The 57,671-nt window shown below is 37.6% G+C and carries 57 protein-coding genes, 1 tRNA gene, 3 pseudogenes and 1 riboswitch (2 of these 62 cut by a window edge); of the genes and pseudogenes, 31 read left to right on the top strand and 30 right to left on the bottom strand.

Annotated features, from left to right (window positions below):
• A protein-coding gene (locus tag WIW72_RS04010) for an ABC transporter ATP-binding protein (RefSeq protein ID WP_337699924.1) crosses the window boundary here: on the bottom strand, positions 1-843 show its 5' portion. It extends 45 nt beyond the left edge of the window; only the first 843 of its 888 coding nucleotides appear in the window; its start codon is at positions 841-843; its stop codon lies off the left edge, out of view.
• Between the two features lie 65 nt (positions 844-908).
• Between WIW72_RS04010 and WIW72_RS04015 the strand changes: the two genes are divergently transcribed.
• Together WIW72_RS04015 and WIW72_RS04020 are read left to right on the top strand one after the other, a co-directional pair.
• Complete coding sequence (locus WIW72_RS04015) at positions 909-2,786, top strand: 2-oxoacid:ferredoxin oxidoreductase subunit alpha (RefSeq protein WP_337699922.1); 1,878 nt, start codon at positions 909-911, stop codon at positions 2,784-2,786.
• The gene (locus WIW72_RS04020) at positions 2,776-3,687 is read left to right on the top strand and encodes a 2-oxoacid:ferredoxin oxidoreductase subunit beta (protein ID WP_337699919.1); all 912 of its coding nucleotides are present in this window, start codon (positions 2,776-2,778) and stop codon (positions 3,685-3,687) included. Before WIW72_RS04015 ends, WIW72_RS04020 begins: the two co-directional genes overlap by 11 nt.
• Positions 3,688-3,785: 98 nt before the next feature.
• On the opposite strand, the gene WIW72_RS04025 is transcribed toward WIW72_RS04020, so the two are convergent.
• Positions 3,786-4,073 (bottom strand): hypothetical protein, encoded by a 288-nt coding sequence (locus tag WIW72_RS04025; RefSeq protein ID WP_337699917.1) that lies wholly within the window; start codon positions 4,071-4,073, stop codon positions 3,786-3,788.
• A gap of 610 nt (positions 4,074-4,683) precedes the next feature.
• On the opposite strand from WIW72_RS04025, the gene WIW72_RS04030 reads away from it, so the two are divergent.
• Positions 4,684-5,112 carry a hypothetical protein gene (locus WIW72_RS04030; RefSeq protein ID WP_337699916.1) on the top strand — a complete coding sequence of 143 codons (429 nt, stop codon included), beginning with the start codon at positions 4,684-4,686 and terminating at the stop codon, positions 5,110-5,112.
• 6 nt (positions 5,113-5,118) lie between these two features.
• Here the strand turns inward: WIW72_RS04030 and WIW72_RS04035 are convergent, their stop codons facing one another.
• Complete coding sequence (locus WIW72_RS04035; RefSeq protein WP_337699914.1) at positions 5,119-5,466, bottom strand: hypothetical protein; 348 nt, start codon at positions 5,464-5,466, stop codon at positions 5,119-5,121.
• Positions 5,467-5,506: 40 nt separating this feature from the next.
• Between WIW72_RS04035 and WIW72_RS04040 the strand changes: the two genes are divergently transcribed.
• On the top strand, positions 5,507-6,220 hold the full coding sequence (locus tag WIW72_RS04040; RefSeq protein WP_337699911.1) for a sugar nucleotide-binding protein: 714 nt from the start codon (positions 5,507-5,509) through the stop codon (positions 6,218-6,220).
• Here the strand turns inward: WIW72_RS04040 and WIW72_RS04045 are convergent.
• Complete coding sequence (locus WIW72_RS04045) at positions 6,188-6,565, bottom strand: hypothetical protein (RefSeq protein ID WP_337699910.1); 378 nt, start codon at positions 6,563-6,565, stop codon at positions 6,188-6,190. The genes WIW72_RS04040 and WIW72_RS04045 overlap by 33 nt on opposite strands.
• Before the next feature lie 50 nt (positions 6,566-6,615).
• On the opposite strand from WIW72_RS04045, the gene WIW72_RS04050 reads away from it, so the two are divergent.
• Both WIW72_RS04050 and WIW72_RS04055 read left to right on the top strand, forming a co-directional pair.
• Positions 6,616-7,638: an RsmB/NOP family class I SAM-dependent RNA methyltransferase gene (locus tag WIW72_RS04050; RefSeq protein ID WP_337699908.1), complete on the top strand. Its 1,023-nt coding sequence runs from the start codon at positions 6,616-6,618 to the stop codon at positions 7,636-7,638.
• Positions 7,639-7,928: 290 nt separating this feature from the next.
• Positions 7,929-8,237 (top strand): hypothetical protein, encoded by a 309-nt coding sequence (locus WIW72_RS04055; RefSeq protein ID WP_337699906.1) that lies wholly within the window; start codon positions 7,929-7,931, stop codon positions 8,235-8,237.
• Between the two features lie 339 nt (positions 8,238-8,576).
• Here WIW72_RS04055 and WIW72_RS04060 read toward each other — a convergent pair whose 3' ends face one another.
• Positions 8,577-9,677: an MFS transporter gene (locus WIW72_RS04060; protein ID WP_337699904.1), complete on the bottom strand. Its 1,101-nt coding sequence runs from the start codon at positions 9,675-9,677 to the stop codon at positions 8,577-8,579.
• 253 nt (positions 9,678-9,930) lie between these two features.
• Here WIW72_RS04060 and WIW72_RS04065 point away from each other — a divergent pair, with 253 nt between their 5' ends.
• Positions 9,931-10,794, top strand: a complete 864-nt coding sequence (locus WIW72_RS04065) for an NAD(P)-dependent oxidoreductase (RefSeq protein WP_337699902.1) — start codon at positions 9,931-9,933, stop codon at positions 10,792-10,794.
• 102 nt (positions 10,795-10,896) lie between these two features.
• Here WIW72_RS04065 and WIW72_RS04070 read toward each other — a convergent pair whose 3' ends face one another.
• Entirely contained in the window at positions 10,897-11,862 is a 966-nt protein-coding gene (locus WIW72_RS04070; protein ID WP_337699900.1) for a hypothetical protein, read from the bottom strand.
• Positions 11,863-11,917: 55 nt separating this feature from the next.
• Between WIW72_RS04070 and WIW72_RS04075 the strand changes: the two genes are divergently transcribed.
• Both WIW72_RS04075 and sdx read left to right on the top strand, forming a co-directional pair.
• A complete protein-coding gene (locus WIW72_RS04075) occupies positions 11,918-13,114 on the top strand; it encodes a cation:proton antiporter (RefSeq protein ID WP_337699898.1) in 1,197 nt (398 codons plus the stop codon).
• Positions 13,115-13,162: 48 nt separating this feature from the next.
• Positions 13,163-13,492, top strand: coding sequence for a sulredoxin (gene sdx, locus WIW72_RS04080; RefSeq protein ID WP_337699897.1), 330 nt, complete (start codon positions 13,163-13,165; stop codon positions 13,490-13,492).
• A 475-nt stretch (positions 13,493-13,967) separates the two neighbouring features.
• Here the strand turns inward: sdx and WIW72_RS04085 are convergent, their stop codons facing one another.
• On the bottom strand, positions 13,968-14,831 hold the full coding sequence (locus WIW72_RS04085) for a zinc-ribbon domain-containing protein (protein ID WP_337699894.1): 864 nt from the start codon (positions 14,829-14,831) through the stop codon (positions 13,968-13,970).
• Between the two features lie 530 nt (positions 14,832-15,361).
• Between WIW72_RS04085 and WIW72_RS04090 the strand changes: the two genes are divergently transcribed.
• On the top strand, positions 15,362-16,438 hold the full coding sequence (locus WIW72_RS04090; protein ID WP_337699893.1) for a HoxN/HupN/NixA family nickel/cobalt transporter: 1,077 nt from the start codon (positions 15,362-15,364) through the stop codon (positions 16,436-16,438).
• Positions 16,439-16,650: 212 nt separating this feature from the next.
• Here WIW72_RS04090 and WIW72_RS04095 read toward each other — a convergent pair whose 3' ends face one another.
• Complete coding sequence (locus WIW72_RS04095; protein ID WP_337699891.1) at positions 16,651-17,094, bottom strand: ArsR family transcriptional regulator; 444 nt, start codon at positions 17,092-17,094, stop codon at positions 16,651-16,653.
• Between the two features lie 88 nt (positions 17,095-17,182).
• Between WIW72_RS04095 and WIW72_RS04100 the strand changes: the two genes are divergently transcribed.
• Complete coding sequence (locus tag WIW72_RS04100; protein ID WP_337699890.1) at positions 17,183-17,854, top strand: hypothetical protein; 672 nt, start codon at positions 17,183-17,185, stop codon at positions 17,852-17,854.
• 119 nt (positions 17,855-17,973) lie between these two features.
• Here the strand turns inward: WIW72_RS04100 and WIW72_RS04105 are convergent, their stop codons facing one another.
• Complete coding sequence (locus tag WIW72_RS04105; RefSeq protein ID WP_337699889.1) at positions 17,974-18,294, bottom strand: hypothetical protein; 321 nt, start codon at positions 18,292-18,294, stop codon at positions 17,974-17,976.
• A 32-nt stretch (positions 18,295-18,326) separates the two neighbouring features.
• Between WIW72_RS04105 and WIW72_RS04110 the strand changes: the two genes are divergently transcribed.
• Genes WIW72_RS04110 through WIW72_RS04125 form a run of 4 tightly spaced genes read left to right on the top strand, consistent with a single transcriptional unit; the run spans position 18,327 to position 24,220 of the window.
• Positions 18,327-19,598, top strand: a complete 1,272-nt coding sequence (locus tag WIW72_RS04110) for a M20/M25/M40 family metallo-hydrolase (protein ID WP_337699887.1) — start codon at positions 18,327-18,329, stop codon at positions 19,596-19,598.
• The gene (locus tag WIW72_RS04115; protein ID WP_337699885.1) at positions 19,599-20,651 is read left to right on the top strand and encodes a radical SAM/SPASM domain-containing protein; all 1,053 of its coding nucleotides are present in this window, start codon (positions 19,599-19,601) and stop codon (positions 20,649-20,651) included.
• A gap of 26 nt (positions 20,652-20,677) precedes the next feature.
• Positions 20,678-23,500, top strand: a complete 2,823-nt coding sequence (leuS, locus tag WIW72_RS04120; RefSeq protein WP_337699883.1) for a leucine--tRNA ligase — start codon at positions 20,678-20,680, stop codon at positions 23,498-23,500.
• A gap of 12 nt (positions 23,501-23,512) precedes the next feature.
• The gene (locus WIW72_RS04125) at positions 23,513-24,220 is read left to right on the top strand and encodes a hypothetical protein (RefSeq protein WP_337699881.1); all 708 of its coding nucleotides are present in this window, start codon (positions 23,513-23,515) and stop codon (positions 24,218-24,220) included.
• On the opposite strand, the gene WIW72_RS04130 is transcribed toward WIW72_RS04125, so the two are convergent.
• Complete coding sequence (locus WIW72_RS04130) at positions 24,203-26,551, bottom strand: M1 family metallopeptidase (RefSeq protein WP_337699879.1); 2,349 nt, start codon at positions 26,549-26,551, stop codon at positions 24,203-24,205. The genes WIW72_RS04125 and WIW72_RS04130 overlap by 18 nt on opposite strands.
• Before the next feature lie 43 nt (positions 26,552-26,594).
• On the opposite strand from WIW72_RS04130, the gene WIW72_RS04135 reads away from it, so the two are divergent.
• The 6 genes from WIW72_RS04135 (at position 26,595) to WIW72_RS04160 (ending at position 31,217) form a co-directional block, all read left to right on the top strand.
• On the top strand, positions 26,595-27,434 hold the full coding sequence (locus WIW72_RS04135; protein WP_337721233.1) for a hypothetical protein: 840 nt from the start codon (positions 26,595-26,597) through the stop codon (positions 27,432-27,434).
• 152 nt (positions 27,435-27,586) lie between these two features.
• A complete protein-coding gene (locus WIW72_RS04140) occupies positions 27,587-27,889 on the top strand; it encodes a hypothetical protein (RefSeq protein WP_156004846.1) in 303 nt (100 codons plus the stop codon).
• 37 nt (positions 27,890-27,926) lie between these two features.
• Positions 27,927-28,598 carry a type-4 uracil-DNA glycosylase gene (gene udg / locus WIW72_RS04145; protein WP_337699876.1) on the top strand — a complete coding sequence of 224 codons (672 nt, stop codon included), beginning with the start codon at positions 27,927-27,929 and terminating at the stop codon, positions 28,596-28,598.
• A complete protein-coding gene (locus tag WIW72_RS04150; RefSeq protein WP_337700068.1) occupies positions 28,549-29,328 on the top strand; it encodes an SDR family oxidoreductase in 780 nt (259 codons plus the stop codon). Before udg ends, WIW72_RS04150 begins: the two co-directional genes overlap by 50 nt.
• A 112-nt stretch (positions 29,329-29,440) precedes the next feature.
• Complete coding sequence (locus WIW72_RS04155) at positions 29,441-30,922, top strand: ATP-dependent nuclease (protein ID WP_337721234.1); 1,482 nt, start codon at positions 29,441-29,443, stop codon at positions 30,920-30,922.
• A gap of 10 nt (positions 30,923-30,932) precedes the next feature.
• A complete protein-coding gene (locus WIW72_RS04160) occupies positions 30,933-31,217 on the top strand; it encodes a TIGR00304 family membrane protein (protein WP_337699872.1) in 285 nt (94 codons plus the stop codon).
• On the opposite strand, the gene WIW72_RS04165 is transcribed toward WIW72_RS04160, so the two are convergent.
• Positions 31,210-31,575 (bottom strand): DUF2203 domain-containing protein, encoded by a 366-nt coding sequence (locus WIW72_RS04165; protein WP_337699870.1) that lies wholly within the window; start codon positions 31,573-31,575, stop codon positions 31,210-31,212. The two genes, WIW72_RS04160 and WIW72_RS04165, sit on opposite strands and share 8 nt — an antisense overlap.
• 282 nt (positions 31,576-31,857) lie before the next feature.
• On the opposite strand from WIW72_RS04165, the gene WIW72_RS04170 reads away from it, so the two are divergent.
• Positions 31,858-32,181, top strand: a complete 324-nt coding sequence (locus tag WIW72_RS04170) for a hypothetical protein (protein WP_337699868.1) — start codon at positions 31,858-31,860, stop codon at positions 32,179-32,181.
• 320 nt (positions 32,182-32,501) lie between these two features.
• Here the strand turns inward: WIW72_RS04170 and WIW72_RS04175 are convergent.
• Positions 32,502-32,712, bottom strand: a pseudogene (locus WIW72_RS04175) (hypothetical protein).
• Positions 32,713-33,152: 440 nt separating this feature from the next.
• Between WIW72_RS04175 and WIW72_RS04180 the strand changes: the two are divergent.
• Positions 33,153-33,671, top strand: coding sequence for a nitroreductase family protein (locus WIW72_RS04180; RefSeq protein WP_337721235.1), 519 nt, complete (start codon positions 33,153-33,155; stop codon positions 33,669-33,671).
• Here the strand turns inward: WIW72_RS04180 and WIW72_RS04185 are convergent.
• Together WIW72_RS04185 and WIW72_RS04190 are read right to left on the bottom strand one after the other, a co-directional pair.
• The gene (locus WIW72_RS04185) at positions 33,657-34,577 is read right to left on the bottom strand and encodes a CDC27 family protein (protein ID WP_337699864.1); all 921 of its coding nucleotides are present in this window, start codon (positions 34,575-34,577) and stop codon (positions 33,657-33,659) included. The genes WIW72_RS04180 and WIW72_RS04185 overlap by 15 nt on opposite strands.
• Positions 34,556-35,611, bottom strand: coding sequence for a glycosyltransferase family 4 protein (locus WIW72_RS04190; RefSeq protein WP_337699862.1), 1,056 nt, complete (start codon positions 35,609-35,611; stop codon positions 34,556-34,558). Before WIW72_RS04190 ends, WIW72_RS04185 begins: the two co-directional genes overlap by 22 nt.
• A 183-nt stretch (positions 35,612-35,794) precedes the next feature.
• Between WIW72_RS04190 and WIW72_RS04195 the strand changes: the two genes are divergently transcribed.
• Complete coding sequence (locus WIW72_RS04195; RefSeq protein WP_337699860.1) at positions 35,795-37,462, top strand: MFS transporter; 1,668 nt, start codon at positions 35,795-35,797, stop codon at positions 37,460-37,462.
• Positions 37,401-37,838 carry a MarR family winged helix-turn-helix transcriptional regulator gene (locus tag WIW72_RS04200; RefSeq protein WP_337699858.1) on the top strand — a complete coding sequence of 146 codons (438 nt, stop codon included), beginning with the start codon at positions 37,401-37,403 and terminating at the stop codon, positions 37,836-37,838. Before WIW72_RS04195 ends, WIW72_RS04200 begins: the two co-directional genes overlap by 62 nt.
• A 55-nt stretch (positions 37,839-37,893) precedes the next feature.
• Here the strand turns inward: WIW72_RS04200 and WIW72_RS04205 are convergent, their stop codons facing one another.
• On the bottom strand, positions 37,894-38,466 hold the full coding sequence (locus WIW72_RS04205; RefSeq protein ID WP_337699856.1) for a hypothetical protein: 573 nt from the start codon (positions 38,464-38,466) through the stop codon (positions 37,894-37,896).
• Between WIW72_RS04205 and WIW72_RS04210 the strand changes: the two are divergent.
• A pseudogene (locus WIW72_RS04210) lies at positions 38,433-38,993 on the top strand (IS6 family transposase); the annotation flags it as partial. The gene WIW72_RS04205 and the pseudogene WIW72_RS04210 sit on opposite strands and share 34 nt — an antisense overlap.
• Positions 38,994-39,098: 105 nt before the next feature.
• On the opposite strand, the gene WIW72_RS04215 reads toward WIW72_RS04210, so the two are convergent.
• The 8 genes from WIW72_RS04215 to WIW72_RS04250 form a co-directional block, all read right to left on the bottom strand.
• On the bottom strand, positions 39,099-39,458 hold the full coding sequence (locus WIW72_RS04215) for a hypothetical protein (RefSeq protein WP_337699855.1): 360 nt from the start codon (positions 39,456-39,458) through the stop codon (positions 39,099-39,101).
• A 19-nt stretch (positions 39,459-39,477) separates the two neighbouring features.
• Positions 39,478-41,238 carry a proton-conducting transporter transmembrane domain-containing protein gene (locus tag WIW72_RS04220; RefSeq protein WP_337699853.1) on the bottom strand — a complete coding sequence of 587 codons (1,761 nt, stop codon included), beginning with the start codon at positions 41,236-41,238 and terminating at the stop codon, positions 39,478-39,480.
• Positions 41,235-41,846: an NADH-quinone oxidoreductase subunit B family protein gene (locus WIW72_RS04225; protein WP_337699851.1), complete on the bottom strand. Its 612-nt coding sequence runs from the start codon at positions 41,844-41,846 to the stop codon at positions 41,235-41,237. The genes WIW72_RS04220 and WIW72_RS04225 overlap by 4 nt, the downstream gene beginning before the upstream one ends.
• The gene (locus WIW72_RS04230; RefSeq protein ID WP_337699849.1) at positions 41,843-43,021 is read right to left on the bottom strand and encodes a formate hydrogenlyase; all 1,179 of its coding nucleotides are present in this window, start codon (positions 43,019-43,021) and stop codon (positions 41,843-41,845) included. The genes WIW72_RS04225 and WIW72_RS04230 overlap by 4 nt, the downstream gene beginning before the upstream one ends.
• Positions 43,018-44,352 (bottom strand): proton-conducting transporter transmembrane domain-containing protein, encoded by a 1,335-nt coding sequence (locus WIW72_RS04235; RefSeq protein WP_337699847.1) that lies wholly within the window; start codon positions 44,350-44,352, stop codon positions 43,018-43,020. Before WIW72_RS04235 ends, WIW72_RS04230 begins: the two co-directional genes overlap by 4 nt.
• Positions 44,353-44,357: 5 nt before the next feature.
• Positions 44,358-44,996, bottom strand: a complete 639-nt coding sequence (locus WIW72_RS04240) for a hydrogenase (RefSeq protein ID WP_337699845.1) — start codon at positions 44,994-44,996, stop codon at positions 44,358-44,360.
• A 6-nt stretch (positions 44,997-45,002) separates the two neighbouring features.
• Entirely contained in the window at positions 45,003-45,953 is a 951-nt protein-coding gene (locus tag WIW72_RS04245) for a respiratory chain complex I subunit 1 family protein (RefSeq protein WP_337699843.1), read from the bottom strand.
• A gap of 14 nt (positions 45,954-45,967) precedes the next feature.
• Positions 45,968-46,050: riboswitch (Fluoride riboswitch) on the bottom strand.
• Between the two features lie 186 nt (positions 46,051-46,236).
• A complete protein-coding gene (locus WIW72_RS04250) occupies positions 46,237-47,094 on the bottom strand; it encodes a DMT family transporter (protein ID WP_337699841.1) in 858 nt (285 codons plus the stop codon).
• A 244-nt stretch (positions 47,095-47,338) separates the two neighbouring features.
• Between WIW72_RS04250 and WIW72_RS04255 the strand changes: the two genes are divergently transcribed.
• Positions 47,339-47,411 (top strand) — tRNA-Asp (locus tag WIW72_RS04255).
• 33 nt (positions 47,412-47,444) lie between these two features.
• Here WIW72_RS04255 and WIW72_RS04260 read toward each other — a convergent pair.
• Both WIW72_RS04260 and WIW72_RS04265 read right to left on the bottom strand, forming a co-directional pair.
• A pseudogene (locus WIW72_RS04260) lies at positions 47,445-47,588 on the bottom strand (putative integrase); the annotation flags it as partial.
• Positions 47,589-47,711: 123 nt separating this feature from the next.
• On the bottom strand, positions 47,712-47,900 hold the full coding sequence (locus WIW72_RS04265; RefSeq protein WP_337699839.1) for a hypothetical protein: 189 nt from the start codon (positions 47,898-47,900) through the stop codon (positions 47,712-47,714).
• Between the two features lie 401 nt (positions 47,901-48,301).
• Between WIW72_RS04265 and WIW72_RS04270 the strand changes: the two genes are divergently transcribed.
• Positions 48,302-49,741 carry an MFS transporter gene (locus tag WIW72_RS04270; protein ID WP_337699837.1) on the top strand — a complete coding sequence of 480 codons (1,440 nt, stop codon included), beginning with the start codon at positions 48,302-48,304 and terminating at the stop codon, positions 49,739-49,741.
• 82 nt (positions 49,742-49,823) lie between these two features.
• Here WIW72_RS04270 and WIW72_RS04275 read toward each other — a convergent pair whose 3' ends face one another.
• Positions 49,824-50,858, bottom strand: coding sequence for a DEAD/DEAH box helicase (locus tag WIW72_RS04275; RefSeq protein ID WP_337699835.1), 1,035 nt, complete (start codon positions 50,856-50,858; stop codon positions 49,824-49,826).
• 116 nt (positions 50,859-50,974) lie between these two features.
• Between WIW72_RS04275 and WIW72_RS04280 the strand changes: the two genes are divergently transcribed.
• Complete coding sequence (locus WIW72_RS04280) at positions 50,975-51,250, top strand: YidH family protein (protein ID WP_443294820.1); 276 nt, start codon at positions 50,975-50,977, stop codon at positions 51,248-51,250.
• Here the strand turns inward: WIW72_RS04280 and WIW72_RS04285 are convergent.
• The 4 genes from WIW72_RS04285 to WIW72_RS04300 form a co-directional block, all read right to left on the bottom strand.
• The gene (locus WIW72_RS04285) at positions 51,229-52,077 is read right to left on the bottom strand and encodes a translation elongation factor (protein ID WP_337699833.1); all 849 of its coding nucleotides are present in this window, start codon (positions 52,075-52,077) and stop codon (positions 51,229-51,231) included. The two genes, WIW72_RS04280 and WIW72_RS04285, sit on opposite strands and share 22 nt — an antisense overlap.
• Positions 52,078-52,099: 22 nt before the next feature.
• On the bottom strand, positions 52,100-53,020 hold the full coding sequence (locus WIW72_RS04290) for a sodium:calcium antiporter (RefSeq protein ID WP_337699831.1): 921 nt from the start codon (positions 53,018-53,020) through the stop codon (positions 52,100-52,102).
• 147 nt (positions 53,021-53,167) lie between these two features.
• Positions 53,168-54,436: a hypothetical protein gene (locus WIW72_RS04295; RefSeq protein WP_337699829.1), complete on the bottom strand. Its 1,269-nt coding sequence runs from the start codon at positions 54,434-54,436 to the stop codon at positions 53,168-53,170.
• Between the two features lie 82 nt (positions 54,437-54,518).
• Positions 54,519-55,229, bottom strand: a complete 711-nt coding sequence (locus tag WIW72_RS04300) for an ABC transporter ATP-binding protein (RefSeq protein ID WP_337721236.1) — start codon at positions 55,227-55,229, stop codon at positions 54,519-54,521.
• A 601-nt stretch (positions 55,230-55,830) separates the two neighbouring features.
• Between WIW72_RS04300 and WIW72_RS04305 the strand changes: the two genes are divergently transcribed.
• Positions 55,831-56,505 (top strand): precorrin-2 dehydrogenase/sirohydrochlorin ferrochelatase family protein, encoded by a 675-nt coding sequence (locus tag WIW72_RS04305; RefSeq protein ID WP_337699826.1) that lies wholly within the window; start codon positions 55,831-55,833, stop codon positions 56,503-56,505.
• A protein-coding gene (locus WIW72_RS04310; RefSeq protein ID WP_337699824.1) for a glutamyl-tRNA reductase crosses the window boundary here: on the top strand, positions 56,486-57,671 show its 5' portion. It continues 50 nt past the right edge of the window; 1,186 of the gene's 1,236 nt are visible here — the first part of the coding sequence; its start codon is at positions 56,486-56,488; the stop codon falls past the right edge of the window. Before WIW72_RS04305 ends, WIW72_RS04310 begins: the two co-directional genes overlap by 20 nt.

The raw sequence follows: 57,671 nt of genomic DNA on the forward strand, positions 1-57,671 counted from the left end.
GTCTAAGTAGAAGGATCTAACTTTTACTCCCTGAAAGACTAATTCCCTAAGTAGCTCCTCTCTTTTGTCTTCAGACAATGTGACATAATACTTACCACTACCGTCACTTTCGACCTTCTTCACGAAGTCAAAACCTTTTAGTACTTCCTCAGCTCTTTGGTCTGCCTCTATCACGACAACTATGCCCAAAAACTTCTTTACTAGTTCCTCAACATTACCTTCGAATACCTTGTTGCCTCGATATATTAGAACTACTTTATCAGAGAGTTTTTTCACATCCTCCATTTCATGAGAGGTCATTAAGATTGAAGTTCCTTTCTTCTTCAATTTGTCAAAGGTCTCCCTGATGTGAAGGGAAAAGATGGGGTCTACTCCAATATTTGGCTCGTCCATAATTAGAACTTGAGGTTCGCCTAAAAGGGCTTCAGCAATAGCAATCCTTTGCGTCATCCCCTTACTGTACTTAGCTATTTGTCTGTCCGCAAATTCCTTCGTGCCCACAAGTTCTAGAAGTTCATCAACTTCATCCTTACTCGCTCCCTTCATTTTGGCTGAAAGCTTCAACACTTGTCTGCCGGTTAAAAAAGGAGGAAGGTTTGGTAGCTCTTGAACATATCCTATCTCACGAAATACAGACTTGTCCTTAAAGGGATTTTTCCCTAATATCTCCACACTACCTCCGTCTGGAAACATTAATGCTAATGTACACCTGATCATAGTAGTCTTTCCCGCCCCATTAGGACCTAAAACCGAAACAAACTCTCCCTTTTTAACTTCCAGAGAGACTCCGTTCAAAGCTACTTTACTTCCGTACTTCTTTTTAAGCTTATCAATCGTTATCATTTGACTTATTCCAACTTTACGAGAGAAGATAAAAACTTTTATTCTATGGATAGAAACTAATCGTTATGACAAGACATGTATGGATGATAGGTGGAGCACAAGGTTTGGGAATTGATACTTCCGCAATTATATTCGGGAATGCGATAGCCAAAGCTGGTTATTACATCTTTGGTAATAGAGAATATTACTCTAACATTAAGGGAAGACACAGCTACTTTCAAGTAGTCTTTGATGAGAAAAGGATTTTCAGTGTATCTTCTTATACGGATATCCTAGCGACTTTCGACGCTGAAACACTGTTCCAACACTTTACCGAGGTAAGAGATTACGTGATTTACGGTATTGATTACGAAAACACTTCACTCGACATGGTAAAGTCTATTGAACCGGAGATAGCTGAAGAGATCAAAAAGGAGTTGAAGAACGGTTTCACGGTAAAGGATGTAATAAATTACCTCACCGCAAAAGGGGTAAAGGTAATAAAAGTAAATTATCTAGAGTATTTGAAGAAGATAGCTGACACTTTCAAACTACCTCTGTCCGTAGTTGAAAGAAGCAAGAATATGATAGCTGTAGGTGCCTCATTTGGTCTCCTTGGTCTTCCCTTTGAGCTCCTTAAAAACGCAATTCAGGAGATTTTTAAGAACGAGTTATTCCTCAAGTTCAATACAATGGCTGCTGAAATGGGATATAACTTAGCCCCAAATGCCTATCATCTCACCGTGAGAGAAGTTAAGAAAGATAGAATACAAGTTGATGGAAACACTATTTCAGCGTTGGGTAAGTTGGCTGGGGGCTTGAGGTTCCAATCCTACTACCCAATAACACCGGCCTCTGACGAGAGCACTTACATAGAGGCTAACCAGAATTTGGATGTAATAGTTGAGGGAGGAGAACTCCGGAAAGGAGGTGCCGTAGTAGTTCAAGCTGAGGACGAGTTAGCAGCAATTAATATGGCTATTGGTGCAGCTTTGACGGGAGCAAGAGCTGCAACAGCTACTTCTGGCCCAGGTTTTTCACTAATGTCAGAAGGTATAAGTTGGGCTGGGATGAACGAAGTACCGGTTGTTATAACTTATTACATGAGGGGTGCACCTGCAACAGGTTTGCCGACTAGGTCTGGGCAAGCTGACTTAAAGTTTGCGCTCAACGTGGGACATGGGGAATTTCCCAGAATAGTGATTGCATCTGGAGATCATGCAGAGATATTCTGGGACGCGATTTGGGCTTTAAACTTGGCTGAGAAATACCAAACGCCCGTAATACACATTATTGAAAAGACTTTAGCCAATTCATACACCATTCTGGATGAGGACTTACTTACCTCAGCCCCAGTGAAAATCGAGAGGGGTAAAATAGTATATCCTACTACAGAGAGGTTTAACAGATTCGAAATCACTGAAGATGGAATTTCACCGCGGGCATTCTTAGGTTATTCCAGTATATTCTACACCGGTGATGAACATAACGAAGAAGGACACATCACAGAAGCGAGTAACAATAGGCTCAAGATGTATGAAAAGAGAATGAAGAAGCTTGAGACGGCAGATAAGGAAATCCCTGAGGAGCAAAGGGTAAACGTTATTGGTGATGGAGAAAACGTGCTCTTAACGTGGGGTTCACCTAAGGGAGCCATTTTGGACGCAATGGATGATATGAATAAGGAAGGATTGAGTGTTATGATGGTTCAAGTAAAAATGTTTAACCCTTATCCCGTGACTTTTATGAAGAAACTATTAGAAGGAAAGAAGAGAGTTATTGCAATTGAAAATAATTATCAAGCTCAAGGTGCAGAAATACTGGCTGAGAAAACTGGAATATTTGCTACGAATTATATACTTAAGTGGAATGGAAGACCAATAGCTAGAGAAGAAATTATATACGCTGTAAAGCAAATTATTAAGAACGGAGAGAAGAAAGTGGTGTTGAGTTATGGAGCGTAAACCTGTATTTAACGATTGGTGTCCAGGGTGCGGAAACTTCGGTATACTGAGAGCTGAAGAGATGGCGTTAAGGGAACTAGGTATTGACTCGAAGAAAGTCGTGATAGTTTCTGGTATAGGATGTTCCGGTAAGATCCCACATTTCATCGAATTACCTATCAGTGGCGTTCACACACTTCACGGTAGGTCTATAGCTTTTGCTACTGGGATAAAGACAGCAAACCCATCGTTAGAAGTAGTGGTAAATGTTGGAGACGGAGATGGTGTCGGAATAGGAATGGGTCACTTCGTGCATTTGGGTAGAAGGAATTTGGACATTACTGTTATAATACATAACAATGGAGTCTATGCTTTGACTAAAGGACAAGCATCACCAACATTAGGAAGAGGTGTGAAAACTAAGTCTTTACCAAGACCGAATATAAACGACGCTGTAAATCCCTTAGCAGTAGCCTTAGCTGCAGGTTATACTTTTGTAGCAAGAGGATATGCATATGATATCACACATCTGAAAGAACTTATAAAGAAAGGGATTAAGCACAAGGGAAGTGCGGTAATAGAAGTTCTTCAACCATGTCCTACTTATAATGATGTCAACACTAAAGAATGGTATGATAAGAGAGTTTACAAGTTGGATAACGACCCAGCATGGGATCCAGTAGTTAAAAGAGAGGAAGAAACAAAGACCAAGTTTGAAAAAGCCATGATGAAAGTAATGGAGCTAGGAGAAAAAATACCTCTTGGAGTGTTTTACCAGAACGAGTTTATCCCGACTTTTGAGGAAAGGCTTGAACAGAATATACCTAACTATAGAGAATTTTACCCAGCAATCCAACCTATTGAACTTAAAGGTATTGGCACTACTAAAATCACTGAACTGATAAAAGCTAAAAGAGTTTGATTTTATCATTTTCTAAACAATTTTCTCTAACTGTTTTCTTTATAATCTTTAGCCTTTAATAAGAAATTGAATTAAGATACAAAAGTTACGCCTTTAATTTAGTTCGCAACTCCTACTAACATAAACTTCTTGCTCTTTTTGTCCTCTATTACAGTACCTTCTTCGGCTAACTCGTACAAGGCTTTCCTTATTTTCTCGTCACTTGCTAAGTTAGTGAGAACACTGTGTATCTCTTTTACGTCCATTGGTTTTTCTTTAAGAAGATTAAGTATAACTTCCTTTAGTTCGTCCTCCTCTGGCGCTATTACAACCGTTAGCTCTTCATCGTCATAAACCACTTCTAGCTTATCTTCTATTTCCTTCCTTTTATTCACAATCCCGTTCATTCTTATCCCTATATTTTATTATCTGTTTGTTGGGATATAAACTTTTGTCAAGTATGTAAAAATAATTTAAACTAGTAAGTACCGTTTTTCTTATTAAAATTAAATTAAGCTAATAATATGATGATTAATAAAAGAAAAAATTTTCAAAATTTCTTCCGTATAATTATTTATTATTCACTCTATTTTTAAATCCAAACATATCTCTCCAAAGCTCCTCTAAGTAGCCAAACATATAATGTACATATAACAGCACCTATCAACGATAAACCTGATAAGAGTTGATTCCAAATCTTGAAGTCAGGTAACTTGTTCATTATTCTAAGATTACTTCACTACTAATGTGAATAATAGACGTATAAACGATAAGTCATAGCCGTCAGTAAATATCTATGTCTCGGTTTTACCAATTCACTTTTTATATATATCATAGAAGGTCTTATGATCTAACGATACAAATACATCCTTCGGATTTGTATGATATTTCAGACTTAAGTTTTTATAAAAATCATTCAAACAATTTATATATGACTATATCTTACAATTTCGCCTATATAGTTATTTATAACTTATCGGGAAAAACTATATATTACCGCCTATTGATCTACTCTTAATGGAATACAAGCTAAGGGACATAGTGAACGATAACGGAGAAGTAGTTAATGTACCTAAAGGATTTTCAGCGATAATGCTCGATAAAAGACTAATGCTTATAAGAGGAAGAAACTCTATAATACTCGTTAAGGTTTTTAAAAACCTCTATGCAATGAGAGCTGTGATAAACGGAAAGACGTATTATCGATTTGTGACATATGACAGTAAAATAATAGAGAACGGAAGTATAGTTTTACCAAGAAGGTATAAGGACAATAATATCATGAAAGCTCTGGATTTAGTAATAAGAAAATTGGAAGAAGTAGAAGACATTGACAAGATAAAGGACGCAATATTTTACCTTTACTTAGCAAAAAACTGCCTTAAAGGAGACAAACAGTCGTGTACCGAGCTTGAAGAACAGTTGTTCTTTGAAGCAGAACCTTGAATACATTCAGATCTTACCCAAACGTCCTTTTTCTTTAACATTCAAATATTCGTAAACTAATGAGATAAATTGATGATCTTGTTCCTTTTCTTTAGTTACAATGTATCTGAGTGTTTCTAGCTCTAAAGAATTTACATTGTAGATTAGAATGAAAAGACCAGTAGGTTTGTGAATTACGGCCACAATACCGTTCCTGAAAACCAGTAGTTTTAGCGTATCTCCTTCTACGGTCTCAATGGGTTTCAGTTCTAACGGGTTCAGCCTAGTTATCTTGTTTTCCCATAATACTCTAAGCATTCTCTCTTCAGCTTCTCCTATCCCTTCAAGCTTTGAAAACTCTTTAATTATATCCATTCACAAATTTTTAAGGACACAAGGTTATTAACTATTTACTTTGTTAGTCGGAGTAACTGATGAAGGTGAACTTGCTAGAAGTATTGCCAAGTATCTCAAACAAGTGATTATCATCGACTCACCACAGAGGGTAATAAAGGAAAGGCCTAACGTTGTAATCCACACATTTGAGGTGCCTTACGATGAGGCTAATAGAAACCCCTCGGCTGCGTGGAATATTAACACATGGTATTCCATTAACGTGGCTAGGAGCGCTCACAAAGTCAACTCCACTAACGTTTTTCTCTCGACTTTCATGGTATTTGATGGCAAGAAAGGTTATTACACCGAGACTTCCACACCCAACCCACTCAACTATTACGGGCTTAGCAAGCTTGCAGGAGAATCTGGAATTATGGCTCTCGGTAATTACTTAGTGGTGAGATTTGGGGCATTATATTCCACAACTTATAGAGGAATACTTCACCCTTTTGTTAAGGGTATCTTGAGAGGAAGGAGAGTAATAAAATGTAATTCTAACTTTTACGTATCACCGATAACCGTTGAGGAGGCTTCAGAGATAGTCTCCAGCTTGATAAAGAGAGGGATTAAGGGAGTCGTCAATGTAGGAGGGAAAAGGAAGAGTGCAGTTGAGGTTTGCGAACAACTAGGCGATATGTTTAACGCTAAAGTAGTTCCATTTGAAGGAAAATACTACGATTTTTCCTTAGATGATTGGCTCCTAAGAAGTCTTGGATTCACCGTTAGAAGTTAAGAAGAAGTTATATCCCTTCTTAATCATCAATCTGTCCATCTCGCTTACGAAGTTCTGCATGTAAAAGTCAATATAGGGAAACTTAGTCATTATCGCTTCTTCCCTTAATAAACTAACTATTTTACCGAGCCTCTCAAGCTTCTTTTCACCGCTCTCCTCTAAGTATAGAAACCTCATTATCTCTCTACCCGTAGTCCTCGATAGATCTCCATGACGCAGATAAACTAATTTTAATAGTAAATAGAGTGAACGTGAAACCCTGCGTAAGAGTTCATCAATATTTTCCGCATTTTCTATCGAGTAAACATTTTCAAAGTATAATTTTTCAACTGTCTCGATTTTCATAAGAGATCTATCTCATTACACATTTAAATTTTTATGCCAGATACAGTCTTATGTCACTGGAACTTCTACTCAGTAGATTTCTTTATTACGTCGAGAAAGGAGATCCGTTACCTGTAGCCTTCAAAAAAGCTCGTGAAATGGGGAGATATAAGATCGATAGTAATGATGCTTACGAAAAAGCAAAATTGTTGGTACTCCAATACCTTTCTTTGAAAGGGAGAAGTAGGAGGAAAAAAGTCAAGGAATTCTTGCAAGGAAAAGGAGCGATAGTTTTCCCTGATTGGATGGAAAAAAGGTTGTCAGGACTTTACGACATAGGAGAGCTAAAAAAGTCGTTGATAAGAAAAACCACGTGGTTTTGGGTTAACACTCTCAAAACCGACGAAGACAAAGTGATTAAGAGTTTAGAGAACAAAGGTGTAGTATTGGAGAGAGATAAAGATTATCCTTTTTTGTATAAATTAATAAATGGTAATCTCTCTAAGACGGAAGAGTTCAGAGAATACAAAGTTGTAATTCAGGATAAAGCGAGTGTAAGCGTGGTTGCGACACTTTCCCCTAAAAAAGGTGAGAGTATATACGATATGACCTCAGCACCAGGAGTAAAAGCAACACTAATTATGGTGCTCACTGAAAACGGAGCTAAGCTTACTCTTAGTGAGGTAGAGTATAAGAGATTAATAAGGGAGGTCAACTTCATGAAAAACGTCGGAGTAAATTTGGACAGAGTTAATATTATACACGGTGATGCCACTCATTTAACTTTCTCTAAGAAATTCGACAAAGTTTTACTAGATGCCCCGTGTAGCTCTTCAGGTATGATTTCAAACGAGCCAACAGTACTCCTTAGGTTAACAGAGCGTAAGGTTTTAGAGTTGTCAAAGTTGCAGATGCGGCTTTTGGATAAAGCCCTATTTTTATCAAATACCGTAGTATACGCTACATGTTCCATATTCCCAGAGGAGGGAGAAGAAGTTATTAAGAACGTTAGTCATAAAGTAGTCTTTTCCAAACGATTCATACCTTATATTCACGGCACAGAGGGCTTTTTTGTGTCAAAGCTTGAGGGATAACTTAAATATGCTTTACTAATTAATTTTCTTATTCTCCTTGACTTTAGGTAGTCTCTAATGTTCATATAGAATTACCTTAACGAACAAGGTTTATAAGAGAGAAGGCAAATAAAAAGGCAAATAAAATAATAATAATCCAAGACATCATAGAAACTTGTAAATTTGAAGCGGTATAATGATGTAGAGTACTATTCCAAGTACGAAAATAACGATATTACTCCCCTTTTTCTTTACCCTTTAATAGTTCCTTATCCCTAAACTTTTTATGCTACTCTTAGAATTGATCAAAGATGATAGAAGACCTATCTAAACTATTAAATGAAGTAAAAGCGAAAATATATAAAGAAAAGGAGGAGTTGATAAAAGATATCACAAAGGTCACTTCCTCAATTCATGATAATATAGCTTCAGAAATCGCAAAAGCTAAGAAGGAAGGGAGAAAAGTAGATGAACTAGAGAAGGAGTTCAAAGAATTACTAAGTAAGCTCGATAAGTTAAAGGAAAACCAAGGTAAGATGAGCATAAAGGACATAAAGAGTGCTTTAGATACTTACATTAAAAAAGCTGAAGATATAGTAGAAAAATTAAAGAAAAAATGACGAATTAATTACCTTTTTATCCTATTTCTTTTACGCCTATTCTATCAATATTACATGACCCTTGCTCTTAGGGGTCGGACTTTCATTGAGGTTTCATGAATTTGTATTCAACCTCTCGTCCTCATTCCCCTTGTCCGGCTCCCCATGCCGTCTACGGGAGAGGTAGTTAAACCACTCCCTTCAAGGACATAGGGAGCCTCATCGAACCCATCCTCCCCCTCACATTGCTCATCGAGTTCACTGTAGGGCTCTCTTCTACATTTTAGTATATAACTACAAAATTTATAAACTTTCACGAGAAGGGCTAGGAATGTTAAATAGTATCAAATGACATAAAATTCACGGTTTATCGGAAACTGTTGTCAACGACCACGTTATTATACTCACGAAGACTACTGCTATAGAGAACAAACCCATTATATCAATTCCCTTCGCTAATCCTTCGACACCAAAGTACTCACCTATAAACCCCAGAATTATATTACCTATTCCGCCTACCATGCCTCCTATATTATATGCGAATCCTGATAGGAATCCTCTTAGCTCTGTGGGGACAGCATCAGCTAATAGAAGAGGCATCAGAGGCCAGAAACCAGTAGAAAATGCGTATAATATTACCCCTATTATAGGTATAATAATAGGCACATATAGGAAAGGCACTGCTAATGGTAGGGATATTAAGAGACCAATTACACCAATATAAATTAGTTTCTTTTTATCAAACCTATCCGCTAACCTACTGAACAGTATAAAAGATATTGCAAGCCCTATGTTTGCCACTGTCATTAAAATTCCTAAAGTGTCAGGGTTCAAGTGTAAATACTCGTCTGCAATTACGGTGTAATAGCCGAATACGGCAAAATAGGCTAAGAACATTCCTATCATTCCAGCCGTAGCTCTAATGAGAACAGGGAGATAGTCCTTAATCTTTATACTAAAATGGGCCGCGTGAGAAGATACACGCTCTTCCGCAATAAATTTCATATAGGGAACTAGGATGAGAGGTAAACTACCCGTTAGTAACAATAGCCGAGGGTCTCCTCCCAGAAATATATACGAAACTCCAGTCAGTGCATAACCTATACCATATCCAGCCTGGACTATACCAGTTACTATCCCTTTCATATTATACGGGGCGTTCTCGTAAGCTAACACGGTCCCTGCAGTCCACTGTGCACCCATAAATATCCCTTCAAGTAGCCTGGAAACATAAAGTACTTCTACGTCAGGAGCAAAGGCTAATAATAACTGAAAGAGAGAGTAACCGGCTGTTCCGATAATTAAAACCGGTTTCCTACCTATTCTGTCAGCCACATTTCCGAAGTACGCTCCGCCTATCACCCTTCCTATTAGCCCTAAGGCGAAGAGCACTGTGTAGCCAAAGAAATCTAGCCCGTAAACTCTCTCTAGGTAGGAATAGACGTATGTCAACAATAACAAGTCATAAATGTTACCTGCCCAAGCATAGGTTGACGCAATGGTCGAGTGGATGTAATTTTAAAAATTGAAAATAGATTTAAAATAAAAGGTTGTTTGTATTATACTTTTACAAATTAATATAAATCAAAGAGTTAGAATAAAATTTTTTCAGCTTAAGTTCGAAATTCTACATTACAGTTCCCAAAACCGTTTTTCATGAGATTAGAGACAAGCTAGGTAAATTTTTTATTAATAGTTGGCGTTTCGAATTACTATGAAAATAGGACTAGCTGGATTAGGTATAATGGGCTACAGGGTAGGGGGAAATTTAGCAAAAGCTGGAAAACTACACTTAGTTTACAACAGAACGGAAAGAAAAGCAGAACAGTTCAGTAAAGAATACGGTGTTAAGTACGTCAAAGATCCTATTGAATTACTGAAAGAGGTAGACGTGCTGATAACAATGCTAGCTGACGACGATGCTGTTAGCAATTTCTTAACACCTTTGATACCTTATAGCAAGGGTAAAATTATAGTAGATATGTCTACTATATCACCCTCAGTATCAATTGAAATTGCAAAGAAAGTTGCAGAGAACGGAGGTTTCATGTATGACGCACCAGTTATAGGTACTTCAGTTTTCGCTGAACAAAAGAAGTTGACAGTGTTATTGGGAGGTCCAGAGGAGAAATTAGACGTGGTTAGGGAGATACTTTCTGAAACTGCGTCAACGATCCTCTATATGGGAGGAAACGGAATGGGATTATATGCTAAGCTTGTAAACAATTTGATGGTAGGTGTTTATGTAGCCACATTAGCCGAAGCGTATAACTTTGGTGTAAAGTCTGGATTAAAGCCAGAGGACGTGTACAAAGTCCTAGCCTTATACGGTAGTGCTAAGTCTCCAACCTCCGAACTGAAGGTACCTAAAATGATTAACAATGATTATTCAACTCAGTTTGCAATAAAACACATGAGAAAAGACCTAGAAATAATAACAAAAGAGACACAGAATGTTAAGGTAATTAACCCATTATCGTCACTAGCTTTACAGTTGTACAGGATGGCAGAGGCTATGGGCCATGGAGAGAACGATTATGTTGCTGTTTTAGAAGTATATCGTAAAGGTAATAAATAGACTCTTAATCTTAAAAAATCTCGGCTAAATAAGTAATCTCTTTTTATCCTTTCTCAAATACCTCTACGATATGCTACAGAAAGAGATAGAAAACTATTTTACTTATTTCATTAGTAGTATATATCTATCTCCTCGTTCCTTAACTATTAAGTCTACTAGCTCATCTGGGACTGTAGCTTTCCTTTCAAAGAGAAGTAATATCTCATCAAAGTTATTTAGCACCTGCTTAAAGAGCTTACCCACGAAATCTTTATTATATATAGATGGAATGGCCTCTACTTTATAGTAGTTTCCTTGGTCAATATAGTCAGCAAATTCTGTCTCCATTATTTCCTTAACTCTACCGTCTCTCTTAGCCCTACTTTCAATCATAGGTATAACGACTCTTTTACCTTTTAGATTTTCTATTACTTCAACTTTTTTCTTTAACTCATCAACAACTTCAAAGAATTTCTTCATATAATATGTAGCAATATCCGTTAAGAAGACCTTGTCTTTAGTGTCATACTTTGCGTGAAACTCAGTGTAAAGCCAGTTATATGCTTCAATTATTTCCTCGCGTCTATTGGCAATTATGTCAAAGAACTTTATCTTTAGACCCTTTGTTAGAGCTACGTTTAGTAATTGCATTCCTACTACTACATCACCGTCCAAGACTTTGTCTACTGGATAAGAGGAGTTCGGTGTTACTGCTAAAGGCTCCGCTCCAATTCCATAAAGTACACCGTCCTCTAAGTCTGTATAGGAGTAAAAGACTATTCTATAGTGATTAAGGAATTGCGAATTGGGGTACCATTCTAAATACTTTTTTAATCCGTCCTCCTTTACTTTTTCGATTTCATCGTAAATCTTTTCAAAAGCATCCTCGAATTTCTTGAAGTTACCGTTAAGTCTACCGTAAGGTACAAATATAGGCTCTCCGAATTTAGGAGATAAATACCTCAGCCCATAATACTTAGCTACATCGTTAAGGTTTACGTCCATAACTGTCTTTATAACCTCTCTCATATGTTGGTTAAGTGAATCTATATGGAAGATCTTCTTTTCTCCTCTCTTTAGTAATGCCATAGTGTTTATTTGAGAGCATTAAAAATAAATCTAGTGATCGTAATATAGTGAGCTTATGACATCTAGTAACGATATCGTCTATTTAACATTACTTGAACTGTTTACGCTATTAACTTTCGCTCAGTTAGGAAGACTCATAACCCAAAGATTCTACCTTCCTATTATCATAGCTGAAATAATAGTAGGTATAACGCTAAGCCCTTACGCTATAGGCGGATATATTGACAGTTTGATCGGGTTGCCTATCTTTGAAGTTAATTCCTATCTTATTCTTTTTGCGGATTTCTCTGTGGTCTTACTGATATTCGCCGCTGGTCTCTCTCACGGATTCAAAGGTTTAAAAGAGTCTGGATTACCAGGCTTTATAGCAGCTACAGCCGGTGCTGTAATTCCCACATACTTAGTTTACGCCACTTTCACCCTCATTTACAATACAACAGTCTCCGCTATTATGGGAGCCGCAAGTGCAGCGACAAGTCTGGCTGCAACTACTTCGATTATTGAAGAGTACAAACTTTACAAACATGATTTCACGCGACTGGTTATATCTGCAGCAGCTTTAGATGATGTTGTATCACTTATCATTTTGTCCGTAATTCTTGAGCTAGTCACACTAAAAGCTCTTTCAGTTAGTCAGATAGTAGTTAGCGTGATAGAAACGGTCTTAGCGTGGTTAATAATTTTGTTCTCAGCAGTATTCATAATTCCTAGAATAATTTCTAGAATAAAAGATGATTTAATTAACAATGTTTCATTGGTAATACTTTTCATTTTAGTCCTGATAATGTTACTCTTAGGCTTTTCTCCCGTAATTGCGTCCTTCGTAGCCGGTGTGGCAATCGCTGAGAGCGTAAAGTCAGAAAAAATAGTTCAGTTCACTTCAACATTACTTTCTATCTTTGGGCCTGTTTTCTTCATATACGTCGGGATGGAGACCCCATACACCACGTTCCTTAACTTGTATGATTTATCCCTAGGTCTTCTATTAAGTTTTCTCGCTATTATAGGGAAAATAGCCGGAATATTTCCGGTTGCATTTTTCATTACAAAGAGTGTAAGAAGGTCGATCATTGCTTCAATAGGTATGCTACCGAGGGGTGAAGTAGGGCTGGTAGTAGCTACTCTAGGTCTTACCTCGGGTATTATAGATACTAATCAGTACTCTCAGATTATTATTATGGCTATAGTAACAACCATTATGGGCGGATTTCTGTTCTCCTATCTTGTAAGAAAGTGGATTCTGACTACTTAAACAACCTTTAATTTAACTTTTAAAAGCCATAAGTACAAAATAATGTCTATGGTTTGGAAACGCACTATAAGTGCTAAAGCCCTAGAAAAAGCTAAATTCGCGTCAGTTAAAATAGACGATAAAGTAATTTTCATTGCAAACGTTAACGGGACCCTATACGGAATGGATGCAGTTTGCAGTCACGCTAGGTGTATACTAACGTTATTAGATGAACAAAAGCTCACAGTGAAATGTCCATGTCACCATGCTGTTTTCGACCTTAAGACCGGAACAATGTTAGAACCTCCTTTCGTTGCACCAGATGCACCTAAAGAAAAACTGGGACTGAAAACATATCAAGTAAGAGACAACGGAGGATGGATAGAAGTAGATATTTAAAAATAAATTTTATCCCTACTAAAACCGATTAGTTCATTAAAGGTCTTATTAAGTAGGTAGTTTTCAGTAGAGATTTCTTAAGCTCCCGAAAAATTCTTTATGCGGGTAATTAAGCTCTCATTTTTATCTTAACCTAATTAGATATAACCTCTTGGTTGATTGACATATCCTTCTTGATTTTCTAACGTATTAACCGCCTTATGAGCTCCTCAATCGTATTCTTTCTTTCCTCATCAGCTAGTCCAGTCTAATCTGAGGCACTTAAAATTCCATTGTTAAATCGAAAGTGGTGAGTATATGTTGAAGTGAGTCCAAAAGCTAAATGCGGTGAATGACAAAGACACAATCTTTAATTGACTATATGAAACTCCCTTATGAATATAGCTTCATGAATATAGCTTCTTGATTCATATTCTGCTACTCTATGAAAAATACTAACCTGACTTAAGAAGAATAAAAACTAAATAAGAAAGTGTTAAGTAGTAGTTTGTTTAACTTGCGTTAATTGAGCTCCACAATTCCCACAGTATTTTGCACTAGGCGGATTAATGTAGCCGCATTTGGGGCACTTGATGGGCATTAAAGAAGCTCCACAATTAGGACAGAACTTAGCCGCAGCAGGGATAATCGCTCCACAATTCCAACACTTCTGCGTATTTTGTTGGGTCTGCGAGTATTGGCTACTTTGTAGGTATTGTGGTTGAGTATATCCTTGCTGGTATGTTTGTCCCTGCTGGTATGGCTGAGAATACGGTTGACTGTATTGCCCATAGTTAGGCTGGGGATATTGCGGTTGAACTGGATATAAGGGCGGAGCACTCATAACAGCCATCATAACTATATTCATGATCTGGTCTTCCTGCATCAGATCCTTGGCTATATTATATGCGTCGTATGCAGCTCCTGCACCTCCTAGTAATGTAAGCAACTTGTTGTGTAAATCCTCGTCCGAAAGTACTGCAATACCACCGGAAGCTAGTAATGGTAACATATCTTGCAATAAGTCGGTCATTCCAGTCTCTACCATAACATAATTAGGACCTTGACAAATCCTTATAGTATAAGCTTTATTTGAACCGGTTAAATAACCCAAAAGGCTCGTATGTTGTGCTTGTATTAATGCAACGTTCTGTCCAGGCATAGGATAAACTTGAAATCCTTGACTCATCAGATACATCGTAACTTGCTGGACTACATATTGGAGGTTTACGGGATATTGAGTAGGAATCATTTGTTGCTTACCACCTAACCCTACAGGTTGCATACAGATCATCATGTTTGCCATTCCTGAGGAGTTACTCATAGGGCCGTTAGGATAGCCGAAGGGTTGAAAACTCATTCTAACCATTCTTAAGAAGACCTAATTATAAAAACATTATGTTAGTGAAAACAATAGAGTAAACATTAGACTCCTTCCCTGATTTCTTATGAAAATGAGAGTAAGTATCATGGTCAATATATTAGAAATAAGAGCAAACTAGGGTATTATAGTTTATTGGACGTGATAAGGCCCTGTTGATATGACAACCGTGTCAATACCAAGTACTAGAAAAGGTCTCTCTCCAAGAGCTCAACTTATCCATGATAATTTGGTCGCTATCATTAGTGGATTATTACGTAAAAATAAGAAGCAAGCGTTTCAAGCTCTTTCGATATTAAATTTAAAGTAAGCTGATAAAATGTATGAGAACCGATATTACGAAGACGAACTTATTGTTATTACAAGATAAGTTCGACTTTATTAAAACTTTTCATTATTAATTCTATGATTTTCAACGAATTTTTCTAGCTATGACCTATTAAAGTTGGTGGTAAGAGGAAAGCTAAGAGATAGTAAAATTTATAATATGGATAGGTTATCCATATGCTATGAGAACGAATCCTGTTCCCAGAGCGTGGAAGATGATATTATTTTATAGTGTAGAAATTATTTTAACGATAATACTTTTTTTCTGGTTAACAGCCATTTCGCAACAGTTGGGAAATATTGAAATAAAAGTGAAAGGGATCGGGGCGAGTTTCTTCACTCTAGGAGTCCTTGCATATATATTCGGTTTAAGACATGCAGTTGACGCTGATCATCTAGCTGCAATAGATAATTCTACAAGAAAGCTTGTTCAGGAAGGTAAACCATCAATGTTCACAGGTTTATTTTTCTCTCTGGGTCATTCTTCCGTTGTTATTATCCTTTCTATAACGTTAATGGTTTCAACAAGGTTAGTAGAGTCAGATATTCCCCAACTAGAAAATTTAGGTTCTATAGTAGGTACGTTAATAAGTGGAGTTTTTCTTTACATAATAGGTTTTCTGAATCTTTTAGTTTTATTCGAGATTTACGAATTGTTTAAACAAGCTAAAAGAAAGGAGTTAGACGAGAATAAGCTAAACGAAGCCTTGCTTAAAAGAGGGTTTATGAACAAGTTCTTCAAAAGCTTGTTCAGGATTGTTAGTAACCAGTATTACCTTTATCCAATAGGTTTTCTCTTCGGCTTGGGTTTTGATACAGCTTCTGAAACTGCTCTATTAGCAATAAGTGCAGGTACAGCAGGAGCTTTCACTAAGATCCCGATTTGGACATTATTAGTTTTCCCCTTCTTATTTACTGTCGGTATGTCACTTATCGACACTACAGACGGCTTTTTCATGAACGGAGCTTATAGATGGGCTTTCATAGGCAACCCTTTGAGAAAAGTGTGGTACAACTTAACAATGACGACTGTATCTATTCTTGTTGCATTCTTGGTCGGTAGTTTAGAATTATTAGGTTTATTACAATCCGAGTTTAATTTGACCGGAGGCTTCTGGGACGTAATTGCGCTAATCAACGGTGATGTCTGGTGGGGAAATATTGGCATCTTGATTATTCTGACTTTTGCCATTGTATGGGGAATATCAGCCGTACTTTATAACATAAAAATAAAAAGGTATGAGATACAGTCAAACTAATATCAGTTCCCACATAGGTCAAGCAAAATTTCAAAAGGAGACCTTTACAATGCTAGACGTATAGTTTATTTGTATTTAACGTGGATTTTTCTTTTTAGTTCTAGATTCTTTTAATCCCATGAATTTTTAAGATAAATTGGACGTATTACCAAGTAAAATTTTAATTTAATTATAAAATAAGAATGTTGTGTATATGTATAATTTTTCTTTATCTACTCCTCTTCTAAATTCACCTTTCCTCTCATTTCATTAATGAATCTGGTATACCTCTTTATAGTGTCCAGCACGAAAATAATTCCAGCTATAAATACTATTATTAAGGAGAATACCTCTGCACCTAAAGAGTCTAATTTAATCAAGTAAAGGGATAAGATAAAAGATGTAAGGAAAAATGAGGCAAAGAACACGCTCTTGGGTAAGACATAGTTAAAGAGAAGCACGTAATCATCATCTAATATGACCTTCTTAACTATGTATTTACCGTCATAAGTCTCTTGAACGAGACCAGCGCTCTTTAGTTTGTTCACATGATATCTGGCCGCACTTACCGAGGAAAAACCAAGGTCTTCTTGTATCTGTTTCAAGGTAACACCATTTCTATTCGTCAGTATATAATAATAGACTTTCTTCGTAGATTGTCGTAGATCTAATTGCATATTAACAATTACTACTAATGTTAAATAAACTTTTCCAACGTTCACATTGGAATAGATATATAAAGTATTTCGAATGATCTATTCATTCGTGAATAAAGTATTAGTAGCAACTATTGCAGGCGTATTATTTTCACTAGGTATTGCGTTTGCGGTGATCTATGTAACTACTTACCTAATGATTTCTCCTCACTCTGTTAAGCCTTCCCAAGTACAGACTTATGCGAGAAATATTACCGAGATAAAACCTTACGTATTCAACGTTAACGTTAGCCAACCGAATTTTGAAGTAGAACAAGCTATAATAGGGGATATAAGAAATAATTTAACTTTTGTTCAAGTCCCCTCGTCTATAAAGAACTATACTTCTGAAATTAATTATACTTCTGAAATTAACAATGAAATTGCCACAATAAACACATCATTCGACGTCGCTTCTGTAGAATCCCGGTACCTCACCGTATTTTATGTAGTACCTAATTTTATCGAGGGAAGCCCTAACTCCACTGTACACTTTTATCTTTACCTGAACACGTCTTACTATGACGACCCAGTTTATACAGATTATATTTATGGTATCACTATGAATGTTTCTGTATCCTTCGTGAAAAACACATCCGGTTTTGGGGAATACGAGGTTAACATAATTCTCGGTAACGTAAAGCCTGGAACCGTAATATTCCTGCCAGTATGGGACTATGACGGATATGAGATAGAATATGTAATTATATGGGTTGTCCCCTCCCACTCGCATCACATATAAAGCTCAGCGCATGAATGGCTCCTCATCACTCGGGTGTCCCAGTTTTCTCCTCATCGCTTTTATTCACTCACTGTTCGTTCCCGCTAGCCTACATCACATCTCAGTTAGGAGGACTGAGATCACTCACTTTGTTGTAACTTATTAAATTCTTCCAAGAAGTCATCCACGAATTTTTTCTCACCTAAGACAGTTATATCGTCAACTTTAGGATCGTAATATTTCTCTACAACCCTCATTATTGAAGTTATCGAGTTAGGAAGTATTTCAACTACCTCGCCTCCCTCTAGCCTATCCGTCTCATAAATAGCAAACGACTGATTTCTATATACAACGACTTTAAGGATAGCTATAACCTTTCCGTCCTCTACTTTCTTATAAACATTAACGTTTCCTAGAGGTTCACCTAGCCCATGGCGAATGTATTCGGCATACTTAAGCATAACTTAATTTACCTCAGAGAAGTTTAAATACTGTGGACTATCTCAAGGACTTGTTTGAATTTCTCAAGATAGACACCACATCAGCCAAAGGAAAAGGAGAAGAAGGGGCGAGATTTCTCGTAGATTACATGAAGGAAAACGGTATTGAGGCTGAGTTAATAAGACATAAGTCCAAGAACCCTTACGTTTACGGAGAAATAAACGTTGGCGGCTCAAAAACACTCCTAATTTATAACCACTACGACGTTCAACCAGTAGAGCCGTTAGACAAGTGGAACACAGATCCATTCAATCCCGTTATTAGAGATAACAAAATCTATGCTAGAGGTGTCGGTGACGATAAAGGATCACTGCTCGCAAGGTTACAGGCCATAATAGACCTGATGAAAGAGAATAAACTAAAAATAAACATTAAGTTCTTGTACGAGGGAGAGGAAGAGATCGGAAGCCCTAATATGGAGGATTTCCTAAAAGACTACCACGAGAAGTTTAAGGCTGACTACATACTATGGGAAGGTTCAGGTAGGGCTCCTAACAACGCTCCCCAAATAGTCTTAGGCGTTAAAGGCTTATTATATGTGGAGTTGAGAAAAAAGACTCCTAAAGACCTCCATTCTATGTATGCACCGATCGCGGAGAACCCCGCATGGGATCTAGTCTACGCGCTGAGGTCATTGAGAGACGAGAGCGGAAGAGTTTTAATTCCCCACTTTTACGATAAAGTCAAGAAGTTAACCGAGGAAGAGAAACAGTATTTAAACATAGACGAGCAGTATCTAGAACAAGCAATAGAACAGAAAGTTCAGAAGGGAGGAATGACGAGACTAGTAGAGGAACCGACGTGCAACATAGCGGGGATTTATGGAGGGTATACTGGAGAGGGTTCAAAAACGGTAATACCATCTTACTCCTTCGTGAAGATAGACTTCAGGTTGGTCCCAGATCAAGACCCTGAGGAAGTACTGAAACTGCTGAAAGAGTATTTAGCTCCTTACGGAGTCGAAATCGTAAAGTATGGCTCCGTAAGACCTTACAGAACGTCGATAAACAGTGAGATAGCAAGAGCTTTAATAAACTCAGCTAAGAGAGTCTATAATGTTGAACCCGTCGTGTTACCTAACAGTCCAGGCACTGGACCTATGGAAATGATCAGTAGGCACTTGAACATTAAACAAATAGCTGATGGGGTCGGAGTAGATAACTACGGTTCTAATATCCACTCCTTTAATGAGAACATATTCGTAGACGATTATAAACTGGGAATGATGTGGATGAAAGAGTTATTAGCGGAGTTGGGTCGTTAAATGCTCTGGTTAGTACTTACCACGGGAAAATGTAATCTCGCATGTGACTACTGTGGTGGCTCATTCCCTAAGGAGATTGTACCGTGGGACGTTAAGTACGATATAAATAAGCTTAAGGTAAATATTGAAAGAGATCCGAACGCGACTGTGATATTCTACGGTGGAGAACCATTAATGAACCCTAAGTTTATAATTCAGGTAATGGACACTGTTAGAGCTAAAAGGTGGGGGATACAAACTAACGGGATAGCCGTAAGACTACTCCCTGAAATTTACTGGAAGAGAATGGACGTAGCCCTGCTTTCTATAGATGGAAGGGAAGAAATAACAGACAAGCACAGAGGGAAGGGAATATATAAAGTAGTGGTTAAGAACGCCTCTTATCTCAAAAATTTAGGAGTTGAAACAATCGCTAGGATGGCAGTAACTCAAGATGCTGACATCTATGAAGAAGTGATGCACTTGTTGTCACTAGGGGTTTTTGACAAAGTCCACTGGCAACTGAATGTTATATGGAGCGAGAGGTGGGATTTCGAGAGTTGGGCTTACTCTTCATACTTACCCGGAATAATGAGGTTAGTAGATTATTTCATGAGTGAGTTGAGAAGAGGGAAGATCGTTAAGATCATTCCTTTTTTGGGAGTGATAAGTGCTCATTTCTTTAAGAGATATAGGGGTGTAGCTTGTGGTGCTGGCTATAATAGTGTTTCTATTTCAACTGACGGTAGAGTGCTGTCCTGCCCTATAGCTGTCAGAGAGAAGTGGGCAGAATTAGGAACACTAGACTCCTTTAAGTTACTCGAAGAACCATTACCTAAAGAATGTAGGAACTGTGAATTTAAGGACTATTGTGGAGGGAGGTGTCTCTACACTATTCATGAGCGGTATTGGGGTGAAGAAGGGTTTAAGATAGTTGATGATGTTACGAAGGAATATCTAAGGATAGTTTTGTCCCGCGTTGACGAAATAAAGGAGCTTATAAAGGAAGGAGTAATAAGGTTGGAGGATCTGAGATATGACCCTACAGAGGACTCTACGGAAGTCATACCTTAATATATTCCTTTATCGTTTTTCTTATTGTGAGTGTTTCTACATTCCTAAACGAAATAGCGTCAAAGTGGCAAAAGGCATGGGAGGAAAACAAATTATACGAAGTAGACGCTAAAGAAGGAAAGCCTAAGAAGTTCATAACAGTAGCCTTTCCTTATACTAATAGTCCTTTGCACATAGGTCACGGTAGAACTTACATCACTGGAGACATCTACGCTAGGTACTTGAGAATGAAAGGTTATAACGTACTGTTTCCCTTTGCGTTCCAGTACACTGGTACTCCGATTCTGTCCATAGCTGAAGCGGTGAGAAGGAAAGATGAAGATATCATCTCAACTTTCGTCAAGATATACGGGATACCTGAGAGTGAAGTTGAGAAGTTCTCCGACCCACAGTACTTAGCGGAATACTTTACAAGAGACATGGAAAGAACTGCTAAGACCCTCGGCTTAAGCGTTGACTGGAGAAGGAAATTTACCACAGTAGATCCTTATTTCGAGAAGTTTGTCCAATGGCAGTACAAAAAGCTAATGGAGATGGGATTCTTAAAAAAGGAAAAATCCGCATTAGCCTATTGTCCAAACGACCAATTCCCCGTAGGAATGCACGACACTAGAGGAGACATAGAACCAGAAATAATAGACGTTGACGTAATTTACTTTCCGTCAGAGGAGGGTCTTTTTTTCCCCGCTGCTACATCAAGACCTGAAACTGTTTTCGGAGCGATAGCCTTGTTAATTAACCCAAACACGGAGTACGTAATAAGTGTAGATAAAAAGAGAGGTAGAAAGGTCGTCTTATCTAGAAACGCTTACGAGAAGTTAAAATATCAGATAGAGTTAGAGGTAGAAAGGTCAGTAAAGTCAGACGAATTTCTCACATTCAGAGTGAAGAACCCATTAACCAATAAGGACATGAAAATCATAAAGAGTAAGTACGTTGAGCCGAAGCAAGGTACTGGTATAGTAATGGCGGTTCCGGCACATGAGCCGATTCATTACTTAGCTCTAACCGAACTGGGTGAAAGCTTTGAGATTATACCGGTGATCTATACCGATGATTACGGAGACATACCAGCATCAGAAGTTCTTGCGTTAGCACAGACGACAAATCCTCAGGAGTTAAAGGACTACATAGATACGCTTTATAGAACAGAGTATCATAAAGGTGTAATAAGAGAGGATATACTAGATTACGTTCCCAGTTTCCTCAAGGACGTGGTTAAGGAAAGGGTAGTAAACAAGAGTGTTAGGGAAGCTAGAAAAGCAGTAGTTGAAATATTAAAAAACTTAGACTCACATTTTACAATTTATGAAATAACGAACGGCCCCATATATTGTAGATGCGGATCGGAAATAGTCGTAAAATTAGTTGATGAACAGTGGTTCGTAAACTATTCTAATAGTATTTGGAAGGCATCAACGCTGAAAGCATTGGAAAAAATAAAGTTCGTACCTGAAGACACTAGAAGAGAAATGGAGAGAGTCGTCTTCAATATGCAACCCAGAGCATTTACTAGGTCAAGAGGACTAGGAGTGAGATTACCCTGGGACGATAAGGAAATAATAGATAGTCTCAGTGACTCTACTATTTATACTGCTTTCTATACAATATCTCATAAGATAAGGAATTTAGACTTAAATAAACTAGATGACAAGTTCTGGGACTACGTGATGTTAGGTAGAGGAAGCCAACCAGAGTTAGGAGCTGAAGTAAACGACATAAGGAAAGAGTTCACTTACTGGTATCCAGTAGATTCTAGGCACAGTGGAAGGGATCTGATTCAGAACCATTTAGCGTACTACATTTATCATCATGTCGCCATATTCGGTGAAAACTTACTACCGAAGCAAATAGTCACTAACGGCTTTATCAGAGTGGGAGGAAAGAAGATGAGCAAAAGTTTCGGAAACATATACCCTCTATCAAAAGCAATTAGCGAATACGGTGTTGATACGGTCAGGTTAGCTTTAACTTCTACATCTTCCATAGGTGACGACATTGAGTTCAATGCGTCGATAGCCAAAAGTATAGCAGATCAGCTTAAACATATCCACGACTATATTGCTGCTTTGTTAAAAGCTCCTTCAACCCAAGAAATCAGGAAACCGGATTTGTGGCTTTCATCAATAGTAGCTGATTTCGTGAAGAAAGTAGATGAGTATATAGATAAGTTAGATTTAAGGTCAGCGTACATTATCGTTTACTACACCATGTATGAGACAGTGAAAGATTACGTAGAATTAACTAATGGAATTGTCAATAGGGACATTTTGGTAAGCGTTTTATCCGCATGGATAAGGATGATGGCTCCGTTCACCCCACATATAGCTGAAGAGCTTTGGCATTACTTCAACGATAGTTTTGTAGTCACTCAAAAGTTTCCTGAGCCTTCTGATTTAAAACGTGAAGGAAGTTCGTTATTAGAAATAGAATATTTGAGGTTATTAGTTGATAAAATAAATCAACTATCCGCCAGTATGAATAAGGAACCTGAAAAGCTAGTAATTTATGTAAATAGTGATCAAGAGCTAAAGAAGATATTAAGAAGGGCGATAAGAGCTATACAAGAAAGAAAAACGTTGAGAGACTTCATAAGTGAGGTGGGAGAGGACTCCGTGTCAAAGAAATTATACGAGGTAGCGTCCGAATTACCATATCTAATTAGAGAATTATATCTACAGAACGACCTTGACGAGGAAAAAGTGCTAGTATCAAATCTTAAGTTCATCATGAATAAACTGAACTTGACCGAGATAGTAATATACGATGCTAAGGACCAGTTGAGTCCAGATATTAAAGGAAAGAAAGAGTTAGCGTTACCTTTGAGCCCCGGGATTGTTATAATATAAAGGTGAAAAAGTTTGGATTTTTTACTTTCAACCAAGATCCTAGAGAGGGCTAGACAAGTTATTTTAAATGCTGATAAGGAGATAACCGTTATATCCCCTAACTTCGATTATGATTTTGCGTCCTTATTGTTGGATAGAGCTTCGAGGGGTATTAGTACTACAGTAATAACCAGTAATCCAGATTGGGCAAGCTGGTTTGAAAATAAAAAGAAATCCTACGGAATGGACGAAATAAACGAACTAATGAAGGAAAGAGAGAAGCATAAGCAAGAACAAGTTAGATTAATGAGACTCAGAATTATTACACCAGCTACTTTAACAGCAGTAGGTGTTTCAGCCTTCTTGCTGATTCATAAAGTGCTAAATACCCCCGTTTATGTAGCTGTTCTTCCACTCGTTATATTAATTATCATTTCTGCTCATGCAGTTATGAAGTCCCAAAAGAGAATAGCTGAACTTAACTCCACAATAGCAATACAACAACAAAGCCTCGATCAAAGATTACAAGAGATTAGTAACATTAGGCAAGAGATACAAGAGAACCTTAAGTGCTTTCTTAACCCAGGTGTGTACTTTACATTAGTATACAACGGTGACGAAGGATTTGTGACTTCACTACCCTTGTCTGATGACTCAAAAAATGAAAAAGTCTCGTTTTATGAAAAGGTTAAAAAAGAGGAAGTAGACTACGTAGTAAGGTTATTAAGCAAGTCTTCTTAAAACTCTGAGTATTTCTAATGCGGTGTCTATTTCTACTTGTATGTCACTAAACTTCCTACTTGAGAAATACTCTTCTACCTCTTTCACACTTACGCCCAAGTAAGGTATTGCTCCTCTAAGAGACCTACCCAGAATTGCTGTCCCTTCATAAACACTTCTCAAATAGTCCATGTAAGTCTCTAGCCACTTCCACACTGCAAACCTCGTGTACGGATTTCTTGCAACCAACGGTAATATCCTCGCTGTATCTTGCCGTTTAATTTCACCGGTGAGACCTAAACTTAAAGTGTTTACTACGAGATAAGGCTCTCTGAAGCTCAACATCGCATTTAGTAGTCTAATCTTCTCCTCATCGAATTTTTCACTTCTATACTTCTTCAATAACTCATCATATGCCTCTTCGCCATTTGCTATTGCATACGCAGTAGCTACGGCTTCCTTAATGTTGGGGTCAAGTCTATCATAGCCCTCAAAGGCAACAGCTAAACCTAGAGCGAACTTGTTATCTACGTAAGCATATGTCTTTAGCAAGTTACCGTAAATCCTCCTTGAGTTCTCGTCCTTTTTACTCACCCAATGGGGAGTCTGCAACTCTAAGAACTCGTGTATCAGCGTATATTTAGACGTGTTTACACTCCACAGTCCGAATAGTTCTCCTCTGATCTCATCTACTACTAAGTAGTTATCGTCACTCATTAAACTCCTCACTACATTTTCATATGTCTTATAGTCAACTTTTCCAGCCATTAACATGTTATAATAGTCATCTAACAATCCCCATCTCTCCAGATGGTTGGGGTTCGACTCGAAGAACAAACTCACATCGTCATACATTACACGGTAAAAACCAGTTCTGTCAATGTTTAACTTTAACGATTTCACGTCTTCTCCGATATCAATGGTTGCACTCTGATCCTTCATTAAGAAGGTAGACTTTTTACCGTTAACTTCAAGAGTTATGGGTATTGTGTAAACTCTGGGTGTCCCATTAGTTAGGGCGAACCTCTCTTGCGTAAGCTTAATTCTTTTATCCTCTACTGTAACTTGAATTAACGGGTAACCGTCTTTTGTAATCCAGTCCTTTACTATCTCACTCACAGGTTCTCCAGAGCCTACCTCTAAGCTAGTCCAGAAATCACTACCGGTAGCATTTGAGAACTTATACTTCTGAAGGTAGTACTGTATACCCTTTTGGAAAGCCTCTTTACCAATATAAGCCTCTATCATCCTGAGTATACTTGCCCCCTTTCCGTAACTTATATCATCGAAAATCTGTTCTGCCTCTTCAGGCGTCTCAACATGAGTCTCTATGGGATGAGTCGTGGAGAGGGAGTCCCTGAACATAGCTCCGCTAGTCTCATCCATTAAGAACTCAGCCCAGAAGTCCCAGTTAGGGAATAGTGAATCTACAGCTTTATAGCTCATGAATGTTGCAAAACTCTCGTTCAACCATAAGTCGTCCCACCACTTCATAGTCACTAGGTTCCCGAACCACTGGTGAGCTAGTTCATGAGCAACAACACTGGCAACTCTTCTCTTCTGTGTAAAAGAGGAATTCTCGTCTGCTAATAGTGCTGTTTCTCTGAAAGTTATCGCACCCCAATTTTCCATAGCTCCGAAGGCGAACTCGGGTACTGCTATCAAATGTTCTTTTGGTAACTGATACTTTATCCCAAAATAATTATTGTAGAAGTCAATTGTCCTCTTAGCTACATCGAGTGCAAACTTACCCTTGCTTATCTTACCTGGTACCGTAGCTACTATGATGTCTATATCATCTAGTTTATCTCTTATCTCCTCAAACTTACCTATTCCTAAGTACAGCAAGTAAGTTGACATTCTGGGTGTCTCTTTAAATTCTACAACTTTCTTACCGTTCTCCGCGTCATATATCTTCTCAACGGGCATGTTTGATATAACGTCTAGGTCTTTGTCAACTTTCACAGAAATCTTAAAATTCGCTTTATATGCTGGGTGATCTACACAAGGTATAAACTCTCTAGCGTGACTCGATTCAAACTGAGTCGATATTATGTAATTGCCATCATAAGGGGCTTTGTATATGCCAACGAGACCCCTCTCCTTTACCTTCCCTTCAAACTCTACCTCAACTACATCTTCCACATCATGTGTGTCAATTAAGACCTTATCCTTTTCATGAGTAAAAGAGACATTTTTTCCGTCAACCCTGACAGATTTTATCGTTAAACCTACAGCATCGAGCTGGAGCTTTTCTCCTTGAGCTAACTTGCAGTAAATCTTCTCGTTACCCTTATAAGTTAGCTCTTTAAAGTTAAAATCTAAAAATACTTCGTACTTATCTATCTCCATAAAGCACACTTGTATATAAATACCTAAAAATCTATCTTCACTCATGTTAGTCCGAATAAAAGTAGGTGGCGAATTGGTTGAGGTAAATACTAGTTCGAAGAGAAGCTACATATCTTTACATGGTGAAAGTAAGTATTACGCTGGAAGGCTCACATACTATTTACTAAAGACAATTAACAACATACCTAGACTTTACGGTTATATAAAAGGAGATCCGATAAACGGGTGGAGAGAAACATTCGAAAGGACGTTTTTGAATTTAATTACATCAGATCTAGACGTTGCTAAGAACTGGTTTAAGGCGTTTTATGAAGTTGAGTTAACCCCACTCAGTATAAAGGGGGAAGTTAACGAAGGTGGTGTAGCAGCTAAGGTAGAGCTTAAGGAAGTCCCTCAACTGAAAGAGCAAGGTATAAGGGGCACATTTGAAGTAGACTCCTTTTACTTTTCTAAGATAGAGAAAGTGAAGCCTTCGATAATACCCGCTGGAAGAGTAGGGTACTTGTCGGCTTTCAGTAAGTTCCTTGTTATTCAATACGAAAAGGCCCCCGGGATCCCAAAGGCTTTCGGTATTGCTGCGGAGTTCATAAATTCCATGATACTTCCTCAAGGTTTCAGTGACGAAATTAACGGTCACAAGATCTACGTAAACCAAGAGGAGAACGCGGTATATATGGATAAGACTCCATTACAGAACGCTCCTCCAAATGTCTTGTCAATTTTAGCCTTAAGGACATTTTTGAGAAGAGCTACTGAGAACGAACTGATAATCGTGGAAGACCCTGAGATTCATCTTGACGAGAGCGAAATTAACGAGGTTAAAGAGCTCTTAGAAAAAACGAGAGCTAGAGTAGTACTTGTGACTTCTAATAAAATAATTTAATTCAGGCTATCGACCCCTCTTCATCTTTCCGTTTATGTCGACCTCATCACATTGTCCCCCACCCGGCTGAGGATCTTCATTGTCCGTCAGAATCTCAGATCCTGGTGGAGGGTGGGGTAATTTTAATTATTTCCTTCAAGTTAATAACGATAGTGTCGCAAGCAAAAAAGTTTCTCGAAATCCAAGATCTAATATTAGCAAGGACTGCTATGGAAAAAGTCTCACTTCATCTCTCTAACAGAAAAGAAGCAGTGTTCCCTTGGGTTGAGAGGGAATTGAAGGAGTTTATCAGAAAATATTCAAACCACAAGGAGCTGTCCACCTATGCAATCAGTATCAAAGATGCGATAGAAAAAAAGGACACTGAAGCATTAAGGAAAAGTGTTAATGAGGCTAAGGAGAAATTGAGTAAGATCATTGAAGACGCGTATAAGTCTCTCTCACAAGGGCAGTAAATCAACATAAATATTTTAAATTGTAGTGTATAATATTGTGGATTTACAAGAGATCGCTGAACAAGTTAGAAACTGTAGAAAGTGCGACTTATGGAAGACTAGGAAGAATGCTGTACCAGGAGAGGGAAATCCACACGCCGAAATAATGTTCGTAGGTGAAGCCCCAGGTGAAAATGAGGATATTGAAGGTAAGCCCTTCGTTGGTGCAGCTGGTAAATTGCTGACTAAATTAATCACAGAAGTTTTGGGATTAAAGAGAGAAGACGTTTTCATTACAAACGTAGTAAAATGTAGACCTCCTCAGAACAGAGATCCTACAGAAGAGGAAATAACTGCTTGCAGTCCTTATCTAAGAATGCAATTCGATATTATAAAACCTAAACTGATCGTTACTTTAGGGAGACATTCTACTTCTTATCTGTTCTCTCTCATGGGTAAGTCTTTCAGCTCCATAACTAGAGTTAGAGGTAAAGAATTCGAGTGGAAAAAAGATGATAATACTGTAGTCAAGGTTTTCCCTACATATCACCCTGCCGCTGCCCTTTACAATCCCAACTTGAGGAAGACTCTTGAGGATGACTTCAGAAAGATTAAGAGTATTCTGACTACCACAACAAGCTCAAAAAGGGTTACACTGGAATATTTCATGGGTGGAGAAAATAGACCTAGGGATAAAGGGGAAGAAAGTAATAGTCACGGCGTCCAGTAAAGGTATAGGTTTTGCTATTGCAAAGAGGTTTTTAGAGGAGGGGGCAGAAGTAATCATCTCCTCGCACGATGAGTACAATCTGATCAAAGCTTATGAAAAACTGAAACCATTAGGCAAAATAGATTATATTAAGGCTGACCTCACAAAAGCAGAGGACGTAGAGAAATTGATCGACGAGGGCTATAAGAGACTGTCCGGCTTAGACGTTTTGGCTTACGTTACTGGAAGTCCAAGACCTGGAAACCTAATTGAATTAGGAAATGAAGACTGGCTCAACGCGTTCAATCTACTTCTCATGAGTGCTGTAGTTGCTGTTAGAGAGGCAGGAAAAAGAATGAAAGAAGGAGGTCGTATAATACTATCAACCTCGATGACGTTAAAACAACCTATTGATAACTTAGACTTGTCCAACGTAGTTAGATTATCTTTAGCCGGTCTTATCAGGGTCGCGTCAAGAGAATTAGGGCCTAAAGGAATCACAGTTAACGGCATAATGCCAGGTTGGACTTTAACAGACCGCGTAGACCAACTAGTCAAGGACAGAGCTAGGAGAGAGGGGAGGAGTGAACAAGATGTACTAAATGACATCGTTAAAGACGTACCGTTAAAGCGTATTGGAAAGCCTGAGGAAGTGGCAAACGTAGTCCTATTCCTTGCGTCCAAACTAGCTACTTATGTTAACGGTGCCCTTATACCCGTCGACGGAGGAATTCTAAGGTGTATCCTTTAAAATCCTTAGCACTAATAATACTCTCTTTTTTCTCTTTATAGGAAACATCCTAAAATTTAGCGTTTAACGATTATATGTATGCCTTCAAATTAGATAGTAGTGTGGTTTAGGTATGAAAGTTATCGACTTTTACGTCAACAACTTTCGAAGTCTTTCCTCAGTAAGACTTGAGGGATTAGGAGGATTAAACGTAATAGTAGGTTACAACGGATATGGTAAGACTAACTTGTTGACAGCTTTATATCTATTCATAAAGAACATGGGGGCAGGATTGGAAAAGAGAAGTGTTGAGGATAGAGAAGGAGAGTATTTACTTCTTTGGAAAGATTACGACGTCTCAAAGCCTATCATCATAGGTGGAGTAGTGGAGTTTAGCGAAGATGAAACAGCAATGGCTATAGGAAAACCAATGAGGATGAGAGTAGAAGTCTCCAATAAGATCAAGTATAATAACAAATACGTTGAGTGGACTTTAGACACCTTAAACGTAAATAACTCTCCTCCGACCAGCGATAATTTGGAGACAGTTAGAAATTTGTTCGCATTTGTCTCCCAACGCGTCGAATATGTGCCAATTTTTGATCAGGCTTACTTTGATTCTGTGATAAAGAAAATGATAGAGATGAACAGAAGTCCAATAAACATGAAGAGAAAGTGGTACGACTTCATCAATCTAATTAGTGATACAATCCCCGAGATTAAAGGAGTGGAGTTTTGGGACAGTAATAAGTTAGTTTTAAACATCCAGAACCTGCCGATTTATATAGATTTAGCTGCTAGTGGTTTCCAAAGAGTAGTCTTAATGCTTTTTATACTTTGGTTAAGCGGAAGTAAAATCTTACTATTGGAAGAGCCAGAAGTGAATATGTATCCTACATTACAGTCCAGAATCATGAAGCTGATTAAGGAGTGGACGAACAAAAACGTGTTTCAAGTGTTTATCACAACTCATTCACCTTATGTTGTTAGCGCGAATGTAGACTCCTACATTATAATGAGAAAAAATAACGGAGTGTCAACAGCAATAATGGTAAGACCTGATGAACAATTAAAGTCTGTATTAGGCATTTTAAGAGCTAGTATGAGTGACCTATTGTTTAGCAAGTTCGTCATATTAACGAGTGAGCTTGCCGAGCCCTCAGTAATTCTGAACTGGCTTAAAAGAATCGGGATATCTAACGACGAGTTAGGAATAACCGTTTACAAAGTAACTAACGATATAGAGTTACACTTGTGGACTAGGCTCAAAGACTTGTTAGGTCTGAATGTTATCTTCTTAGGTTTGTGTGATCGCGTAGATCCATCGTTAAAAGATTACTGTGTGCCTCTAGGGAAGGAAGTTGAAAACTATTACACTAAATCCAGACTAATAGAGGTGATAAGAAAGTTCGGAATAAATCCTGACGATAAGGAGCTTAGGGATCTAACTAAAGGTGATACATACAGTTGGCTAGTCAGTATATTCAAGAAGAGGGGGTTCGATTACGATAAATTCAGAAACAGTATAGGGGAGCTAGTTACAATGAATGATGGTATTGATATGCCTAAGGAATTGGAAATTTTAGCAAATAAGATTAAATCTTTTGAAACCTAAAATATACCCTGTGATAAGTCAACAGTTACTATTAGCAATAGGACTTTCCTTCGTATTCTTAGGCATATTGACAATTATAGTGGGTATTCTAGTTGAAATTCTCAGGGGGACTAATAAGAGAAAAGAACATCGCCAAGAGGAGAAAAGTAAAACCGAATACGGTGGAGTCATATTCATAGGCCCCATACCTATAGTTTTCGGTAGTAATAAAGACATGGCTAAACTAGCGCTTATTATAGGAGTTATAATGTTCGTATTCATAGTTTTGATCATCATACTAAGCACGATTATGTAAGGCTTAAGATTTCTTCTTCTCCAGTAATCCTTTTTCTCCCTTTATACCCCTCCTCAGCATAGTGCCAATACATTATATCTTTCTCACCCATTTTCCAACACAAATAAGCAGGTCTGTTATTTATCACAGCCGGAAAGTCGACCAAACCTATGTCAGGGTCTCTCAGTATTATACCCTTCTCTGTGATCTCTTTTACAATCCTGTCAATTTGTATCGTGTATTGTAAAATTGCGGACTTATCACCTTTCATCAGGCTCTCCTCTGCCATGTATTTGACTCTCTTAATCTCAGTAAGCTTCTGCCTGAGCCACGGTAATAGGTCACGAGCACTTTTAAGATCGAAATAAGGGTACTCCACAAATATAGTTTCTCATCATCATTTATATTTACTTGTTAGTACCCGAAGAGGATCTACCGATGATTTATAAATTGGTTATCCGATCATAAGTATTTACATTATCCCAGAAAGACGTAATGTAATTCCACATAATATAACAAAATCCATAGACAAATGCCTATTACACACTCTGGCTTAGGTTAATAAAGCTATACGAGTAGAATGTAGTAGTGATTGTGATATGATTTATAGGTATATAGATTTAGATGAGTATTTAACCTTAGTAGCATTAGGATATTATTAATGAGACTAGCGGAGCAGTTTATAAAGGACGCTTTATTTTTATCGCTTAAAATGATAAATGAAAACGACCCTTCTTTGGCAGGGAAAATTTGGGAAAATGTAATAAAGGCAATAGTAGCCTTTGCTCAAGAGAAAAGCGGCAAAGACGTTTTAGCACTTGCCCTAGGTATGGCAAGTATAAACGTCGAGGGATTCCGGTCAAATAACTATAAAAGTATAGTAAAGGAGACGTTAAAAGTAGCTGACAAGATAGGCATTCAAGATGAAGAAGTTAAGAAACTATACCAAGAGGTTAAGGATAATTTAGAAGAATCGGAATATTGAAAATCCTTTTTGCTTCTGACTTCCTTATATAAAACATATTAGTCAGATCTGGGTAATACAGATCTGACTGGGGTGTAGGCCGTGACGCTTTTTGGGCTTAAAGCCCGGTGGGGAGCTTGGCCGCCTCCAACTCGGACCGGAAGTTGGGCAAAAAGCCCGAATAAAACATAAGGGTGAGTGTAAGTGGAGGCCCCCAGTTCAGGAACAGACGTATCAAAAGATAAATTAATTGTACTATAATAAGCAGTTTAACGCTAGTGAGTAAAGCAGGTTTCATGGCGTAAGTAGTGTGGACTATGCTCAATTTTTAAGGAAAGTTTTTATACCGGAAGCTCCCCGCCCTGGAAGGGTCGAGGGTTCCCTTCCAGAGGGCTCATCGTTCCCACCATCGATTCGGGATTACATCTCTCATCTGGTGAGCAGTCGAGTGGCTCAGAGGACCACTCCCATTTGAAAGGGGGGACTTTCATCGCTAAGCTCTAGTCCCTTGAAGGAAAAGGAAGATAACTGTTGCTCCTCCCACAGTCCCATTGAGCCCTCAATCGAGCTGGGGAAGAGCGTCATTAGTGTCACTAAAAGATTTTTGAAAAAAGAGATATTTAAATATAAGGGGGCTATCCATCCCCTCTGGCGAGGCTTTCCGCCCCCTTAACCCCTTTCTTTGTAAATATTTACGTAGAAATAAGTTGGGAGCTTGACGTTTTACTAATCATAGTTAGTGCATTGTTGTGGAAAATTGACAGAGCATGAAAGAAGGTAACCTTTTTTATATCTTTTCCTATGTTACTTTTACACTAAAAAAGAGATAATTTGTAGACTGTAAAATTGTACTATAAAATAAGATTTTTAAATTGTGGCAAATTTTTAATTACGTCCAGCGGGGGGATTGAGTGCTCATTAGAGCCCTATGAAATCCCCTTGTCCCCATTTCGTTCAGTAAACTTTTTTGCTTATACGTAATGAATTCTCAAGTGAACGAAATAATAGATTTCCTCATAAGGAGAAGAAGTATAAGAAAGTTTCAGAATAAACCAGTAGACATGAATTTGATTAAAGAATTAATAAGTGTCGCAAACCACTCCCCTAATTCCAACAATAGAGAACCATGGAAGTTCATAATTATTACGGATGAATCGATTAAGAAGGAACTCTCAACACTACATAAAGGAGCTTCTCACATTGCATATGCCCCAATAGGTATTGCCGTAGTAGCAGAACCTGATATAAGCCCAGAGACGTGGATGATAGATACCGCAAACGCTACACTGTATTTTGTCTTAGCTGCTTACTCAGTAGGATTGGGAGTAGGATGGATAGCTGCTTATGAAAATAGGAAAGCTAAGGAGCTCTTAGGGATTCCAGAGGGAAAAATATTAATGACTCTTCTCTCCGTAGGATATCCTGATCCAGGGTACCAACCCAAGCCTAAGGAGGTTAAGAAACCTGAAGATGTAATGTTCACAAACAAATGGGGATTAAAAGTACTTTGATATGAACTCTTCGTAATACTTCACTGCTTTCCTTAAATTTTCCACTTCGTTCTCGTGCTTAGATAATTCAACGTAAGCCCTAGCTAAGAAGAGCGTCTCATTAGCTTTCTCAGCATACAATATTGCCTTTATAAGAAAGTCTATTAAATTAGTCCTTTTATAAAGCTCGTTCAATAGCCTGACTTTATCGCTGTCGGTTCCTTCACCGTACTCCTCTAATTTCTGAAGTGCCTCATATAACAACTCTTTATTGTAAAAGGAAAGCTTGTATAGAGCCCTTGCCTCTCCTTTTACGTCTTTTAACTCCCTAAATAACACCAATGCCTTTTCGAGATCCTCTTCTGCTTCTGAAGAGAGGAGTGCTTCCGCTAATAACCTCTTGTTGCCCAAAAGTTGGGCTAACTCAATTGCTTTCTTCAAATACTCCCTTCTGCCGTTCCTAGCCAGATAGATGTAAGAGACTATTAGGTCTTCTGTAGGCTCATCAAAGTTCTCTAGAATAGCCCTTGCTTCGTCCACATGTTTAATGTCACCCATTGCAAGGCAGACCTTAGCCAAGAGCCTTTGAGAGTGAACTTTCATTACATTTTTTGTAACCGACAGTTCCTTCAGTATTTCATATGCTGACGTTAAGTCTTTCTTTTTAAAGAGACATATGGCTAAATTAAATTTAATTATAGCTAAATCCTCTTCGTTCTTTGTTTTTCTTAGTGCTTTTCTGAAAACTTCTTCGGCATCCTGATACCTCTCTAATTCGGTATAAATAAGTCCTAATTGGTTCAGTGACGCAACACTGTCATCCCCTTGTAAAAGCTTTACTGCTTCATCTAAAAGACTCTTATCTTTTTTCCTCTTGTACTCTTCATAAAGGACTTTAGCCTTCTCTAGTCTATTTCTGTCTCCCATATATATTTATAATATTCTTCAGAGGTTTTATTCCAATCGTACTTTAAAGAGGACTTATAGCTTAGCTTTGACAAATATCTCATAGAGTTCTCGTCTTCTATCAAGTAGCTAATAGCTTCTGCTGCCTTGTTATAGTCCTTATAGTTTACTAAGAAGCCGTTAACACCTTCCCTTATAATCTCAGGCATAGCGCCTGTGGAATAAGCTACTGCTGGGGTACCGCAAGAATTAGCCTCAACTATTGTCATTCCCCATCCCTCGATAAAAGAGGTCGAAAGCACTACCCACGCTTTTTGGTAAAGCTCTATCTTCTTTTTTTCGTCTACTTTTCCGAGAAAGAATATGTTCTTCTCACCGGCTATAGCATCTTTAATCTCTTTCTCCATTTCGCCGGAACCTACCATAATAAGAACAGCCTTTCTATTGTTCAGTTTCTTGAAGATCTTTATAGCATCTAACGGGTTCTTGTACTTCTTTAACCTACCTATCCATAAGATGAGTGGGTATTCGGACTTCTCACCAGGTGTAAATTTTTCATGATCTATACCGTTGTAAATAACCTTAATTACGTTCTCATCAATTCCGAACCTTTTTACTAACTCCTCCTTAGTAGTGTTAGAAACAGAAATAAGTCTAGGGTAGTTCTTTACTCTTTTCTCAAGAAACTTTACAACACGTGATAAGAACGGGTTAAGTTCGAAGTCAACGACATCCTGATGGACGTGATGAATCAAACCTACACTATTCCTATTAACCCTATAAGAAAAAAATGGTATTGCGTGAGCAACACTATCTATGACTACATCGTATTTCTTAACTTCCTTTAACGAGTAATAATGCAAAGTAAGGGAATTCCCTTTCCTAATCAACTTTATCCCATCTATCTCTTCCTCTGCTATACCCTTATTCTCACTCATCCAGTATACTTCTACACCCTTTTTAACAAGCCTTTTCCCTACCTCATATATTACTTGCTCCGCACCTCCAGCTTGAGGGTGAAAAACATCTCTGTGATTAACGAAAAGTAATTTCAAGTCGGAATTACCTACTACTGAAATACGTATAAAACTATTTATAATGTTGTTACGTTTTAATTCCAGCGATATTACACTAAGTTATTATTTAGAGAATTAGTCATTATAGACTGGCTTTTGTAAAAGTCCGTTCATTAGAAACGAATTTATATTTGGAAACTAATAGTTCTATCCCGAACAAACATGAAGAGTAAATGGATTGCTCTGTCCAACACCAGCATTGCAATATTCATAGCTTTTGCAAATTACAACATGATAATTATCGCCTTGCCCCAAATATTCAACAGTCTAAGGTTTAATCCAACAGCTCCTGATGCACTAGGTTACTTAATTTGGCTAATTTTAGGATACATGATAGTTACGTCTTCTTTAGTAGTCACATTCGGCAGAATATCAGACCTCAAAGGCAGAGCAAAGTTATACTCCTTTGGATTTCTGATTTTTGCAATATCTTCAGGTATCTTATCTACGGTAAACGGCTATGGTGACAGTGCAGTTCTCGAAATGATAATTTTAAGACTTTTCCAAGGTGTAGGCGGAGGATTATTGATGGTAAACAGTGCAGCAATCCTTACTGACTATTTCCCGAAGAACGAATTGGGCAAGGCTCTCGGTCTGAATCAAGTGTCGGGACTGGTCGGTGGAGTCGCGGGGTTAATTATAGGCGGTGTTCTTTCTGTGATAAACTGGAGATACATATTCCTTTTGGACTTCGTAGTTGGGATCATAGGAACTCTTTGGAGTTTCAAGTCCTTGAGAGATGTTCAGAAGCCGATTAAACAACCGTTAGACATAATCGGCAATGTCCTATTCGCACTTGGAATAACTCTACTCTTGATCTCAGTTACTTACGGTCTTTTACCTTACGGTAACCAACAACTGGGTTGGGGAAATCCCTTTGTAATCACGGGTTTAACTATCTCCTTCTTGGCAATAGGTATCTTCGTGTTCGTGGAAAGCAAGGTTAAGAACCCTATGTTCGACTTATCCTTGTTTAAAGTCAGGGATTTCTCTATAGCTAACTTCACTAATTTTATCGCCTCTATGGCGAGACAAGGAATACTTCTAATGATGCTCGTCTTATTACAAGGAATCTGGTTACCGCTTCACGGAGTGCCTTATTCCCAGACACCTTTCTGGGCGGGGCTTTACTTAATACCTAACATGCTCGGATTTGCAGCGTTAGGACCGATAAGCGGTATCCTCTCGGACAGATACGGGTCAAAAGTATTCACTTCGTTGGGCCTCTTCGTAAGCGCATTAGGGTTCTTCCTACTCTCCTTATTGCCGTATGATTTCCAGCTCTGGCAGTTCTTCGCAATATCTTTCCTTATGGGGGCAGGGATGGGATTGTTCTCTTCACCGAACATGGCTGATATAATGGCTTCAGTACCGGTACAAAAAAGGGGAGCTGCTTCAGGTATGAGGGCTTCGCTGCAGAACACGGCATCGGCTATAAGTGTGGTCCTTTATTTTAGTGTAGTAATTACCGGTATGGCTGTCACACTAAACTCATCAATAGAATCTGCTTTGTCCTCATACGGTATTCATTTAAATGTAAACTTACCTGCTGCAGTTGCTATATTCTCCGCTTTATTAGGCTATGATCCCCTTTCTAGCCTGACTTCTTCGCTACCCACGTCTGTAGCTTCACATATAGATACGCCAGCCTTCTTCGTTACAGCAATAGCCCCTTCTTTCATGTCCGGATTTAGGTTAATGCTAAATATATCAGCTGCGTTATTAGTATTGTCTGGAATATTATCACTAGCAAGAAAAGGTGTTAGGGTTGGAGAAATGGGAAATCGTGTTGAAAGGACACAAAAAGCTGAAAAAGCTCCTGCAGATTGAGGCTGAAAAACTCGGGCTTACGTATACTGAAGTCCAGGTCTTATATCACCTCACTCAGGGAGAGAAGAACGTAACTTCCTTGGCTAAACTGGTAGACGTAAACAAGTCCACTATGGTGGAAGTACTTGACAAACTGGACAGATTGGGTTATATAAGTAGGGAGAGAGACGCAGAGGACAGAAGAGTTGTAAGAGTTAAGATCACAGAAAGTGGCGAGAAAATTCTTGAACAAGTTAGAGCGAGATACAAGGATTTGATTAACTCACTACTTGAAAAAGTAAAAGACAACGATAAGGTAGTAGAGTTCTTTAAAGTCGTCATGGAAGAAGAGTGTATAAGAAGACCTCAAGTAAATGTAAAGGGAGAATCGGAGTAGGAAATTTAGTTGATCTTTTACTAAAAAATTGCTCACTATTTTGTATAGGTTCTCGTTATAGTGACAATAAAATTATTAATGCTATTAACGTCAGGACCATGTAAAGTATATACCATTGTATTGAACTATTGACGAAACTTCTTCCAAACACTTTTCCCATTTTTCTAAGATTTCTTCCTAACCTCAGTATTAGTGTCCAAAATATATCAGTAGAGTCTGTGTTTACGTAAACGCTCTCGTGCTTCAGAATCTTTCTCAGCATTAATCTCACGTTATTAGATAGCGCAAAAGCGGTGTAGTCCTCTTGGTCTCTTACACCGTTATTCCAAACGTTCACTCTCCTCACTTTAGGTTTTCCAAATACAACATAAGTTATTCCCGATAAAACTACTATTAATATGAATACGTATAAGGGCGATATACCTCCGAAAACTCTCCCTTGATATTGGGTTACTATTAGACAAAACATGCCTAGAGAAGTCAAAGAGGTCTCATAAGGGTAAATAAGATGAGGCATTATAATTCCGAGCAGTAAAACCATTAACCCCGGAACGAATATTAACGAACTGAATCTTTTCTCACACTTTCCGTTATTCCAGATTATCCTCTTGGAGGGCAGTTTTACCACATTCCACTCTGCTTTACTATCATAGGAGGTTGAGTTATGTGAGGTATGCTGTGCCATTGAGTGGTGTTTACGCTATTGATGAGACTAAGGTGAGGCTTGTGAGGGGGAGGTATTACTACGTGTGGATCGTTAGGGATGTAAAAACTAAGGGTACCTTTCTTCATTTACTAGCGTTAGGAGCGGGGTACGTGTCTTGGTAGTTCTTGTGGACATGAAGGGTTGAGGAAATAGCAATGAGGGTGTTTAGGAGAAGAATTGATAAGGTAATTTACTTGCACGATGGGGCAACAGCATACAACGCCTTCTCATGGTTAAACGTAGAACACGAGAAGTTCAACGAGAGGGATTACGCAGAACAAGGGTTCAGAAGCTTAAACACTTGTATCAATGGACTTCCACTTCCCTTGGAATACTAACAATCACAATAACTAGGTGGTTATCAACATTCTTCCTAGTATATCCTTTACACCCCAACGTACTTGTTAGATAAGGGGGTGATAATAAATGTAAATATTTCAAATGAATGAAATTGTTGTCCACACTCCGAAATTATCAAGTAATCTACAGATTGGACAACCATTTTGTTTTAATCCTTCATAAAATGATAGTAATAGTACCCTCACATGTCATTTTTACTCTCCCTTCTTTACATATTTAGAAAACATTTTCTCAAATTCTTTATATAATTCGCTCGCTGGTTCTTTATCCTCTAATTTGCATGATGCTATTAGTCCAGACAGTCTTATTGTCTCTATTTTAGCCTCTTCTAGTAATTGAGATAACTCAAATATTAATGAGGCTTCTTTAGATGACAATTCCAGCAGTTCTTTCAGTAATTCTGTGCATTCTTCTTCATACAAGTTATGGCTATCTGTTGGAGTTCGTAAATCTTTTCCAAATCTTCCTTCGTTTCTTCTATTTTCCTTCTCAGTTCTTCTATTTTCTTTTTCGTTTCTTCTATTTGTTTCTTTATTTCTTCTTCTTTTGAACATGGAATAGTCTTACCCCATATCATATTGTAATTATTAATGAAATTATTATTAATACAATTATAATATATACAATATACCATGAGATTGAACTATTTATTAAAGCACGTCCGAATTTTTCTCCAAAGTTTCTAGCTTCTCTGGAAAATTTATAAATATATTCCCAGAATATGTCAATCCCATAACTAGGGAGATATCCGCTTTCCTCTGGTTTTAGAATCTTCCTTAACATAAGCCTTATATTATTGGACATGGCGAATGCAGTATATTCCTCTTGATCGTTAACACCATTATTCCAAATCTTAACTCTTCTTATTTTAGGCTTTCCAAAAACTAGATAAGTTACTATAGAAAACATACTTATAAGAAGGGTAATGTATAAGGGGGATATTGCACCAAAGATTTTGTTACTGTATTCATTTACAATAAGCAAATTACCTAGAATTCCTAATTGAGGTAATGAAGTTTTATAGGGATATAGTAGATAGGGCAAAATATTGCCAAAAACCAATATTAACGTTCCAGAAATTAATACTGGTATTACTAGCAATTTATCTATTTTCTTACGATCAACTCTAAAGAGTGATAAGTATGTAATATATCTGACTAATAAAGCTGTGGCAAAACCGTCTCCCATTGCCATTATAGACCCGATAACAATAAATATAACAGAAATTAAACTATGTAATATATACGAAATTATGAATAAGTTTTCTAGGGTTAACCACGCTGCTATTCCTCCTAAATTCGGTAAAAGACCAGACATTGAGGATGTTAAGAGAACTAATCCTAAAACATAATACTTATCTCTTACTTTTTTAGAGAATGATATGGCTTGTGCTTCCTCTACTCCAGTACTCATGAATAATCCACCTTTGGCTATCGAATGTGCAAATGAGTATATTATAATAGTATAAAATGCTATATTCTCTGTAGAAGTAATTCCTAGTTGTTTTGCAAACATAAAGAGACCTATTGAAACTAACATTGCACCATTATTTTCTATTGTACTAAATGCTAATATCCCCTTTGTGTTCTCATTTACATAAGCGTATAATGACCCAAAGAATACGCTGAATGCACCTATGATAGATACAAGTAATGAAAACGCTATAGGTATGTTTTGAGTTAAATCGGACATTTTCAGAATACCATATATTCCCATTAACGTCATGGTAGAGCTTAATACTGAAGAGAGGTTGGAGGGTGCCGTGCCATGAGCTATCGGCAACCACTCTGATACCATAAATGGTGTTATTCCCATTTTTGTTAAGAATCCAAATGTGGCTAAAATTAACGGTAATGGGGATATTAGCTGAGTAAACGATATAGTATTAGTATCGACTGAAGCTATTATAAAAGAAGCAAGCAGTAAAGCTGTACTCAGCTCTCCAAAAGCCATGAATATATATGCTGGTCTAAATTCCTTTCTTGTGAGTCCAATTGCAACATAAGCTGGAATTGACATTATCTCCCATCCTGATAAAAATTCAATATAGTTACTAGATTCTAATATTATCACAATTCCTAAAATTGTTACACCATATAAGGGAGATAGCCAACTTCCATAATTGTCATATTTTATAGAAAATATAGATGTTAAAATCCAAACTATTGTTGATATAGTAATAAATAGTGTATTTAACTCATAAGGGTATTTGTACAAAGAAAATATCAGAAGATATAGGGAAGCCAATATTATTGATAGATAACCTAACTTTCTATTTAAAATTGATATTACAGGAGATATCAAAAATGGGGCTATTAAATATATTATGTTCATTTTTTCCCACCTTTCACCTTTATTAAGGCATCTAGTATTGTGTAAGGATTAGGCGGACAACCTGGAATTAAGACTTGTGCTTCTAATGGTATAGCTTCTCCTAGAATTCCTCCAGATATGGCACACGTTCCTAATAACACTACTAGCTTTGGTTCTGGCATAGCGTTATATGCTTCTTTTATTACTTCTTTCATTTTCTCTGTTAGAGTGCCCATTGCTATAATAGCGTCTGCATGTCTCGGTGTATTAGTAAAGAATATTCTAAATCTAGTCATATCATATTGCGGTGACGAAATTAATTTTAGTTCCATATTACATCCTCCACAAGAACCAGCGTCAATGGGATAAATAAAAAATGATTTCTTGAATAGTTTTTGTGTACCTTTTATAATTGAGATTTCGTAATTTAAGTTTGGTTTATAGTTAGGATAACATCTCCTGCAGAATATGCACCGTTCAGCTATCCATTTTCCATTTTCTATTGCTTTGGTTGGGCAATTAGCTACTCCTTTCCCTTCTATTTTAGTGCTCCATTCAGCAATATCCTTAGGAGTCTTTTCTGTAAGAATCCCTTTTCTTACTCCCCGTAAAAACCACCAGTTTTTCATTCTAAATTCACCCCTATTTCACTTATCCAAATTCCAAAACTTTCCCAATTAAATTGAAAATCTGTAAAAATCGTCCCTTTTACACTTTTCATAAAAGATTTAAGGTTAACATAGGATGGTGATAGAAGCTGGGCAGATGTTACTCTTCCCTCCTTAATTTTTACGTAATATGCTAAATCACCTGAAGGGCTTTCAACTCTGGCTAATCCCTCTTCTTCATCGTTTATTGCTTTATATTCTTTTGTACTAGTATTGTCTTTTATAATATCAGTTAGTTCCATTAACATTTTTGAAGACTCTATAATTTCATAACCTCTAACTAGAAATCTTCCAAAGGCATCTGCATCTTCTGCTCTAACTATTTTAAACCCAATTTCTTTATATGGAAGTATATTTAACTCTAACCTTGCGTCATATCCTAATCCCGCAGCCCTAGCTGCTGGGCCTATGCTATCACTATCTCTTAATATACCATTTTGTTGCAATCTATCGATAAATATTCTACTTTCCAGGAGTCCTTCAAATATTAATCTAAACTCCTTAACTATGTCTAATATCTTAAATAATTTTTCAAAATTACAATTTACTTTATTAATATAGTTAGCTCCAAAGAAATATCTATGCCCACATAGCTTTCCTATTAATCTATTAGTTTCCTCTATTAAATAAAGTAAGTGAAATGTGGGAACATTCAAGGACGCAGTTTCTGTTAGTCTAGCAATGACAAATAAATGGTTTCTTATTCTCTCTAGTTCAAGTAAAGCTATTCTTTTCAATTGGGTTTGATAATCTTGCTCTATATCCATTGCGTCTTCTAAGGCAAGCAAGAACGCTATTGTGTGTGAGACGCTAAATGGAGCGTTTATTCTCTCTATTTTAAGTAGTGCATCTTCCCACGATAATCCAGTAACTTTTATTTTCCTAATTTTATAGGGGATGCTGTTTATATTTAGTATTCTTTCGCCATCTGTAGTTATATCAAATTTAATCGATTCTAATAACCCTCCAGCTGAAGGACCATATACGAATTTGAATGTCCCATAATTTTTAACATCTGGGCTTATGTTTATCTCTTCACAAGTCTCTTCCGTAATGACTTTATCATAAAGGCAATAATTTCCTATTTTCCCTATTTTTCTTCCCTCTCCCTTATCAGACCATTTATAATATTTCATTCTATAACACCCAATATAATTAAAATTATTCCTATTCCTAATGAAATAATTGATGAAATGAGGGAGACAAGCGACATTAATTGTGGTTCCTTGAGTGATCTATTATATTTTGGTTTAGAGAAAATCATCCTGCTTACGTTATAATTTATAGAAATGAAAATTAATGCTAAGAATATTATAATAAATGAAAATTCTATTATGTATCCGGATTGAAATAGAGTTTTCAGTATTAAAAACTCTCCTATAAATGTCCCAAATGGAGGTGCCCCAGTAACAGCCATTGACGATAAAAGCAGTGAGCTAGAAGTTATTTTCATTTTATATAATCCATTTATCTCGTCTATTTTCTTTTCATTAAACGTTTTAATTATTACGCCAGAGGAGTAAAAAGCAGCCGCTTTACCAAATGCATGTGCTAATAGGAGTATTATAGCCCCGAATACTTGGCCTGTTACTAACCCTATCAGTGCTAAGTTCATATTTTCTATAGTAGAATACGCGAACATTCTTTTTATATGCCATTGTTTGAACAATATTATAGACGCTGTAATAATTGACAAAGTAGGAAGCAGTACATATAGATTAGTAAGAGGATAGATCTGGTAAATTCTATATAACACATACATTGCGACTGGCAAGAGTGAAGCCGAAAATAGGGCGCTTATCGGCGAAGGTGATTCACTATGCGCGTCTGGGAGCCATGTATACATTGGGAAAACCCCCACCTTTGTGCCGAACCCGATTAGGGCAAATGCTACTGCTAGCTTTATTATCAAACTGTCTTTAGGTTGTGAGCTAAGAATTGAAGTGACTGTTAGTGTGTGATATTCATAATAAATCAATATTACTGAGAATAATGCTATAGTAACCCCAGCAGATACTATAATTATATATCTCCATGCTGCTTCTAACGATATATCTGAATACTCAGTAGTTATCAAAAGTACCGAGGTAACAGTAGTAAGCTCAACTCCTACCCACATAAGACCGTAATTGTTTATTATTGTGGAAAATATCATTGAAGCTACAAAGAAATTCAATAGGATATAATACAATTTTTCGCTTACGATACCTCTACTCTCCTTGACTTCTATATATTTGAGTGAATACAACACAGATAACAAATATATTGAGCACACAATGAATAAGAAATATATTGTTACCTTATCTATGAAAAAGGTGCTTTCAACGGGGATTTTAAAGTAGAGCAGCAGCGATATTATGAGATCTAAGGACGAGGATGCCAGAGAGAGTGTCTTAAGTAACCTAGTATTAAAGAAACCGATGTTCACAATAATTGGGCTTGACAATAAGAGGAGCTCTAGGAACATTTTCCTCACCCTCTCAACTCTTCCAATTTAATATGCTCTAACTTTTCTAAGGTTAACAAAGAGGTTATTATGACTAGACCTAAGACGTCCAAGAAAATGCTTACCTCTATTAAAAACGGTATAGGTATAATTAAAATACCAAACAGTACGATCGAGTTCTCTTCTTCAATGAATCCGATAATTTGCGCTATCGTGCTTCTTCTTGAAGCGATCAAGAAAAGACCTTGGAAAAACAGTATGAAAGAAAAGATTATTAACGTGTTTGTTCCCGCTTCAGTTGTTATGCCTATATTTCCTAAAACAAAGTAATAAATTATTAACACTGCAAGGAAGAAGAACGCTAGGTTTAGAACTAATTCCGACGCTACTCCCCGAGTGCTTTCTCTAATTCCAGGTTTAGCTTTCAAACCTCTGATCAAGAAAAACGTAATGAGGAATGATCTCAGAATGATTATTGTAATACCTAGAATTATATAGTCAATTAGTTTTAACGCGAAACCTAAATAAAACGTTAGGATAGATATTAACGCAGACTGTATTGCCTGAACGTAAATAATAGGCTTAAAATACGCCTGACCTTGAATGTATAATGCAGATATTATAATTGATGTAGATATTAACTCTAACAACTGCGTGTTAATCACACTTCATCACCCTGTTAAAATTACTATAATTATAGAAAGAATGGAAAGAAGAAAAGACACTGCCAAGAAGTCCTGCACTTTGAAGAGCCTAAACTTAGCCAATGTAGTATTTATTATTACTGATATTGAAATTAGAAAAATCCACTTTAAGAACATTATAAAGATATCAAGTAAAGCTCCTAAAGGACCAGTTTGCAATAGCCAGGGAAAAAGGAATACATTAAGAAGTACGGAACCTAATAGATACTGTTTAATATATGAACTCCACTTTAATATACCTAAAAGCTTACCACTATATTCATAAAGTAAAGCGTCATCTATCATGCCCAATTCACTTAATCCCGAACTTTCTACGGGTAATTTCCCAGTTTCAAATAACCATAACATAAAAAATGATATTGTTATAAAGAGGTGATCCAATTGAAGATAATGTGATATATCTTGTGAGACGTATTTTAATGTAATGTATGGGTTATTTGTACCCGTTATCAAAGCTACTCCAAAAAATACCGTTATAAGTGTAGCTTCTGATAGAAAGGTAAAAGATAGAACACGACTTACTCCTAATGCAACAAAATTACTTCCGCTTTCAACGGAGCCTATTAGTTTTAGGAAAGAGGCCAAGGAAAATAATAAAGCACCTCCTAAGAAATCCACAGTAGGAGTAAGATAAATTGGACTTGGATATACTACGGGGATTACAAATGAAATCAGTAAATAGATTCCAAAAATTACATAAGGTGAGTAAATGAATAGAAATGAAGAATTCTCAGTTACTACTACCTCTTTTTTTATAAGTTTAAATATGTCATAATAAGGTTGAAGGAAACTAGGACCTAGTCTTCCTTCTACAAAAGCCTTAAATTTTTCATAAATTCCTTGATATAGAGGAGAAATTAAAATTACTGTAAATACCTGGATTATAGTTTCTATTACTAATGCCACATCTGACGCCATACTTCTCACCTTTTAGAGAAGTAGGCGTCATCAGCCTCCATTAAAGGAGGCGGTTTGGGGCATTCACCCACGGGGTGACGCCATACCCCACCTCACGGGTTAGCAAAAGTATCTTTATTTCACGTCTTAAATATGCTGTTTATGAACTCTAAAGACAACATTTATATTTGTCATTGAGATTTATTTACTGCTTCGCCTTGACGTGCATTCATCATTTATCAGTAAAGACCAATTCGCACATCTCCATAAATGTTCCTTTTCAAGACTAAAAAACTTCTAGTGCTTATCTCCTCAGTCTATTCCCGCCTATACGAATCCCTTTCCTCTCGTTACTACCAAGTTGCGAGATCACCAAACCACTAAACATGATCCCTATCCCTAGAATCACCAGAAAGTTGACCTCAATTACGCCCCTAACATAGTCAACTAACGTGCTGAATATAGGTATCGAAAATATTAAGACTACTATCTTACTAACCTTTTCCACCTTAAGCATCATATTCCACAGCAAGAACATTAACAGTCCACCTAAAAAAGTACTGTAAGAGAACGAGACTAAATACGACGGCGAAGGGTCGAACTTATAGTCAAAAGGTATTATGATTAGAAAGAATAAAGAACCCAAGAGAAATTGGGATGCGTTAACCATTAACGGGTTCAAGCCCCTCAACTTTCTGTAATAAACCGTAAACATCGCCCAAAATATAGCGTTAGTAATCGTCAGGACTGCTCCTATCAATGAAACGTCCAGAGAACTGGCGTATACCATGAGCCCGAAAAAGCCTATAATAATTCCGGTTACCTCATTAATTGAAGGTCTTTCGTTCAAAATGAAATAGGATATAGGAATAGCAAACAAAGGCATTGTATAGCTGAGTACTGCAGACTCCGAAGGGGGGACGTATAGTAACCCGTAACTCCACAAGGCTGTGCTAGTGGTCGTGAATAAGCTGAGTAGAAGTATGTCCTTATTGATCAACACTTTGCGTGTTATAGAGAACAGTATAATCCCAGATATTAGGTACCTCATTTCCATGAACACGGGGGGAGAAGAATATTCCAACCCTTCCTTAGTGAAGGAATAAAGAAATGTGCCTATTATGACGTAAGGTATTAAGTACATTAAGAGTAATTTATTCAACGTGAATCGCGGCTGAGACTGGATTAAAAGTTTACGTTTATAAAATTTACGTATTAGAGCACGTTACTCATCACTAGAGTAGAAGTTACTGGAGGTCAAGTTTCAAACGAATCTTCGTCGTAACCTCTTATTACTTACGAGACACCCTTTCGCTTACCGGTTAAGAACGTAACGCCTTATGATAGTTCGACCTTTACCAAGTAAATTTTAAATACGAACAAAATATGAATAAGAAATGAAGCATGCCGCGGTAGTCTAGCGGTCTAGGATGGGGGCCTGTCGAGCCCCTGACCCGGGTTCAAATCCCGGCCGCGGCGTTGTGTGGGGGGGGGGATCCCACCCCCAATGCTAACGTATGTCTCAATTATCTTATCTAAAGGTGCTATGTAATGATGCCTCTGCTTACCGCCTTCATCCTTCTCTATGGAGTAAACATAATACTTTCCTTTAATATCTTTCACATAGAATTTAGAATTAACGTAGAAACTAGGCACTTTAAGAATGTTAAGTAACGCGGGTTTAAATACTCATTCTAATAGAACGACCAGTGTGGAGTTGGAAGGAGACGATAAAGATTACTCATTTGTGCGAAAAATTCAAATAGACTTGAGGAATTTTTAGCTGACTAAACCCTCAAGACCGTTTTTTCGAACCAGGTAGTAGACGCCCGGCAAATATTTCTTATTATTATAAATGAAATACTTCTTATCATCACTGAGTTTTACGTTCACGTCGTTCGACTTTAACTCACCGTAATTCGTTAGCCAAACCCAACCGACTATCTCATAATCGTCTGTGGGGGACATCCCCCTAAAACCCCCCACGCTAATTATGATGAATTCAAAGGAGTTATCACAAAGGACTTGGAAAGCACGGTTGATAATAACCTTCAAATTTCCGCATCGGATCTAATCAAATTCGAATTAGCTCTTAGACAAGGTAATATAAGTGAAGAGAGAATTAAGAAGTGTCTCTCATAATTAACCGGGAGCTCTCTGTTTAAGCCTCAGAAATTGTCCTTATAACGATTTTTTAGCATTTTAAGAGGTAGTGATACTTTTGCCTTTTCTTAATATTAGTAGAGTGCCCTTTCCCGTTCTTGCTACTTCTTTTTGGTTATAAATACCTTATTTACTAAAACTGGACTTACTATTTTTGAATTGTATAAAAAACTTAAATACTAACAACTGATAAAATTTCATTTGCAATGACAAATCCTCAAGGAAGCCCAACTAAAAAAAGTCCCGATGTATACTCAAAAGTAGCGGAATTGACAGCTAGAATAGACAGACTCCCTACAATGGTCTTACCCATCTCAGTTATTCTTGCTTTAGCCTTCGGTTATTTCATCGCACTTTATGACGTCATTGATATTGGTGTAGCATTCTCCGGTACATCACTTCCTTATACTGGGTTAACGACGACAGAGGCAACTACCGTAGTGTCAATGGGATTATTCGGTTATATACCAGGTGCCTTAATCTTGGGATATCTGGCTGACAAGGTAGGAAGGAAACCGATGCTAATGTTTACGGCACTTTTAACTGCAATTGGTAGTCTTGGTAACGCTCTATCAGTAAACTATCCTATGTTTCTTGTTTTTAGGTTCATTACTGGAATGGGTATAGGTGGAGACTTAATTCTCGTACCTACTTATCTGGTAGAAATGGTACCTGCTGTTAAGAGGGGTCAATACTTCAACTTGGTATACATCGCCGGATGGGCAGGGCTAGGACTGGGTCCCTTCTTAGCATCTATAATAGACATTCTAAACCCAGCAATAGGTTGGAGAGTAATATTCCTAATAGGTGCTACTTTAGCTTTTATAGTACTCGTTATAAGGTCTCACGCAGACGAGACAGTTAGAATGCTAGCCTTGAAAGGAAAAATAGACCAAGCTGAAGCGTTAGTTAGAAAGATGGAGGAAGAAGCAAAGGTAAAGGCTAAAGTAGCTGAACTCCCGCCTTATAACCCTCTGCAGTACAAAGTAGAAGAGAAGAATCCTCTTACAGTGTTCCTCAACAAGAAATATGCTATAAGGATAATCTCCGTCATGTTATCTATTTTCTTCTTCTACTTCGGCGAGTACCCGTACTTGACCGAATTCCTGCTTTGGGTTAATAGTGTTTATGGTAACGACAAAGCCTTAATTAACGAATACACTGTGTTGTTCGGAACTGCTGGTATAGGAACTTTTCTGGGAGCGATAGCCCTTAGGTTCATAGTCGAGAGAATTAGGAGGTCAATTCTGACTACTATAGCTTATGCTGTTGGTATGTTACTAGGAGTTTTGTTGTCAGTGTATTTCGTGCTTCAAAACAATACTACTCTAGCTTTTGTGGCAATGTTCTTAACGAACTTCATAGGAGTAGGTTGGAGTAATCAAATGAACTACCTTAACGGTACTGAAAATGTCCCTACTTATGCAAGAGCTACATCCTTCGCATTTTCGGACGGATTTGCACATCTAGGAGCTGCTATCTCTACTGCAATTATCTTAGACTTTATACCGACTTTAGGATCTCTTGGGACTTGGGTACTGTTCCAAGTACCGATGGTCGTAATGGGAATAGTGCTAATATTCGTTTTACCAAACACTATAGGACAAAGCTTGGAGAAAGTGAACGAGGCGGAAGCAGGAATTTGAATTCGGGTTTAAGAAACATCTTTTTTTCTTTACTTTACTTTGCGCTTTCAAGGACTTAAAATAAAGGCTTTTTCTATTGTTTTTAAACTCCTACTTTAGTCTCCTTTGTTAATAACTTCTTTACTTCTCTTTCTAACCAAAAGTCTCTTGGAGTTAAGAAAGTTATCGCAACCCCCTTTTTCCCCATTCTCCCAGTCCTACCAATTCTATGTATATACGTCTTCAAGTCCTGAGGAGCGTCAAAGTTGATAACCTTGTGGACTAACGGTATGTCAATACCTCTGGACGCAACATCCGTTGTTACGAGGATATCATATTCCCCTCTTCTAAACGCATCTATGTTTTCGTTTCTCACCCTTTGAGGTAAATCACCCCTGAGTTCTACAGCGTTATCTAGTAAGTGCACTAATTTAGCTACCCTACTTCTAGTCCTCATAAATACGATAATTCCGCTGTCTTCTTCCTCCCTTAAACTCCTAACTTTTGACCTCCAATCATCTTCTACTTCAAGAAATTTGTGTTCAACGTTAGCTAGTCCCTCACACACATAAACCCTTTCGGGGTTGTCCACGAACTTAGATGCTAAGGCTTCTATCTCTTTGGGTATAGTAGCTGAAAAGAGTCCCGTTATCTTCCTACTGGTCGTATGCGATAAAATCATCTCAACGTCCTCTATAAAACCCATGTCCAACATCAAATCTGCCTCGTCTACTACGACTACCTCAAACTCCTCTAGATTTATTTCTCCTTTTCCCCATAGGTCTAATAATCTTCCCGGGGTAGCAACTACAACGTCGGCACCTTCTAACTCTCTAAGTTGTCTGTTGTAAGGCATGCCTCCGTATATTTCAGCCACTTTTATCCCCTTGTATTTACCGATAGATTTAATGTGAGATGAAACCTGCCTGGTGAGTTCCCTGGTAGGGGTAATCACAAGTGATTTATACCCAAGCTCTACAATGGGAATTCCGAAGGCAGCTGTCTTTCCGCTACCGGTTTTAGCCCTTACTATTACGTTTTTCCCGCTCAACATCAGCGGGATTGTCTTTCTTTGGACTTCAGTAAGTTCGCTGAAGCCCATTTCTTTCAAAGCTTTATCTACTTCTTCGCTGAACATAAACGCTAAGTAGTCCCCGCAATTAATAAGCTTATAGGTGTGTCGAAATTAGTGCGAGAGATCATCTAGCCTCTAAGAGGACATTCTTAGCTTGGGTGAGAACATCCATAGCTTTAATGGGATTCGGATTCGTTATAGCCAAGTTTCAAATTTTTCTACACGTTTTAGCCCACGAACCTCTGACATCATCTTCCCTTCTCGGAGGTGTTATAATGATAATCATGGGAATAGCTACGCTCCTTTACGGTTTCTACGAGTATTTGCAGGACGAGAAGCTGATAAAAGAAAACAAGTTTGAGGTTAAATTAACTCCTATGTGGATTTATACTGGACTATTAACATTATTGGCGGTGGCTCTAGTGGTGAGCCTTTACATCAGTGCATACCCGTAGACTCTTGGGGTCTTAGGTTTAGCGTTCATATTCAAAATTATTGCCCTCTTGATGGTTGTTGGAATCTCTCCGTTTAGTTTTATTTCATTTCCATTGATACTTCCCAATACTTTAAAACCGCCAGCAACTACGTGAACGTTACTAGCTTCTGAAGCCCATTTGAACTTATTTACATCCCTGATTACGTTAGTAAGGTTAATGCCAGATTTAATTAGAGCAGTTACACCTTCTATTTCTTCGAGCTTCACATTACGTAATGCAAAACCTATCCTAGTCCCAGGTTGAACAGCTTGCTGGTCTTCGTCAAGTACTTGTATGCTTTTTACTTCCACTTCTTTTTTCATCGGTAATGCAACGAGCTTATCGTGAGCCTTTACTTCAGTCAGTGCAAAACCCAGAACTACTACTCCTACACCTTTTACATTGAAAGCCCTATCGATATATACGTAACCAAGATCGCTCACCGGCTCGTCCAGTTCCACGAACTCTGAGATCATGTTACTAATTGAGAGCTCTTTAAAGACCTTGCTGAAGGTCTCTTTATCAGGAGGCGGAATAACAACCCCTTTTAACCCCGAAGCTTCAGCTAATAACGCGAGTTCGCCCTCTATCGCGGTAAGTTGATTCATGACCAGATAAAAGGACGACGATATTGAGAGAGCTTCAGCTTGGTCTAGTAGCTTAGTAGGAGTTAAAACTGACCTGATAAGCTCGCCTATCTTTTTGTAGTAAATGTTGTTCTCCGTTTTCTTACCCAGCTTTTCTGCAGTCTGTTTTATTAACTCCTCATTTGAAGCCAGCACGGTCGTTATTGAACCTCTTAGCATAAGTGAGTAAGAAAAGCCAGATTTAAAAGACTAGTGTAAAATACGCTACTAAGAAATATACAAACAAGAGCATTATTGACTCCTTTAACCCTAAGTTTTTGTCCATAAGTATGAAGATCGCAAAAGTATTAGCTATCAATGTCGCAACTATTTCACTCATCCCAGGTTGAAGTCTAACGTCGTTAAACAAGCCTACTATCGCTAAGAGCACGGTGGCGTTCTGTATCTTGCTACCAACGAAGTCGAATATCGCTAAAGACCCTCCACGTTCAGAGGTGGTCGTAAGTCGTATTGCGGTTATCGTTTCTTCTAATTCACCTGCTAACGGGGTCAATATTAATGCTAACCAGATTGAGGGTATATGAAAATAGCTAGAAAGTTCAGCCACATCACCAATGAAAGGTTCTGAAAAAAGGATTAGCAGAAATGCACCCATAACCAAGTACAGAGCAGCCTTTATTATTTCCTCCCTCTCTGCTTCCTCTCTGTCCTCTTTTACGAATTTCTTCACTCTATAATAAGTGTAGTATCCGTACAAACTGAGGAGGGGGATTGACGTATAAATGTCCAGAGAACCGTATATCAAAACAATTAGTAGTAGCATGGTTGAAGCGATCAGAAATCTATGCTCCACCGAATAGTCCTCAGCGATTACGAGATTTTTCTTCCACCTCAAGAAATTGTAAATCCCGAGTAAGCCTACTCCAAATGTAAATAGCATGACATTTCCGCCTATTGCAGAGCCTAAAGCTATATAGGGTTCACCCCTTATGGAAGCAATAATTACAAAAATAGTTTCGGGTAGTGCTGTAAGTAGACCCATTATTATTCCGCCTGCCATACCTTGTCCCATGAATTCTTCAAGTTTCTCTGCACCTCTAGCAATGAGTTCTGCAGATAAAACCAGTATTGGAAATATTATCAGTAAATTGCTAACTATCAATACGCGATATAATCAGCTCTTACCCCTTTAAGCTTTTACGAAATTAGATGAATATTAGCTTAACGCTAATAATTTTACTAATTTTAAGTATTAGCAAATTCTCTATTTCGAGTAAAGAGATATTTATAGACCTAAGAGAAATTATAACTAAGTTACTGAAGTCATTATTTTCTCTACGGTACTCTGCCAGTATGAACTCGATAAATAGAACGGAAGGTCGAGAACCAATAGAACGACTGTGCCAATAATAAATACGGAAAGGTAGGGTAAGAGCGCTATAACCTCTAGGACGACGAAAGGGATAATAGATAAGAATGAAACCAAGAACCTGCCCGCAGTTATTGTCTGAATATTTTGGAATGACGCACGGTAGAACCTCGAGTTTAGGGACATAACGAAAATCGAACTTAAAGGTAAATCTACCATAACGGTTAAGCCGAGAACAACCTGACTGCTCAATACTTCAAAAAGACCTATTGGTAAAAGGACTACGGCTAGGACTATAGCCTTACTTATGAGATAATTCCTGAAGAACTCCAAGGGAGTCATAACGTTCATGTCTAACCATATCGGTTCACTAATTAGTGCAGAACTTGATAATGAGACAGTTAAGAACCACGTTATGATAATGACGTAAAAGTTAAGATTGAAGATTCCAATTATTTTTAGAATATAAGCAAAATATATCATAGCACCCATTAATGAGGTAATTAACAAAATTTGCCATAACTTAACTCTCTTAGTGACGTATGTTATAGTACCCATGAAATTAACTCGCCCACCTACTTCCAATACGTTTAAGTTTTTAACTAACATAACCAAGAGAGGATACCTTACTTTGGTAAAGTTTATCTGTTCCTTAACCTCACCTTTTTCAGACGTTATAATGATATTAGAATAATTAGTGAAGGAAAATCTCTTGATGGCTAGAAAGAATGAACTTAAGGACAACGTTATCAGTAACGAAAACCCTATCGTATCATATCCGTCGAACATGGACATAGGACTAAAAGGAAATCCCACACCTGCTGACAAGAACCAACTAGCAATTCCTAAAGCTACGAGCACTTTCCTCTTTACACTAAGTGAATAAGTTATGGCGGGAAGTGAAGCTGAGATCAAACTCAGAAGAAATGGAATAAAGATACCATATAAGCCTATAGATAGTACGAACCACGATACAAAAAGGATTGAGAGAGCCAAATTAACTACTATGGAACCAATAATAACTGAAGTGACTAGCATTCTATCGTCTATGGGAAGCATTGCTAGGAAATCACTGTCGGATTTAGATACCATGCCGAACCTAGTGTTAAATATTGAGGTGGTTACTAGGATCGAGGAATAAAATATCGAGAACAACGAAAACTCTGTTATTACATGAGGTGGCTCAAAATCATAGCTCGGTAAGGTCATTGCTACTAAAATTGCTGAGATAAAAACGTAGAGGATGAAAGATCTTTTAGGAATCCGGGAAAAAATAACAAATTTTATGAGTTTACCCCACACTGCTCATCAACCTTGCCACCACACTTTCTATCGGTTCGTCCTCTCTTCCCATAGACTTCAAATCTACTATTGAACCACTCCATATTACAGAGCCTCTAGATATCACAATAACGTGATCAGTTAACCTGGTAGCTATTGACATAATATGAGTAGAAACTAAAAACGTAGCGTTCATTTGCCTCAACATACCTATTACTTTTTCCTGAGTAGGTATATCCAGATAGTTAAGGGGCTCATCCAATAAGACTATTTCAGGATTATGAAGAAGTACTAACGCTATTGCGAGTTTCTGCTGATTACCCCTTGAGAGCTTACCGGCTTGTATATTTTCATATTGAACCAAATCTAATTTCTCCATCATCTCCCTAGCCTTCTCTTTAGGGTTAGGTATACCTCTCAGCGCAGCTATATACTCCAAATTCTCCCTTACTGTGAGTATTCTATATGGCATCGGGTCTTCTGGCAGATATCCCATAATCCTCTTCACTCGTTTATCCCCCGGCTTCAGACCTTTAATGAAAACGTCACCTTGATCAGGCTTTAACATTCCAGCTAAAATCTTCATGGTGGTGGACTTACCTGCACCATTAGGACCCAGAAGGGCATATCTACCGCCGCAAGGAATAGAAAATGAGAGACCTCGAAGGGCTTCTATTGAACCAAATCTCTTATAAACGTTAACCAGTGTAATACAATCCATATATAAAATTTCTAAGTTGGTTATAATTAAACGTATTCACTAGATAATAGAACTGCATAGAAATATGAAAATTTTTATTTATCATTTATCGTAAAACCGTAATACTTTAGTATAACTAGGATTTTCCGTTAAAAAGTATCTAAATACCCAACGTTTATAATAAAACAATATTTGAAACAAGCTAAGCTTTGTTACCCTTTAATTAAATATATTTCACTACTAGTGAGAGTAAAGTAAATAAAGTAGAAAGTGTAATATCTACAATTAGGCAGTTAACAAAAAATCTTTAAAGGGAATAAAGGTGGGGGCGGTGAAAAAGTTCGGAGGGGTGGTGAGTGATGTATTGATATAGTGAAAAGGATGTCATTTTTAAAGTTAACTTGTTTGAAACAAAGTGTTGTTAACGTGCTTTTTGTCTCATTTTCATACACTCGCTTATTCTTTTTAGGTGGCGAAAAAGAGACATCTAATTTTAAAATTTAGTTCTAGATGTTCTCTCATTAAAATCTCCTAACAGTTAATTATAAAAACAAAATCTGAATATAATTTGATTTAAATAAACAGAGTAGAATTTAAATTAAGCGAATTTATAATAACGATAGTGAACGCGCGAAATTACACTTATCTACCTATTTTTCTTGATCCTAGGGGGTTAAAAGTTCTAGTGATAGGTGGGGGCACGGTAGGGACTAAAAGGGCTTTAAAATTCGCGGAGCTAATGAGTGACGTTACGATAGTGAGTTTAGATTTTTCGACAGATCTTCAAAGAGCTTACGAAGAGAAGAAAATCAAATTGATTAAGGGTGATGCAAAATCACTAATCGACGATAACTTCCTTTCACAATACCACATAATAGTAACTGCTACCTCAGATAGGACTCTTAATTCTTCGATATGTAAAGTTGCTAAAATTTTGGGAAAACTATGTAACGATCCGACCAACCCTGAGGAATCCAATTTCATAGTACCCATTTACTCTATTGAGGACTCGATAGGCGTAGCCGTTACTACTTTCGGTAAGTCTAGTCTTTCCTCAAAGTTTATCCTACAGCTGATTAAGGAAAGAGTTCTCAACGACGAAGTGAAAAAGCTGGTAGAAGTCATGGGGCTAGTTAAGGATAAGATGAAGTCGGAAGTAGAAGACCCAAGAAGAAGATTCTCGTTGTACTCCTTAATTTTCAATGATCCTAAGTTTAGGGATTATGTGAGTAAAAACGACATAGAACACTCAATTAAGAGGGCGGAGGAGATAATCAATGGCTATAAGACAGATTAAATTAGACAATTATTACGCACTAATATATACTTATAAAACGGTAGGTCTCGATAAATTATACGAGCACTATATTAGAGACGAGGAACTTAAGGCGTTAAAAACTTCAGACGACATTGAGATTTGTGTCCTCCAAACGTGCAATAGAGTCGAGGCTTATCTCTATTTACACAACTCAGAAGATCTTAGAAACTTTCTAGAAAGACTGGACTCTTTCCATAAGGAGAAGATAACCAAAGATGCTACAATCCTACAAGGTAGAGCGGTGGCAAAGCACCTCTTTGAGGTCGCCTCAGGGATAGATTCACTCGCAGTTGGAGAATATGAAATTCTTGGACAAATAAAAGAAACTTCTGAGAAATGCAAAAAATTAAAGCTAATAGACGACGCTTTAGATCTATTATTTACTTCAGCAGTAAAGATCGGTAGGAGGGTTAGAAGTGAGACTAATATATCGAAAGGTAAGACCGGTGTCTATTCGCTCGCAGTTGATTATGTAATAAGACAATTTAAACATATCAAAAACTTAAAGGTTGCAATTGTAGGAGCTGGGGAAATAGGAAGTAAACTAGCCCATATGCTTAGGGATTCCGGTATAACGGATGTAACGATCTTTAACAGAACTCTGAGCAGAGCCTATGACGTTGCAAGTAAATTTGGATATAAAGCTATGGAACTTAACTTTGACGAGGTAAGTAAATTTGACGTCGTATTCGTGGCTATCTACTACCCACAGAAGGTCAAGCTAAATGGACCAAAACTCGTAGTTGACTTATCACTGCCAGCTATCGTTGAAGGTGATAATGTAGTGACCTTAGAAACCCTCAAGTCTCTTTCAGCCCAAATAATGGAGAGGAAAATGGGAGAGATAGAAAAGGCTAAGAAGATAATTGAGGCGGAATTGGATAAGTTCAACAGAGAGATTGAGACGTATAACCTCAACAGACTGATTTCAATATTTATGAGTAAGATAGAGGAGATAAGGAGAGAAGAGATCAAGGAGGCAATGAACGTATTAGCTAAGAAGGAGCACCCAGAAATGGATGAAATATCAGAGATACTTGATAAGATGAGTTCATCTTTGCTAAAGAAAGTGCTCTCGCCGGTTTTAGAGGATATTAGAAAAACTCCTAATAGGATGGATTACCTTAATTATCTAATAGAGGTTT

The organism is Stygiolobus sp. CP859M, assembly GCF_037389975.1.
In the GTDB taxonomy this organism is placed as follows: domain Archaea; phylum Thermoproteota; class Thermoprotei_A; order Sulfolobales; family Sulfolobaceae; genus Stygiolobus.

Coding starts and splice junctions, on each gene's coding strand:
- sdx (WP_337699897.1), top strand. CDS start 13,163: ATGGTTTGGAAACGCACTATAAGTGCTAAAGCCCTAGAAAAAGCTAAA.
- WIW72_RS04050 (WP_337699908.1), top strand. CDS start 6,616: ATGTCACTGGAACTTCTACTCAGTAGATTTCTTTATTACGTCGAGAAA.
- WIW72_RS04030 (WP_337699916.1), top strand. CDS start 4,684: ATGGAATACAAGCTAAGGGACATAGTGAACGATAACGGAGAAGTAGTT.
- WIW72_RS04170 (WP_337699868.1), top strand. CDS start 31,858: ATGAGACTAGCGGAGCAGTTTATAAAGGACGCTTTATTTTTATCGCTT.
- WIW72_RS04285 (WP_337699833.1), bottom strand. CDS start 52,077: ATGCTAAGAGGTTCAATAACGACCGTGCTGGCTTCAAATGAGGAGTTA.
- WIW72_RS04275 (WP_337699835.1), bottom strand. CDS start 50,858: ATGTTCAGCGAAGAAGTAGATAAAGCTTTGAAAGAAATGGGCTTCAGC.
- WIW72_RS04045 (WP_337699910.1), bottom strand. CDS start 6,565: ATGAAAATCGAGACAGTTGAAAAATTATACTTTGAAAATGTTTACTCG.
- WIW72_RS04095 (WP_337699891.1), bottom strand. CDS start 17,094: ATGCAATTAGATCTACGACAATCTACGAAGAAAGTCTATTATTATATA.
- WIW72_RS04025 (WP_337699917.1), bottom strand. CDS start 4,073: ATGAACGGGATTGTGAATAAAAGGAAGGAAATAGAAGATAAGCTAGAA.
- WIW72_RS04225 (WP_337699851.1), bottom strand. CDS start 41,846: ATGAAAAACTGGTGGTTTTTACGGGGAGTAAGAAAAGGGATTCTTACA.
- WIW72_RS04090 (WP_337699893.1), top strand. CDS start 15,362: ATGAGAACGAATCCTGTTCCCAGAGCGTGGAAGATGATATTATTTTAT.
- WIW72_RS04020 (WP_337699919.1), top strand. CDS start 2,776: ATGGAGCGTAAACCTGTATTTAACGATTGGTGTCCAGGGTGCGGAAAC.
- WIW72_RS04115 (WP_337699885.1), top strand. CDS start 19,599: ATGCTCTGGTTAGTACTTACCACGGGAAAATGTAATCTCGCATGTGAC.
- WIW72_RS04185 (WP_337699864.1), bottom strand. CDS start 34,577: ATGGGAGACAGAAATAGACTAGAGAAGGCTAAAGTCCTTTATGAAGAG.
- WIW72_RS04270 (WP_337699837.1), top strand. CDS start 48,302: ATGACAAATCCTCAAGGAAGCCCAACTAAAAAAAGTCCCGATGTATAC.
- WIW72_RS04300 (WP_337721236.1), bottom strand. CDS start 55,229: ATGGATTGTATTACACTGGTTAACGTTTATAAGAGATTTGGTTCAATA.
- WIW72_RS04070 (WP_337699900.1), bottom strand. CDS start 11,862: ATGGCATTACTAAAGAGAGGAGAAAAGAAGATCTTCCATATAGATTCA.
- WIW72_RS04055 (WP_337699906.1), top strand. CDS start 7,929: ATGATAGAAGACCTATCTAAACTATTAAATGAAGTAAAAGCGAAAATA.
- WIW72_RS04105 (WP_337699889.1), bottom strand. CDS start 18,294: ATGCTTAAGTATGCCGAATACATTCGCCATGGGCTAGGTGAACCTCTA.
- WIW72_RS04265 (WP_337699839.1), bottom strand. CDS start 47,900: ATGTCCCCCACAGACGATTATGAGATAGTCGGTTGGGTTTGGCTAACG.
- WIW72_RS04220 (WP_337699853.1), bottom strand. CDS start 41,238: ATGAACATAATATATTTAATAGCCCCATTTTTGATATCTCCTGTAATA.
- WIW72_RS04065 (WP_337699902.1), top strand. CDS start 9,931: ATGAAAATAGGACTAGCTGGATTAGGTATAATGGGCTACAGGGTAGGG.
- WIW72_RS04230 (WP_337699849.1), bottom strand. CDS start 43,021: ATGAAATATTATAAATGGTCTGATAAGGGAGAGGGAAGAAAAATAGGG.
- WIW72_RS04035 (WP_337699914.1), bottom strand. CDS start 5,466: ATGGATATAATTAAAGAGTTTTCAAAGCTTGAAGGGATAGGAGAAGCT.
- WIW72_RS04155 (WP_337721234.1), top strand. CDS start 29,441: ATGAAAGTTATCGACTTTTACGTCAACAACTTTCGAAGTCTTTCCTCA.
- WIW72_RS04135 (WP_337721233.1), top strand. CDS start 26,595: ATGTTAGTCCGAATAAAAGTAGGTGGCGAATTGGTTGAGGTAAATACT.
- WIW72_RS04235 (WP_337699847.1), bottom strand. CDS start 44,352: ATGTTCCTAGAGCTCCTCTTATTGTCAAGCCCAATTATTGTGAACATC.
- WIW72_RS04245 (WP_337699843.1), bottom strand. CDS start 45,953: ATGGCGTCAGATGTGGCATTAGTAATAGAAACTATAATCCAGGTATTT.
- WIW72_RS04015 (WP_337699922.1), top strand. CDS start 909: ATGACAAGACATGTATGGATGATAGGTGGAGCACAAGGTTTGGGAATT.
- WIW72_RS04195 (WP_337699860.1), top strand. CDS start 35,795: ATGAAGAGTAAATGGATTGCTCTGTCCAACACCAGCATTGCAATATTC.
- WIW72_RS04280 (WP_443294820.1), top strand. CDS start 50,975: ATGGGATTCGGATTCGTTATAGCCAAGTTTCAAATTTTTCTACACGTT.
- WIW72_RS04215 (WP_337699855.1), bottom strand. CDS start 39,458: ATGTTCAAAAGAAGAAGAAATAAAGAAACAAATAGAAGAAACGAAAAA.
- WIW72_RS04075 (WP_337699898.1), top strand. CDS start 11,918: ATGACATCTAGTAACGATATCGTCTATTTAACATTACTTGAACTGTTT.
- WIW72_RS04130 (WP_337699879.1), bottom strand. CDS start 26,551: ATGGAGATAGATAAGTACGAAGTATTTTTAGATTTTAACTTTAAAGAG.
- WIW72_RS04295 (WP_337699829.1), bottom strand. CDS start 54,436: ATGACCTTACCGAGCTATGATTTTGAGCCACCTCATGTAATAACAGAG.
- WIW72_RS04085 (WP_337699894.1), bottom strand. CDS start 14,831: ATGAGTTTTCAACCCTTCGGCTATCCTAACGGCCCTATGAGTAACTCC.